The sequence below is a fragment of the Sphingomonas crusticola genome, assembly GCF_003391115.1.
Lineage (GTDB): Bacteria > Pseudomonadota > Alphaproteobacteria > Sphingomonadales > Sphingomonadaceae > Sphingomonas_I > Sphingomonas_I crusticola.
The window spans coordinates 2362647-2415415 of sequence record NZ_QTJP01000001.1 but is presented as its reverse complement, the minus strand read 5'-3'; the positions used below and the strand labels follow the sequence as shown (position 1 = coordinate 2415415).

The 52769-nt window shown below is 64.2% G+C and carries 66 protein-coding genes (2 of these 66 cut by a window edge); 16 read left to right on the top strand and 50 right to left on the bottom strand.

The features are described from left to right. From DX905_RS11555 to DX905_RS11535, 5 genes are all read right to left on the bottom strand, one after another. Nucleotides 1-622: the 5' portion of a hypothetical protein gene (locus tag DX905_RS11555; protein ID WP_116091475.1), read on the bottom strand. 65 nt of this gene lie to the left of the window's left edge; 622 of the gene's 687 nt are visible here — the first part of the coding sequence; it begins with the start codon at nucleotides 620-622; its stop codon lies beyond the left edge, outside the window. Next, complete coding sequence (gene rsmH / locus DX905_RS11550) at nucleotides 619-1566, bottom strand: 16S rRNA (cytosine(1402)-N(4))-methyltransferase RsmH (protein WP_116091474.1); 948 nt, start codon at nucleotides 1564-1566, stop codon at nucleotides 619-621. Before rsmH ends, DX905_RS11555 begins: the two co-directional genes overlap by 4 nt. Next, entirely contained in the window at nucleotides 1563-2069 is a 507-nt protein-coding gene (locus DX905_RS11545; protein ID WP_162875578.1) for a division/cell wall cluster transcriptional repressor MraZ, read from the bottom strand. The genes rsmH and DX905_RS11545 overlap by 4 nt, the downstream gene beginning before the upstream one ends. A 283-nt stretch (nucleotides 2070-2352) precedes the next feature. After that, complete coding sequence (locus tag DX905_RS11540; RefSeq protein WP_116091472.1) at nucleotides 2353-2586, bottom strand: hypothetical protein; 234 nt, start codon at nucleotides 2584-2586, stop codon at nucleotides 2353-2355. A gap of 73 nt (nucleotides 2587-2659) precedes the next feature. Continuing rightward, nucleotides 2660-3652: a cysteine synthase A gene (locus tag DX905_RS11535; RefSeq protein WP_116092513.1), complete on the bottom strand. Its 993-nt coding sequence runs from the start codon at nucleotides 3650-3652 to the stop codon at nucleotides 2660-2662. Between the two features lie 153 nt (nucleotides 3653-3805). Here DX905_RS11535 and DX905_RS11530 point away from each other — a divergent pair, with 153 nt between their 5' ends. The 5 genes from DX905_RS11530 (at nucleotide 3806) to bfr (ending at nucleotide 8600) form a co-directional block, all read left to right on the top strand. Then, entirely contained in the window at nucleotides 3806-4195 is a 390-nt protein-coding gene (locus tag DX905_RS11530) for a hypothetical protein (protein ID WP_116091471.1), read from the top strand. Between the two features lie 93 nt (nucleotides 4196-4288). Further along, nucleotides 4289-6520: a phosphoribosylformylglycinamidine synthase subunit PurL gene (gene purL, locus DX905_RS11525; protein ID WP_116091470.1), complete on the top strand. Its 2232-nt coding sequence runs from the start codon at nucleotides 4289-4291 to the stop codon at nucleotides 6518-6520. A 48-nt stretch (nucleotides 6521-6568) separates the two neighbouring features. Next, entirely contained in the window at nucleotides 6569-7816 is a 1248-nt protein-coding gene (locus tag DX905_RS11520) for a DUF418 domain-containing protein (RefSeq protein WP_116091469.1), read from the top strand. 36 nt (nucleotides 7817-7852) lie between these two features. Further along, nucleotides 7853-8026, top strand: a complete 174-nt coding sequence (locus tag DX905_RS11515) for a (2Fe-2S)-binding protein (protein WP_116092512.1) — start codon at nucleotides 7853-7855, stop codon at nucleotides 8024-8026. 91 nt (nucleotides 8027-8117) lie between these two features. Next, entirely contained in the window at nucleotides 8118-8600 is a 483-nt protein-coding gene (bfr, locus tag DX905_RS11510; protein WP_116091468.1) for a bacterioferritin, read from the top strand. Nucleotides 8601-8628: 28 nt separating this feature from the next. Here the strand turns inward: bfr and DX905_RS11505 are convergent, their stop codons facing one another. From DX905_RS11505 to DX905_RS11490, 4 genes are all read right to left on the bottom strand, one after another. Continuing rightward, nucleotides 8629-8829 carry a sulfurtransferase TusA family protein gene (locus DX905_RS11505; protein ID WP_116091467.1) on the bottom strand — a complete coding sequence of 67 codons (201 nt, stop codon included), beginning with the start codon at nucleotides 8827-8829 and terminating at the stop codon, nucleotides 8629-8631. Beyond that, nucleotides 8826-10190, bottom strand: coding sequence for a ribosome biogenesis GTPase Der (der, locus tag DX905_RS11500; RefSeq protein ID WP_116091466.1), 1365 nt, complete (start codon nucleotides 10188-10190; stop codon nucleotides 8826-8828). The genes DX905_RS11505 and der overlap by 4 nt, the downstream gene beginning before the upstream one ends. Nucleotides 10191-10277: 87 nt before the next feature. After that, a complete protein-coding gene (locus tag DX905_RS11495; protein WP_240320825.1) occupies nucleotides 10278-11618 on the bottom strand; it encodes a PQQ-like beta-propeller repeat protein in 1341 nt (446 codons plus the stop codon). Nucleotides 11619-11620: 2 nt separating this feature from the next. Next, nucleotides 11621-12322, bottom strand: a complete 702-nt coding sequence (locus DX905_RS11490; RefSeq protein ID WP_116091465.1) for a tetratricopeptide repeat protein — start codon at nucleotides 12320-12322, stop codon at nucleotides 11621-11623. A 246-nt stretch (nucleotides 12323-12568) separates the two neighbouring features. On the opposite strand from DX905_RS11490, the gene DX905_RS11485 reads away from it, so the two are divergent. Continuing rightward, nucleotides 12569-13672, top strand: a complete 1104-nt coding sequence (locus DX905_RS11485; protein WP_205412246.1) for an AI-2E family transporter — start codon at nucleotides 12569-12571, stop codon at nucleotides 13670-13672. Nucleotides 13673-13770: 98 nt separating this feature from the next. On the opposite strand, the gene DX905_RS11480 is transcribed toward DX905_RS11485, so the two are convergent. Continuing rightward, nucleotides 13771-14667 carry a LysR family transcriptional regulator gene (locus tag DX905_RS11480; RefSeq protein ID WP_116091464.1) on the bottom strand — a complete coding sequence of 299 codons (897 nt, stop codon included), beginning with the start codon at nucleotides 14665-14667 and terminating at the stop codon, nucleotides 13771-13773. 211 nt (nucleotides 14668-14878) lie between these two features. Here DX905_RS11480 and DX905_RS11475 point away from each other — a divergent pair, with 211 nt between their 5' ends. The 5 genes from DX905_RS11475 to DX905_RS11455 all read left to right on the top strand — a co-directional run bounded on the left by DX905_RS11475 (nucleotide 14879) and on the right by DX905_RS11455 (nucleotide 18253). After that, nucleotides 14879-15613: an SDR family NAD(P)-dependent oxidoreductase gene (locus tag DX905_RS11475; RefSeq protein ID WP_116092509.1), complete on the top strand. Its 735-nt coding sequence runs from the start codon at nucleotides 14879-14881 to the stop codon at nucleotides 15611-15613. Nucleotides 15614-15660: 47 nt separating this feature from the next. Then, on the top strand, nucleotides 15661-16413 hold the full coding sequence (locus tag DX905_RS11470; protein ID WP_116091463.1) for an SDR family NAD(P)-dependent oxidoreductase: 753 nt from the start codon (nucleotides 15661-15663) through the stop codon (nucleotides 16411-16413). Nucleotides 16414-16443: 30 nt separating this feature from the next. Next, nucleotides 16444-17043 carry an NADPH-dependent F420 reductase gene (locus DX905_RS11465; protein WP_116091462.1) on the top strand — a complete coding sequence of 200 codons (600 nt, stop codon included), beginning with the start codon at nucleotides 16444-16446 and terminating at the stop codon, nucleotides 17041-17043. A gap of 72 nt (nucleotides 17044-17115) precedes the next feature. Next, nucleotides 17116-17571: a nuclear transport factor 2 family protein gene (locus DX905_RS11460; RefSeq protein WP_116091461.1), complete on the top strand. Its 456-nt coding sequence runs from the start codon at nucleotides 17116-17118 to the stop codon at nucleotides 17569-17571. A 49-nt stretch (nucleotides 17572-17620) separates the two neighbouring features. Further along, on the top strand, nucleotides 17621-18253 hold the full coding sequence (locus tag DX905_RS11455) for a class I SAM-dependent methyltransferase (RefSeq protein WP_116091460.1): 633 nt from the start codon (nucleotides 17621-17623) through the stop codon (nucleotides 18251-18253). A 40-nt stretch (nucleotides 18254-18293) separates the two neighbouring features. Here the strand turns inward: DX905_RS11455 and DX905_RS11450 are convergent, their stop codons facing one another. The 33 genes from DX905_RS11450 to rpsL all read right to left on the bottom strand — a co-directional run bounded on the left by DX905_RS11450 (nucleotide 18294) and on the right by rpsL (nucleotide 39453). Next, nucleotides 18294-18641, bottom strand: a complete 348-nt coding sequence (locus DX905_RS11450) for an arsenate reductase (RefSeq protein ID WP_116091459.1) — start codon at nucleotides 18639-18641, stop codon at nucleotides 18294-18296. After that, nucleotides 18638-20197: a glutamine-hydrolyzing GMP synthase gene (guaA, locus tag DX905_RS11445; RefSeq protein WP_116091458.1), complete on the bottom strand. Its 1560-nt coding sequence runs from the start codon at nucleotides 20195-20197 to the stop codon at nucleotides 18638-18640. The genes DX905_RS11450 and guaA overlap by 4 nt, the downstream gene beginning before the upstream one ends. A 122-nt stretch (nucleotides 20198-20319) precedes the next feature. Next, nucleotides 20320-20736, bottom strand: a complete 417-nt coding sequence (gene rplQ / locus DX905_RS11440; RefSeq protein ID WP_116091457.1) for a 50S ribosomal protein L17 — start codon at nucleotides 20734-20736, stop codon at nucleotides 20320-20322. Nucleotides 20737-20851: 115 nt separating this feature from the next. Beyond that, complete coding sequence (locus DX905_RS11435; protein ID WP_116092508.1) at nucleotides 20852-21919, bottom strand: DNA-directed RNA polymerase subunit alpha; 1068 nt, start codon at nucleotides 21917-21919, stop codon at nucleotides 20852-20854. A 92-nt stretch (nucleotides 21920-22011) separates the two neighbouring features. Further along, on the bottom strand, nucleotides 22012-22401 hold the full coding sequence (gene rpsK, locus DX905_RS11430) for a 30S ribosomal protein S11 (protein WP_116091456.1): 390 nt from the start codon (nucleotides 22399-22401) through the stop codon (nucleotides 22012-22014). A gap of 60 nt (nucleotides 22402-22461) precedes the next feature. Next, entirely contained in the window at nucleotides 22462-22830 is a 369-nt protein-coding gene (gene rpsM / locus DX905_RS11425) for a 30S ribosomal protein S13 (protein ID WP_116091455.1), read from the bottom strand. A gap of 188 nt (nucleotides 22831-23018) precedes the next feature. Continuing rightward, a complete protein-coding gene (locus tag DX905_RS11420) occupies nucleotides 23019-23687 on the bottom strand; it encodes an adenylate kinase (RefSeq protein WP_116091454.1) in 669 nt (222 codons plus the stop codon). Continuing rightward, the gene (gene secY, locus DX905_RS11415; RefSeq protein ID WP_116091453.1) at nucleotides 23684-25045 is read right to left on the bottom strand and encodes a preprotein translocase subunit SecY; all 1362 of its coding nucleotides are present in this window, start codon (nucleotides 25043-25045) and stop codon (nucleotides 23684-23686) included. The genes DX905_RS11420 and secY overlap by 4 nt, the downstream gene beginning before the upstream one ends. 103 nt (nucleotides 25046-25148) lie before the next feature. Beyond that, complete coding sequence (rplO, locus tag DX905_RS11410; protein ID WP_116091452.1) at nucleotides 25149-25679, bottom strand: 50S ribosomal protein L15; 531 nt, start codon at nucleotides 25677-25679, stop codon at nucleotides 25149-25151. A 48-nt stretch (nucleotides 25680-25727) separates the two neighbouring features. After that, a complete protein-coding gene (rpmD, locus tag DX905_RS11405; protein WP_116091451.1) occupies nucleotides 25728-25904 on the bottom strand; it encodes a 50S ribosomal protein L30 in 177 nt (58 codons plus the stop codon). Nucleotides 25905-25909: 5 nt separating this feature from the next. Continuing rightward, the gene (rpsE, locus tag DX905_RS11400) at nucleotides 25910-26620 is read right to left on the bottom strand and encodes a 30S ribosomal protein S5 (RefSeq protein WP_116091450.1); all 711 of its coding nucleotides are present in this window, start codon (nucleotides 26618-26620) and stop codon (nucleotides 25910-25912) included. Then, nucleotides 26621-26977, bottom strand: coding sequence for a 50S ribosomal protein L18 (rplR, locus tag DX905_RS11395; RefSeq protein WP_116091449.1), 357 nt, complete (start codon nucleotides 26975-26977; stop codon nucleotides 26621-26623). Further along, nucleotides 26977-27510: a 50S ribosomal protein L6 gene (gene rplF / locus DX905_RS11390; RefSeq protein WP_116091448.1), complete on the bottom strand. Its 534-nt coding sequence runs from the start codon at nucleotides 27508-27510 to the stop codon at nucleotides 26977-26979. Before rplF ends, rplR begins: the two co-directional genes overlap by 1 nt. Beyond that, nucleotides 27510-27905, bottom strand: a complete 396-nt coding sequence (rpsH, locus tag DX905_RS11385; RefSeq protein ID WP_116091447.1) for a 30S ribosomal protein S8 — start codon at nucleotides 27903-27905, stop codon at nucleotides 27510-27512. Before rpsH ends, rplF begins: the two co-directional genes overlap by 1 nt. A 10-nt stretch (nucleotides 27906-27915) precedes the next feature. After that, the gene (gene rpsN, locus DX905_RS11380) at nucleotides 27916-28221 is read right to left on the bottom strand and encodes a 30S ribosomal protein S14 (protein ID WP_116091446.1); all 306 of its coding nucleotides are present in this window, start codon (nucleotides 28219-28221) and stop codon (nucleotides 27916-27918) included. Nucleotides 28222-28271: 50 nt separating this feature from the next. Continuing rightward, on the bottom strand, nucleotides 28272-28856 hold the full coding sequence (gene rplE, locus DX905_RS11375; RefSeq protein ID WP_116091445.1) for a 50S ribosomal protein L5: 585 nt from the start codon (nucleotides 28854-28856) through the stop codon (nucleotides 28272-28274). After that, nucleotides 28849-29166 carry a 50S ribosomal protein L24 gene (gene rplX, locus DX905_RS11370; RefSeq protein WP_116091444.1) on the bottom strand — a complete coding sequence of 106 codons (318 nt, stop codon included), beginning with the start codon at nucleotides 29164-29166 and terminating at the stop codon, nucleotides 28849-28851. The genes rplE and rplX overlap by 8 nt, the downstream gene beginning before the upstream one ends. Further along, on the bottom strand, nucleotides 29166-29537 hold the full coding sequence (rplN, locus tag DX905_RS11365) for a 50S ribosomal protein L14 (protein ID WP_116091443.1): 372 nt from the start codon (nucleotides 29535-29537) through the stop codon (nucleotides 29166-29168). Before rplN ends, rplX begins: the two co-directional genes overlap by 1 nt. A gap of 15 nt (nucleotides 29538-29552) precedes the next feature. Further along, a complete protein-coding gene (rpsQ, locus tag DX905_RS11360; RefSeq protein WP_116091442.1) occupies nucleotides 29553-29813 on the bottom strand; it encodes a 30S ribosomal protein S17 in 261 nt (86 codons plus the stop codon). A gap of 9 nt (nucleotides 29814-29822) precedes the next feature. Beyond that, nucleotides 29823-30026, bottom strand: coding sequence for a 50S ribosomal protein L29 (gene rpmC / locus DX905_RS11355; RefSeq protein ID WP_116091441.1), 204 nt, complete (start codon nucleotides 30024-30026; stop codon nucleotides 29823-29825). Between the two features lie 4 nt (nucleotides 30027-30030). Further along, nucleotides 30031-30462 carry a 50S ribosomal protein L16 gene (rplP, locus tag DX905_RS11350; RefSeq protein ID WP_116091440.1) on the bottom strand — a complete coding sequence of 144 codons (432 nt, stop codon included), beginning with the start codon at nucleotides 30460-30462 and terminating at the stop codon, nucleotides 30031-30033. Between the two features lie 63 nt (nucleotides 30463-30525). After that, nucleotides 30526-31221, bottom strand: a complete 696-nt coding sequence (rpsC, locus tag DX905_RS11345) for a 30S ribosomal protein S3 (protein ID WP_116091439.1) — start codon at nucleotides 31219-31221, stop codon at nucleotides 30526-30528. Further along, the gene (gene rplV, locus DX905_RS11340) at nucleotides 31221-31598 is read right to left on the bottom strand and encodes a 50S ribosomal protein L22 (protein WP_116091438.1); all 378 of its coding nucleotides are present in this window, start codon (nucleotides 31596-31598) and stop codon (nucleotides 31221-31223) included. The genes rpsC and rplV overlap by 1 nt, the downstream gene beginning before the upstream one ends. After that, nucleotides 31598-31873, bottom strand: a complete 276-nt coding sequence (rpsS, locus tag DX905_RS11335) for a 30S ribosomal protein S19 (protein ID WP_116091437.1) — start codon at nucleotides 31871-31873, stop codon at nucleotides 31598-31600. The genes rplV and rpsS overlap by 1 nt, the downstream gene beginning before the upstream one ends. Nucleotides 31874-31875: 2 nt before the next feature. Further along, on the bottom strand, nucleotides 31876-32715 hold the full coding sequence (rplB, locus tag DX905_RS11330; RefSeq protein ID WP_116091436.1) for a 50S ribosomal protein L2: 840 nt from the start codon (nucleotides 32713-32715) through the stop codon (nucleotides 31876-31878). Between the two features lie 4 nt (nucleotides 32716-32719). After that, the gene (locus DX905_RS11325) at nucleotides 32720-33037 is read right to left on the bottom strand and encodes a 50S ribosomal protein L23 (protein ID WP_116091435.1); all 318 of its coding nucleotides are present in this window, start codon (nucleotides 33035-33037) and stop codon (nucleotides 32720-32722) included. Next, on the bottom strand, nucleotides 33030-33659 hold the full coding sequence (gene rplD, locus DX905_RS11320; protein ID WP_116091434.1) for a 50S ribosomal protein L4: 630 nt from the start codon (nucleotides 33657-33659) through the stop codon (nucleotides 33030-33032). The genes DX905_RS11325 and rplD overlap by 8 nt, the downstream gene beginning before the upstream one ends. Nucleotides 33660-33661: 2 nt before the next feature. Beyond that, entirely contained in the window at nucleotides 33662-34408 is a 747-nt protein-coding gene (gene rplC / locus DX905_RS11315) for a 50S ribosomal protein L3 (protein ID WP_116091433.1), read from the bottom strand. Nucleotides 34409-34696: 288 nt separating this feature from the next. Further along, a complete protein-coding gene (rpsJ, locus tag DX905_RS11310) occupies nucleotides 34697-35005 on the bottom strand; it encodes a 30S ribosomal protein S10 (RefSeq protein ID WP_116091432.1) in 309 nt (102 codons plus the stop codon). 116 nt (nucleotides 35006-35121) lie between these two features. After that, nucleotides 35122-36312, bottom strand: coding sequence for an elongation factor Tu (gene tuf / locus DX905_RS11305; protein ID WP_116091431.1), 1191 nt, complete (start codon nucleotides 36310-36312; stop codon nucleotides 35122-35124). Nucleotides 36313-36392: 80 nt separating this feature from the next. Further along, on the bottom strand, nucleotides 36393-38468 hold the full coding sequence (fusA, locus tag DX905_RS11300) for an elongation factor G (RefSeq protein WP_116091430.1): 2076 nt from the start codon (nucleotides 38466-38468) through the stop codon (nucleotides 36393-36395). A 90-nt stretch (nucleotides 38469-38558) separates the two neighbouring features. Next, nucleotides 38559-39029 (bottom strand): 30S ribosomal protein S7, encoded by a 471-nt coding sequence (rpsG, locus tag DX905_RS11295; protein WP_116091429.1) that lies wholly within the window; start codon nucleotides 39027-39029, stop codon nucleotides 38559-38561. Nucleotides 39030-39081: 52 nt separating this feature from the next. Continuing rightward, on the bottom strand, nucleotides 39082-39453 hold the full coding sequence (rpsL, locus tag DX905_RS11290; RefSeq protein ID WP_116091428.1) for a 30S ribosomal protein S12: 372 nt from the start codon (nucleotides 39451-39453) through the stop codon (nucleotides 39082-39084). Nucleotides 39454-39761: 308 nt separating this feature from the next. Between rpsL and DX905_RS11285 the strand changes: the two genes are divergently transcribed. Beyond that, nucleotides 39762-41258: an ArnT family glycosyltransferase gene (locus tag DX905_RS11285; RefSeq protein WP_162875577.1), complete on the top strand. Its 1497-nt coding sequence runs from the start codon at nucleotides 39762-39764 to the stop codon at nucleotides 41256-41258. Here DX905_RS11285 and DX905_RS11280 read toward each other — a convergent pair. Beyond that, nucleotides 41234-42163 carry a cation diffusion facilitator family transporter gene (locus DX905_RS11280; RefSeq protein WP_116091426.1) on the bottom strand — a complete coding sequence of 310 codons (930 nt, stop codon included), beginning with the start codon at nucleotides 42161-42163 and terminating at the stop codon, nucleotides 41234-41236. The two genes, DX905_RS11285 and DX905_RS11280, sit on opposite strands and share 25 nt — an antisense overlap. Continuing rightward, the gene (locus DX905_RS11275; protein WP_116091425.1) at nucleotides 42163-43446 is read right to left on the bottom strand and encodes a Xaa-Pro dipeptidase; all 1284 of its coding nucleotides are present in this window, start codon (nucleotides 43444-43446) and stop codon (nucleotides 42163-42165) included. Before DX905_RS11275 ends, DX905_RS11280 begins: the two co-directional genes overlap by 1 nt. Before the next feature lie 124 nt (nucleotides 43447-43570). On the opposite strand from DX905_RS11275, the gene DX905_RS11270 reads away from it, so the two are divergent. Genes DX905_RS11270 through DX905_RS11260 form a run of 3 tightly spaced genes read left to right on the top strand, consistent with a single transcriptional unit; the run spans nucleotide 43571 to nucleotide 45049 of the window. Further along, a complete protein-coding gene (locus tag DX905_RS11270) occupies nucleotides 43571-44077 on the top strand; it encodes a DUF2975 domain-containing protein (protein ID WP_116091424.1) in 507 nt (168 codons plus the stop codon). Next, nucleotides 44077-44286, top strand: a complete 210-nt coding sequence (locus DX905_RS11265; RefSeq protein ID WP_116091423.1) for a helix-turn-helix domain-containing protein — start codon at nucleotides 44077-44079, stop codon at nucleotides 44284-44286. Before DX905_RS11270 ends, DX905_RS11265 begins: the two co-directional genes overlap by 1 nt. A 4-nt stretch (nucleotides 44287-44290) precedes the next feature. After that, nucleotides 44291-45049 (top strand): hypothetical protein, encoded by a 759-nt coding sequence (locus DX905_RS11260; protein ID WP_116091422.1) that lies wholly within the window; start codon nucleotides 44291-44293, stop codon nucleotides 45047-45049. Here DX905_RS11260 and DX905_RS11255 read toward each other — a convergent pair. The 5 genes from DX905_RS11255 to DX905_RS11235 form a co-directional block, all read right to left on the bottom strand. Then, nucleotides 45036-46523 (bottom strand): hypothetical protein, encoded by a 1488-nt coding sequence (locus DX905_RS11255; RefSeq protein ID WP_116091421.1) that lies wholly within the window; start codon nucleotides 46521-46523, stop codon nucleotides 45036-45038. The genes DX905_RS11260 and DX905_RS11255 overlap by 14 nt on opposite strands. Nucleotides 46524-46607: 84 nt before the next feature. Beyond that, nucleotides 46608-48782, bottom strand: a complete 2175-nt coding sequence (locus DX905_RS11250) for a glycoside hydrolase family 3 C-terminal domain-containing protein (RefSeq protein ID WP_116092507.1) — start codon at nucleotides 48780-48782, stop codon at nucleotides 46608-46610. A gap of 266 nt (nucleotides 48783-49048) precedes the next feature. Then, entirely contained in the window at nucleotides 49049-50446 is a 1398-nt protein-coding gene (gene lpdA, locus DX905_RS11245; RefSeq protein WP_116091420.1) for a dihydrolipoyl dehydrogenase, read from the bottom strand. A 55-nt stretch (nucleotides 50447-50501) separates the two neighbouring features. Beyond that, nucleotides 50502-50840 (bottom strand): acyl-CoA thioesterase, encoded by a 339-nt coding sequence (locus tag DX905_RS11240; protein WP_116092506.1) that lies wholly within the window; start codon nucleotides 50838-50840, stop codon nucleotides 50502-50504. 53 nt (nucleotides 50841-50893) lie between these two features. Then, nucleotides 50894-52252, bottom strand: a complete 1359-nt coding sequence (locus tag DX905_RS11235; protein WP_116091419.1) for a pyruvate dehydrogenase complex dihydrolipoamide acetyltransferase — start codon at nucleotides 52250-52252, stop codon at nucleotides 50894-50896. 214 nt (nucleotides 52253-52466) lie between these two features. Here DX905_RS11235 and DX905_RS11230 point away from each other — a divergent pair, with 214 nt between their 5' ends. Next, nucleotides 52467-52769, top strand: the 5' portion of a protein-coding gene (locus DX905_RS11230; RefSeq protein ID WP_116092505.1) for a universal stress protein. Its footprint extends 153 nt past the window's final position; 303 of the gene's 456 nt are visible here — the first part of the coding sequence; the start codon lies at nucleotides 52467-52469; its stop codon lies beyond the right edge, outside the window.

The following is a 52769-nucleotide window of genomic DNA, read 5'->3' as shown; positions in this document are numbered from 1 at the left end:
CGGCAGGGAGCAGCGATTTGGCCGCACGCTTCGCGGGCTTGTCCGGAGTCGGCGCCGTCTTAGGGGAAGGCCGGCTTGGTTCGAACGATACTTTGGCGATCAGCGGCGTGGATGCCGCCGGCGCCAGGCGATCGGGCGCGGGCCGAACATAGGTCGCGGTACGCAATAATGGCTGCGCCACCGTCATTTCCGGGAGGCGGGTCACCGCCCCCGGCGGCGTGGGTGCCGGCTGAACCGATGGCGGGCTCGACGGCGTGAACGCAACCTTGTCGATAGCCCCCTGTTGCGCAACGATCGCCGGGTCGAGCGGCAGCGCCGGCTGGCCCTTACGCCCATAGAGGCTTGCCAGCTGCACGCCGTTGGCGACGAACTGGCTCGGGCGCGGCGCCTGCAGTGCGAGCACGTCCATATTCCACCGTTCGAGCTGGCCCATGCGGCCGCGCACGCCGATCTCGGTCTGGAGTTTGGCGATCTCGTCATGGGTCTGCTCGATCTGGCGATCGACCTTGAGCAGGCCCGCCCGTTCGGCCGCGACCGACTGCGACACCAGGTAACAGCACAGGGCCGCGGCGGCGACGCCGGCGACCTGCCACACCGCGCTAAGACGCGTCGCGACGATCATGACGCATGACCTTTCGTCGCCCAGGGGCTTGCCGCGGTGCGCCGGGCGACGCGCAACGTGGCGGAACGGGAACGGGGATTGCGGGCGAGCTCGGCCTCACCGGCGCGGATCGGCTTGGCCACCGCTTCGAAGCTGGGCGTGCGGACGGCGACCTCGGGGAGATGGCGCGAACCGGCGGGCGTGCCGCTGCGCTCCTTGAGGAAGCGCTTGACGATGCGGTCCTCGAGACTGTGAAACGACACCACCGCCAGGCGGCCGCCCGGCGCGAGCGCCTGCTCGGCGGCGGCGAGGCCGTCTTCCAGCTCGCCCAGTTCGCGGTTCACGTGGATGCGGATCGCCTGGAAGGTTCGGGTCGCCGGATCCTTCTTGTCATGCTCGCGATAGCCGAGCGCACGGCGTACCACCGCCGCCAGTTGGGACGTGCGGGTGATCGGCCGCGCCGCGACGATGAAGCGGGCGACGCGGCGCGACTGCCGCTCTTCGCCCAAATGGAAGAGCACGTCGGCAATCTCTTCCTCGTCCGCGCCGTTGACGAAGTCGGCGGCGCTCATGCCCGACTGGCCCATGCGCATGTCGAGCGGACCGTCGGCCTGGAACGAAAAGCCGCGATCCGCGCGGTCGAGCTGCATCGAGGAGACGCCGACGTCGAACGTGACACCATCGACCGCGTCGATGCCGCGTTCCGCCAGGGCAGCGCCCAATTCCGAGAAAACGTCGGCCACGAGTTCCAGCCGGCCGCCGCTCTCGGCCACCAAAGCCTGGCCCTCGGCGATCGCGTCGGGATCCCGATCGAAGGCGATAACCTTGGCACCCGCGCCGAGCAGGGCACGCGTATAGCCGCCGGCGCCGAACGTGCCGTCGACATGGATTTCGCCCGGACCTGGTGCCAGGCCGGCGATCACCTCATCGAGGAGGACCGGAATGTGGGGGGCAGGCGCGCTCACGAAGCGCTCCGCTCTTCGAGATACATGTCGAGCATTTCGAGCACGACCGGATTGTCGGCGAAGCCGATCCGGGCGTTTTCGGGGCTCCAGATCTCGAAATAATCTTCCATGCCGACGAAGAAGGCGAGATCGCCGATCTTGCCGAGCTTGCGCAGAATAGGGGAAAGCACCATCCGCCCCGCGCCGTCGAACGCCACCGGGGTCAATGCGGTCAGTTCGTTGCGGCGAGCGCCCTCATGGGCTTCGCGGCGCGCGGCGGCGGGCAAATCGGCGACGCTGTCGCGCAACTCGGCAGAGAGATCGCGCAGGCCAAAGGCATCGTAAGCGCGCAGGCGATCGCGCTTGGGGTGCGGCGCGATCATCAATTCCTTGTCGGCGTCCTTGCCGCCTTCGTTCTTGGCGCGGCGGTCAATCTGGGTGCGGAAGGCGGCAGGCACGGACACGCGTCCCTTCGCGTCGACCGCGTTCAGTGCATGCCCGACAAAGAACGTCTCCCTGACCACCTGTTCGTTCCGCCCTGTTGCCGCGGAAGTGACGCGCCCCGTCCTTCCGTCGGTCGGCGCCGGGACGCGTGGTGCGCGCCTCCATTGCCGGATGAACATGGATTAGCATGGGTTCACTATGGGTATCAATACCACTCGATGGGCGTGACTGTGTATGCCGTGGTTTAGCAGGCTGAACAAATCCCTTGAAAAACGGCACAAAACCGCCGTTTCCCGCCTACGAGAGCCTGTGGACAAAAATGTGGGGCGAAAATTTACGCGACGCGGCGTTTAAGAACGGGGCTCAGCGTGCCGGAATGTGCGGCTTTGCCTGTTGTGGGGCGGCCGATTCCTCAGGAGGCGTATTGCCGGGGGCAACCCCCAATTCGGCAAGCGGCTCGCTCGGGGCGGAGTCGTTCGCAACCGCGTCGCTCTTCGCGCTGCGATCGGCGCCCGCGACGTGCAGGAAGGTCGTGGCCAGCATCACCAGCAGGAACACCCAGGCGAGCCCGATCAGGCCGATGCGCACGCGATGCATGTCGCTTCTCCCAGGATGCGCGCTGAGGCCGTCATCTTGCAAAGATAGCATCAACCGGTCGCTTGGGAACCGGTCAGCGACGTAGCCAGTCCGGCGCATGCAGATCCCTGGCCTTGAGCCAGGCAGGATTGAACAGGGTCGACAGGTACCGCATCCCGGAATCGCACAAGATCGTGACGATCGTCTTGCCCGGCCCCAGTTCGCGCGCCAGCGCCATCGCGCCGGCGACGTTGATGCCCGACGACAGGCCGAGGCACAGCCCCTCATGCTTGAGCAAAGCGAAAACCTGCTCCAGCCCCTCCGCGTCCGAGATACGAAATTGCGTATCCACCGGCGCGCTTTCGAGATTGGCGGTGATGCGGCTCTGGCCGATCCCCTCGGATACGGACGAGCCCTCGGCCCGCAGCTCGCCATGCGCATAATATTCGTAGAGCGACGCGCCATGCGGATCGGTAAGCGCGATCACCACGTCGTCGCGCTGCTCTTTCAGGCCGAGGCCGACACCCGCCAGCGTGCCGCCCGTGCCGACCGCACAGGTGAAGCCGTCAATGCGTCCGCCGGTCTGCGCCCATATTTCGGGCGCGGTGGTGCGAATGTGGGCGAGCCGGTTGGCGATATTGTCGAACTGGTTCGACCAGAGCGCACCCGGCGTTTCTTCCGCGATGCGGCGCGACATGTGCACATAATGGGCGGGGTTGGAATAGGCCGTCGGAGCGACCTCGATCAGTTCGGCGCCGAGGGCGCGCAGCGTATCCTTCTTCTCCTGGCTCTGCGTTTCAGGGATGACGATGGTGGTGCGATAGCCTTTCGCGTTACCGATCAGCGCCAGGCCGATGCCGGTATTGCCCGCCGTCCCCTCGACGATCAGCCCGCCGGGGGCGAGCGTGCCATTGGCCTCGGCATCCTGGATGATGAACAGCGCGGCGCGATCCTTGACCGACCCGCCCGGGTTCATGAATTCGCACTTGCCGTAAATGTCGCAGCCGGTCGCCTCGCTGGGTCCCGTGAGGCGAACCAGCGGCGTGTTGCCGACGAGAGCCGGCACATCCTGAGCGGTAATTGTCATCATCGGGAGATAGGCAAGGGCCCGGATCGGGGCAAGCAAGCTTCGATTTTAACCGGCGAGGCCACGCTTCGGCGCAATCCCTCGTCGCATAATTCGGGAAAGAGCGTCAACACTCTTGACGTAATTGCCGCAGTCGCGAAAGAATGATCCGCTATGAACCATATCCTCCTCCGCGCTTTGCCGCTCGCCGCCCTCACCCTTCTCTCCGCTTGCGACATGAAGCCGACCACGATCGTCGGCGGCGGCCCCAGCGATCCCACCGCCAACACGATCGCGAACGCACCGCCGGTCAAGCTGCCGCCGGCGATGCTGGCCAGCAAGTCCTATCGCTGCAAGGACAACAGCCTGATCTTCATCGACTGGTTCAACGACAATATGACCGCGAACCTGCGCCTCAAGGAGAAGACGGCGTCGCCGACCAACCTGACTGCACCGAGCGCGGGCGCCCCCTATGTTGGCGGCGATTATACGCTGACCGGCAGCGCCACTGCCCCGTCGGTCACCCTTGCGAAGGGCGGCGCGAGCCAGGCCTGCGACGGCTAATAATCCGCAAATCGACCATTTCAGGCCGGCGGAGACCTCTTCGCCGGCCTTTTTCTTTGGACGCTACGCGTTGCTTCGCTATCGGCTCGCGACATGAGCGAGATCACGCCTGCCATCGTCGCCGAGCACGGCCTGTCCCCGGAAGAATATGAGCGCGTCCTGCATGCGCTCGGCCGCGAGCCCAATCGCACCGAATTAGGCATCTTCTCCGTCATGTGGTCGGAGCATTGCAGCTACAAATCGTCACGCCTGCACCTGAAGAAGCTGCCGACAAGCGGGCCCCAGGTGATCTGCGGCCCGGGCGAGAATGCCGGCGTTGTCGACATCGGTGACGGCCAGGCCGCCATCTTCAAGATGGAGAGCCACAACCATCCGTCCTATATCGAGCCCTATCAGGGCGCCGCGACCGGCGTCGGCGGCATCTTGCGCGATGTCTTCACGATGGGCGCGCGCCCGGTAGCGAACCTCAATGCGCTGCGCTTCGGCCGGCCCGACCATCCCAAGATGCGCCACCTGATCGCGGGCGTGGTGCATGGCATTGGCGGCTACGGCAATTGCGTCGGCGTGCCGACGGTCGGTGGCGAGGTCAATTTCCACGCCGCTTATGACGGCAATATCCTGGTAAACGCTATGACGGTCGGCGTCGCGGAGACCGACAAGATCTTTTATTCGGCCGCATCCGGCATCGGCAATTCGATCGTCTATGTCGGCTCCAAGACGGGTCGCGACGGCATCCATGGCGCGACCATGGCTTCGGCCGACTTCGGCGAGGATTCGGACGAGAAGCGTCCGACCGTCCAGGTCGGCGACCCCTTCACCGAGAAATTGCTGATCGAAGCCTGCCTCGAATTGATGGCATCCGATGCGATCGTCGCGATCCAGGACATGGGCGCGGCCGGCCTCACCTCCTCCAGCGTCGAGATGGCGTCCAAGGGCGGGGTCGGTATCGAGCTCGACATGAACGCGGTGCCGTGCCGCGAAACCGGCATGACGCCCTATGAGATGATGCTGAGCGAGAGCCAGGAGCGTATGCTGATGGTGCTCAAGCCCGGGCGGGAGGACTTCGCCGAGGCGATCTTCCGCAAATGGGAGCTCGATTTCGCGGTGATCGGCCACGTTACCGATACCGGCCGGATGGTGCTCACCTTCAATGGCGAGACCGTGTGCGACATCCCGCTCGGCCCACTCGCCGACGATGCACCGCTTTACGACCGCCCGCACGTAAAGACCGAAGTGCCCGCACTTCCAGCCAATTTGCCCGACAGCATTGATCTTGCGGCCGACCTGCTCACCCTGATGGGCTCACCCGACCTCGCCTCGCGCCGTTGGATCTGGGAGCAATATGACCACATGGTCGGTGCCGACACCGTCCAGCGCCCGGGCGGCGACGCCGCGGTGGTGCGCGTCCACGGCACCGAAAAGGGCATTGCGATCAGCACGGACTGCACGCCGCGTTATTGCTATGCCGACCCGTTCGAAGGCGGCAAGCAGGCCGTCGCCGAATGCTGGCGCAACCTCACCGCGGTCGGCGCCAAGCCGCTTGCCACCACCGATTGCATGAATTTCGGCAACCCGCAGCGGCCCGAGATCATGGGCCAATTCGTCGGCTGCATCGAAGGCATGGCGGAGGCCTGCACCGCGCTCGACTTCCCGATCGTGAGCGGCAACGTCTCACTCTACAACGAAACCAAGAATGAGGACGGCAGCGGCAGCGCCATCCTGCCGACGCCGGCAATTGGCGGCATCGGGCTGCTCGCCGACTGGAAGCGATCGGTCGGCATCGGCTTCAAGGACCGGGGCGACATCATCCTGCTGGTCGGGGCGCGCAAGGGGCACCTCGGCCAGTCGCTATGGCTGCGCGAACTGCATGGCTTGGACGGCCGCGAGGCAGGCCCGCCGCCGACCGTCGACCTGGCGGCCGAGCGCAAGACCGGCGATTATGTACGGGCGGGCATCGAGCAGGGCTGGATCACCGCCTGTCACGACGTCTCCGATGGCGGCGTCGCGGTCGCGATCGCGGAGATGGCGCTGGCCGGCAATTGCGGCGCGTTGATCGACGGTGCCACACCGTTCGGCCTCGCCGGCTCCTATTTCGCCGAAGATCAAGGTCTGTATCTCGTCACGGTGCACGATCCCGCACTGCTCGGCTTCCTCGCAGGTGCGCAGGCCAACGGCATCGAAGCCGAACCGATTGGCCGCACCATCGCCAACCGCATCATCTTCGAATGCGAAACCGGCGATCATTGCGTCACCCTGGACGCCTTGCGTGCGGCGCACGAAGGCTTCTTCCCCACCCTGATGGGCGCGGACGCGGCACTGGCTTGATCAGGTGGATGCGCGCCTCCTCCCCGCGCTTGCTCGGGGTGAGACGGAATGACAGTCTCTCGTAACGCACCTCGCATCGCAACCCTCGACGTCATCCGCGGCTTCGCGGTGTGCGGGATACTGGCGATGAACATCGTCTCGATGGGCGAGCCGGGATATGCCTATGTCGATCCCAATTATTATGGCGGCGCGCACGGCGCCGATCTCGCCGCGTGGGCGATCGCCTATGTGCTGGTCGACGGCAAGATGCGCGCGCTGTTCACGATGCTGTTCGGCGCATCCTTGCTGCTGATCACGGATGCCGCGGAGGATCGCACGCCGGGGCCGGCGCGCGTCCATTATGCGCGCATCTTCTGGCTGTTCGCGTTCGGCATGCTCCACGCCTGGTTCGTCTGGTACGGCGATATATTGGTGGAGTACGCCATATGCGGCGCGATCGCCTTCTTCGGGCGCAACTGGCGGCCGAGCGCGCTCGCCTTCGCCGCTTTGTGCCTGATCGGTTTCGACGCAATCCAAAGCCTGGTGCAATGGCACGATATGGGCGTGCTGCATCGGCTGGCGACTGGTCCCAACCCGCCGGCCGATGCCGTGCGGGAATGGCACAAGGTGCTGACACAGGTCGTACCCGATCCGGCCGCCATCGCTCGCGAACTGCGTCTTTATCATGGCGGGCTGCTCGATGTCTTCGCCGCGCGCGCGCCGATGACATGGATGATGCAATCCGCGGTGCTGCCGGCAGTGATGCCCGGCACGCTCGGCTTCGTTCTGCTCGGCATGCTGTTGTACCGGGTCGGCTTCTGGACGGGCGACTGGAGCCCGCGCGCCTATCGCTGGGTGATCGCAAGCGGCGGCCTCGCGCTGCTGCTATACGCTCCGTTGGTGCGGGCGATCGTCACCCACCGCTTCGATCCCGCTTTCCTCCCGCTAGCGGATGTCTTCACGCTGTTGCTGCGGCCGTTCCTGGCGCTGGCTTATGCCGCGGGCCTGATCGTGGCGCTGCAGGCCGGCGCAGCGCGTTGGCTGACGGCGCGTCTTGCCGCTGCGGGGCGGATGGCCTTTTCCAACTACCTTGGCACCAGCCTGATCATGACGACCATCTTTTATGGTTATGGCCTCGGGCTGTTCGGTTTGTTGTCGCGCGCGCAGCTCTACCTCCTCGTCCTCGGCCAATGGCTGCTAATCCTCGGCTGGAGCCAGCCTTGGCTGCGGCGCTTCCGCTACGGCCCCTTCGAATGGGCGTGGCGAAGCCTGTCGCGAGGCGAGGCGGTCAGCTTTCGCAAAGCTATTGCGAGTTAGTCGCAGTATCGCTAAATGGGCTCCGAGGAGTCTTCGATGGTCGTCTGCCACTGCAATGCGATTAGGGAAAATGAAGTGCGCGAGGCCGCACGGTCCGGCGCGCAATGCCCGTACAGCGCTTATGCCGCGCTCGGACGGCGCCCGCGTTGCGGCCAATGCATTCCCTTCGCGCGCGAGCTGATTGCCGAAGAGCAGCGGGCGGCCGCCTGACCAACTTCCTAAGAACGACTCGCGCGAGTCGTTCGCGCTTCATTTTCTCCGCACCTTCGGTCTAAGCGCGTCTCTAACACGGGAGGCGGCCATGAAGGGCGACGCGAAAGTCATCGAATTCCTCAACGTCGCGCTCAAGAATGAGCTGACCGCGATCAACCAATATTGGCTGCATTATCGCCTGCTCGACCATTGGGGCATCGCGCGGCTGGCCGAATATGAGCGGCACGAATCGATCGACGAGATGAAGCATGCCGACATGCTGTCGGAGCGCATCCTGTTCCTCGACGGCCTGCCCAATTTCCAGATGCTCGGCCGGCTGCGGATCGGTGAGACCGTCGAGGAAGTGCTGCGATCCGACCTGGCGCTGGAAGGTGAGGCGATCCCGCCGCTGCGCGACGCGATCGCGCATTGCGAGGAAGTGCGCGATTACGTCACGCGCGACCTGTTCCGCCGGATTCTCGACAATGAGGAGGAGCATGTCGACTTCCTCGAGCGGCAATTCGACATGATCGAACGGATGGGTATCCAGAATTACGTCCAGCTTCAGTCGAAGCCGGCGCAGGAGAGCTGAGCTCGCCGAGGCGCGATTTGTTGCCGGATTATGGCGCCCGCGATACGAAGAAGCCGCCGTCCCGATCGCTGACCGTCCAGCCATGCGTGGCCGCCAGTGCCGTAATCTCGCCGGGCGCTGCCGGGTCGTCGGCGAGGATCGTCACCGCGTCGGCGGTGCGCAGCGCGCGTGCCAGACGCAATACCGGCCATGGGCAGCGCATCCCGCGCGCGTCGACGACAATGTTCATTTATTGCCGAATGGATTGGCGGGCGCACGCACTGTGAGACGCACGGGAATCCCGCCGAAATTGAGGTCGCGGCGGATGCCGTTGACGAGATAGCGGCGATAGCTTTCGGGCAATTGATCGACCCGCGTGCCAAACAGGATGAAGGTCGGCGGACGGGTGCGCGCCTGGGTGAGATAGCGCAGCTTGATCCGACGGCCGCCCGGCGCGGGCGGCGGGTTGGCGGTGATGGCGCGTTCGAACCAGCGATTCAGTTCGCCGGTGCCGATGCGGCGCGACCAGGCCTCGCGTGTCTCGAAGGCAACCTCGAGCAACTGATCGATACCCCGCCCGGTAAAACCGGACACGGTGATCAGCGGCAATCCTTTGACCTGCGCCAGCCCCTCGTCGAGCGCGGCACGAATGCCCTGGAATAAGGACGGCGCATTCTCGGCGACATCCCATTTGCTGACCGCGATGATCAGCGCGCGGCCCTCGTCGATCACCTGGGATGCGATGCGCAGATCCTGCGCCTCTAGCCCGCGCGTCGCGTCGAGCAGCAGCACCACCACTTCGGCAAAGTCGATCGCGCGCTGCGTATCGGCGGCGGACAGCCGTTCGAGCTTGTCCTCGACCTTGGCCTTGCGGCGCAGGCCGGCAGTGTCGATCAGCCGTACCGGGCGGGTGCTGCCGTCCTTGGCGCGCCATTCCCATTCGATGGCAATCGAATCGCGCGTGATGCCGGCCTCCGGGCCGGTGATCATCCGCTCCTCGCCGAGCATCTTGTTGACGAGCGTCGACTTGCCGGCGTTGGGGCGGCCGACGATGGCGAGCTTGAGCGGGCCATTCTCCTCGTCCTCTTCTTCCTGATCGACCTCGTCCTCGTCGCGCTCGATATGGGGCCGCAACGCCTCGAACAGGTCGACCAGGCCCTCGCCATGCTCGGCCGAGAAGGGAATGGGATCGCCGAGGCCAAGCCGGAACGCCTCCAGCAAGCCGCTCTCGCCGGCTTTGCCCTCGGCCTTGTTGCCCATCAGGATGACCGGCGTGTCGCTGTTGCGCAGCCAGCGCGCAATCTCCTCGTCGAGCGGCACGACGCCGACCCGGGAATCGATCAGGAACAAGGCCGCGTCGGCCTCGTCGACGGCGGCCTGGGTCTGCATACGCATCCGCCCGGGCAGGCTCTGCGGATCCTCATCCTCGAAGCCGGCGGTGTCGATGATGCGGAAATCGAGGCCGAGCAGGCTCGCCTCCCCCTCGCGCCGATCGCGGGTTACGCCCGGCCGATCGTCGACCAGCGCCAGCTTCTTGCCGACGAGACGGTTGAACAGGGTGGATTTGCCGACATTAGGTCGGCCGATAATGGCAACGGTAGGAAGGGGCATGGCCGCCCTTCTAGGGTCCAGACCCGCTATTGACGAGTCTGGACCTGCCGCGCGGGGCAGATCATCCGTGCGGCATTGGTGCGCCGATCAACGCCAGCTGGAAATACGGCCCTTGGCATCGATCAGGTAGAGCATGTTGTTGGCGACAACCGGCGGCAGATAGAAGCTCTTGCCGGCCTTGACCTCGGTCCCGATCTTGCCGTCGGCCACGGCGACGTTGACGAGCTGACCGCGGTCGCTGACCACCAGCAGCCGGCCGCCCGCGAGGGTCGGTCCATACCAGCTGATCGGCTTGTCCTTTTTCTTGGGATCGCGGTAGCGCGGCAGCTGCGAGATCCAGCGGATCTTGCCGGTCGTGCGGGCAATGCAGATCAGCTTGGCCTCGTCGGTCATTACGAACAGCCACTCGCCCGCCAGCCACGGCGTGTTGATACCGCCAATGGTGAGTTCCCACTGCCGCTGGCCACTAACCAGATCCATCGAGACCATGCGGCCGCCCTGTCCGATCGCGTACACCTTGCCTTGATCGACGACAGGAGAAGCATCGATATCCGAAATGACCGAGACCGAGGTTGAGATCGAGGTGCGCGAAAGCTGATCCTGCCAGACGATCCGCCCGTTTTCGAACCGTAGCGCCGAGAGCTCACCCGAAGAGAAGCCGGCGACGACCGTCCCCTGCGCGATCGCCGGCGTGCCGACGCCGAATACGCCCGACGTCTGGAGGGTCGCCGAGACCGTCCAGACGGTTTCGCCGGTGGCAGGATTGAGCGCGAGAATTTGATTGTCCTGGGTCAGGACGTAGATGTTGCCGCCGCCGATCGCAGGCGCGCCGCGCAACGGGCCGCCGGGACGGACCTTCCACAACAATTTGCCCGTCGCCGCATCGAGCGCGGCTGCGTCGCCGCGGCCCGTCGTCGCGAACACCTTGCCGCTGTCGACGCTGACGCCGCCACCGAACAGGACCACGCGATCACGCTTGGTGCTGTCGAGCGCGGTCTGCCACAGGCGCGCGCCGGTCGCCGCATCGAATGCGTGAACCACCGCGGCGGCATCGACGATGAACAATTTGCCGCCGGAAATGGCGGGCGGCGAGCCGATGCGCTGCGTGATGTCCCCGCCGATGATGGTGGCCGACCAGGCCTGGTTGAGCGCAGCGGGAAGCGAGGGATTGCCCATCGACTTGCTGGCATTGCCACCGGGCTGGGTCCACTCCGCATTGACGACGGGATCGGGCACCGTGACCGGCACGTCGGCCAGGCTGGGATCCACCACCACGTCGCTGCCGGTATTGAGCACCGACACGCGTTGCCCCAGCACGGCCGTCTTGGGTCCGCGGTCGACATGACGGTTGAACAGGCCGCACCCGCCGAGCGTGGCGGTCAGCGCCAGCGCGGCCGCGATACGGCCACGACGCGAGCTCATGATCATGATCATTCCTTGGGTGCGCCTTGCGGCGTGATGACACCGACCGTCTGGCCGAGCCCGGTCGCCATGCCGGCGGCGCGGCCACGGAGGCCGGTTGGGACATTGGTATCGCGCGCAATCGCCGCGAACAGCGGACCAGCGAGATCGCGGCGGCCCATCTTCAGATAGGCGATCGCGGTAAGCTCGCCCGCACTACCGAACCAGGCCGCATTGGGCACCGCCAGCGGCTTGAGGCGGGAAACAACCTCAGAAGGCGGGAGCGTATCGAACTGCAGCGTGGTGGCGCGAATCAGTGCCAGATCGCGCGTCGCCTGTGGAAGTTTCTCATCCCTGGCGATCGCCTGATAATTGGCGGCAGCCGCGACCGGGTCAGTCTTGGCGGTGATCCCGGCCTGCGTCAGGCGCGCCATGGCGCGGTAGCCGTCGTGCGGCGAGGACGCGAGTTCACCAATGCGCTTATCGGTGGGTTGCGCACGGCCGATATCGACGTCGCCGATCAGCTGGGAAAGCTTCTCACCCTCCATGCCCGCCTGCTCGGCGCGATGATTGCGCCACCACAGGAACCCGCCCAGCGCGATCAACAGCACGAGCACGAGCACGCCGATCACGCTGCCCCACTTTTTGGCGAGGCCCGTCATCTGATCGCGGCGGAGGTTTTCGTCGACTTCGCGTAGGAACGCTTCGTTGTCGGTGGGCGTCAGCGCCAAACAGTCTCTCCTGGATTCCGCGCGCATGCGGACATGCGCGCCTCTCTAGCGCCGACTCTGCCTGAACGGAAGCTGTGCGAGTGGAGGAAGAATCGTGGATGGGTGAACGCTGTTGCCGGAACCTTATCGGCCATGCAGGACTGGACAGGAGACAGCGGCCCAACCGGACTGGTAGATGATCATCATGTCTTCGGAGAACAGGCTCATGCGCGGGCGAAATCTTCCAGTCGAACGGCAAGCTGTCCGATGGAGCGCAGCCGCGTGACCGGCGTGCGGCGCAGCGCCGGTCTCGAGCGCGGCTTTCTCATGCTGCTCGTCATACTCGTCACGCTCGCTTTCCTGTGGCTGGTCGCGCCGTTTGCCGGGGCTATCCTATGGGGCGTGATCGCCGCCGTGCTGTTCGCGCCGTTGAATGCACGCTTCCTGCGCGCGAGGCCGGGCCGCCCGACGCTGACCGCTTTGCTCACCTTGCTCGTCATTACCGCCGTGGTGATCGTACCGGCCATGCTGCTCGGAGCCGCGCTGCTGAACGAGGCATCCGGCGCCTATTCCCGTATTCGCGCGGGCGAGATCGATCTTGGCCGTCTGTTCGTTCAGCTCGAGGCGCATCTGCCAGGATGGGCGCAGCGCTGGCTTGAAAGCGTCGGCCTCAGCGATCTGGAAGGCGTGCGCAGCAGGATCTCGCGGAGCCTTTCGAGCAGCTTCCAGACGGTTGCCGGCCAACTCCTCAGTATCGGCCAAAGCGCATTCGGCTTCTTTCTCGCGCTCGGCGTGATGCTGTATCTTACCTTCTTCCTGCTACGCGATGGTGAGGCGATCGCGGCGAAGGTCGAACGCGCGCTTCCGCTTCCCGCCGATCAGCGCGACGCTCTGGTAAGCAAGTTCGTCGCGGTGATCCGCGCGACGATCAAGGGCAGCCTGATCGTGGCGCTGCTCCAGGGCTTGATCGGCGGGCTCACCTTCTGGGTGCTCGGCATCCCCAGCCCTTTATTGTGGGGCGTGGCGATGGGGATCTTCTCCTTGTTCCCGGCGGTCGGCACCGGCCTGGTTTGGGTTCCGGTCGCGCTCTACCTGCTTGCAACCGGTTCGGTGTGGCAAGGTATCGTGCTCGCTTTGTGCGGCTTCTTCATCATCAGCAGCGTCGACAATGTCGTGCGCCCGATCCTGGTCGGCCGCGATGCGCGCATGCCGGATTATGTCGTGCTGATCTCCACCCTCGGCGGCTTCGAGATGATGGGCTTCAACGGTTTCGTCGTCGGGCCCGTCATCGCCGCTTTGTTCATGGCGGTATGGGATATTTTCAGCAGAGCGCGGGATCAGCCCGTCACCGCCCAATCCAAATCATCGTAGCCACCGACGGACGGCGAACGCACGCGAAGAACGCGACGCCGCCAGCACGGGCTGCAGACGGGGTGGGCCAGCCGCCTCCGTCAGCGACCCGCCTGGCATCAGTCGTCCCGCGTGGACAGGCCCGCGAGAAGCGAAGCATAGGCGGCGAGCCTATGGGATACGAAGTCCGTGAAGAGCCGCACGCGCTTCGTCTTCCGTGTCTCGCCTTGGGTGAGAAGCCAGAGCGTTCCATACATGTGCAACTCGGTGCCCGGCACCCGCACCAGCAGGGGGTCGGGATCTCCGACGAAGCATGGCAGGGTCGTGATCCCGAGACCTTGTCGTACGGCCGCGATCTCCGCCCCGGCATCCGTGACCCTGAACGGAACGCCGGTAGTGCGGACCTCCCCCCCGCTGGCCCAATCCGGAATGCCGTGCATGCTTATGACGATCCAGCGGATCGGATCGGGCGTGCCCGCGCGCGATGCGGCCAGGCGATCGCGGGATATGTAGACGCCGCCGAACAGCTCCGGGCCCTTCAGGCCGTGAAGATTGAGCGGCAGGGTCTGGCGGTCGTAAACGACCCTGATCGCCACGTCGGCCTCGCGGTTCGTCAGGTTTGCCAGCTCGCCGGACGACAGGATTTCCATTTCGATGTCCGGATGCAGACGCGCGAAATCGGCGAAGTCCGGCATGAGCAGGTGGGTGGCAAGGATGGGTGTCAACGTCACCCGCAAAAGCCCGCGCACGCTTTGGTCGCGCCCGAGGACACGCGTCTCCAGCTGATGCGAGGACGCTTCCATCTGGGCTGCAAGCTCGAGGACCTCCTCCCCCGCAGCCGTCAAGCGGTAACCCGAAGGCAGCTTTTCGAACATCTGCGCCCCAAGACGTTCCTCCAACTGGGTGATGCGCCGCAACACGGTTGAATGGTTCACCCCAAGGCGCGCGGCGGCAGCCCGCACCGAGCCTCCGCGAGCGGCGGCAAGAAAATAGCGGACGTCATCCCAGTCTATCATGGTGCGTTCTCGCGCCGCGCGATGCGGATTCGATTCCTCCCCTTTCTAGCACGCTGAAGCGTGACGGGCGCGGACGATCACCTTGCCGGATCGATTTTGCACCACCGATGTGCGCGATTTCGCACTGATGGGCCGGCAGTGGCGGACCCATGTTGAGGTCCGGGCGGCTCCGCCAGCCGAAACCTGAGACCGCGAACGAAGGATGCACGACATGACGAGATTGAATGAAAAGACCGCCGTCATTACCGGCGGCGCCACCGGGATCGGCCTCGCCGCTGCAAGGCGCTTCATCGAAGAGGGTGCCGTCGTCTTCATCTACGGCCGTCGGCAGGACGCACTCGATGCCGCCGTTGCCGAGCTCGGGCCCAATGCCCGCGGGGTGAAGGGCTCGGTCTCGGACGAGGCCGACCTCGACCGGTTTTACGCGGCGGTGAAGGCCGAGCGCGGAACGCTCGACGTCGTCTTCGCGAATGCGGGGGCGGGAAGCCCGCTTGCGCTCGGCCAGATCACCGCCGAGCATATCGACGATACCTTCGCCACTAATGTGAAGGGCACGATCTTCACGGTCCAGAAGGCGTTGCCGCTAATGGGCGCGGGCGGGTCGATCATCCTGACCGGATCGAGCGCCGGCACGACCGGCGCCCCCGGATTCACCGCCTACAGCGCCAGCAAGGCCGCCGTGCGCAACCTCGCGCGGACTTGGGCGGAGGACCTGAAGGGCACCGGTATCCGGGTCAACGTGCTGTCGCCGGGGCCGACGGCGACCGAACTCGCCAAGGCAGCGCTCGGCGAGGAGGGTCAGAAAGCCTACGGCTCGATGACCGCGCTCCAGCGCATGGGCGATCCCGCGGAGGTCGGGGCGGCGGCTGCCTTTCTCGCTTCGGATGACAGCAGCTTCATGACCGCCAGCGAACTCGCCGTCGACGGCGGGCTGGCGCAACTCTGACCCCGGTGCGGCCCATGCCGCGTCCCCACTCAACGAAGGATAAGACTATGAAAAAGCTACAAGGTAAGATCGCCGTCATCACGGGCGGGAGCAGCGGAATCGGGTTGGCTACCGCCAAGCGCTTCGTGGAAGAAGGCGCGCTGGTTGTGATCACCGGACGACGCGAGAAAGAGCTGGAGGAGGCCGCAGCCTCGATCGGCGGGGACGTCACGACGGTCGTGGGCGACGTGTCGCGCTTGGACGACCTGGATCGGCTTTACGCCGCCGTGAAAGAGAAACATGGCCACATCGACATTCTCTTTGCGAACGCCGGCGCGGGTACGATCGCCCCGCTCGCGACAGCGACCGAGGCCCATTTCGACCAGACGTTCGACGTGAACGTGAAGGGACTGTTCTTCACCGTGCAGAAGGCGCTTCCGCTTTTCAGGGACGGCGGCTCGATCATCCTCACCTCGTCGGTTTCCAACGTGTTGGGGCTGCCGGGCTTCAGCACCTACGCGGCGAGCAAGGCGGCGGTGCGCAATTTCGCGCGCGCCTGGACGCTGGAGCTGAAGGACCGCAAAATCCGCGTCAATTCCATGAGCCCCGGACCAATCGATACTCCGGCACTGGCGACGACGACAGGTCTGACGCCTGAACAGGCCGAGCAAGCCGTCGCCCAGTTCACCACACAGATCCCGATGGGTCGCAGGGGCGAGCCCCAGGAGATTGCGGATGCCGTCACATTCCTCGCGGCCGATGAAAGTTCTTACATCACCGGCGTGGATCTCGCCGTCGACGGCGGCATGGCGCAGGTCTGAGCCCGGCATCCCGCAAATCGGAGAAATGATATGAGCTACGCAATCATCGGCTTCGGCGAGATCGGCCAGACTCTCGCCAAGGCGTTTGCCCGCAAGGGCATCGAAGTGTCCGTTGCCACCACGCGCGATCCGGAAAGCTTCGCGGCGGTCGCGGCCGCGATCGGCCCGGGGATCATCCCCAAAACACTGGCGGAAGCCGTCAAGGCGGACATCATCTTTATGGCCGTGCGCTTCCAGTCGCACCCGGACGTCGCCAAGGCACTGCCGAACTGGCAGGGCAAGATCATCGTCGATGTCACCAACGCCTATGGCGTTCCCGATGAGGAACTGGGCGGACAGCCTTCCGCCCGGGTCGTCGCCCAGGCCTTCACCGGCGCAAGGCTAGTCAAGGGCTTCAACCATCTGGTCGCTTCCGTCCTGGTTCAGGATCCGGCAGTCCATGGTGGCCGCAGAGTCCTATTCCTGGCGAGCGACGATGACGCTGCCGCGGATGAGATTGGGGCGCTTGCGGAACAGCTCGGGTTTGCGCCGATCAAACTTGGCGGACTTTCGGAAGGCGGACTGCTTGTCCAGGCGCACGGCAACATCTGGGGTCGGTTGATCTTCAAGGACCTCGTCAAGTTCGACTGACGAACGCGGCTTTCCCACCGGCACAGTGACCGGATCGAACCGACAAGATCCGAGGGAAATGGAGAAAATGCCATGAGCATTGAGAAGAACATCCAGAGCGTGAAAGACTTCTTCGCCGCGGCCTTCGGCGGGGACAGCGCGACCATGCTCGCGCTTGCCGCCGAAGATATCGAGTGGATCGTTCCGGGCGAGGACTGGCCGCTGGCCGGAACGCACCGGGGACATGCCGGGCTGACCGAACTATTGAAGACGGAGTCCGAAACCATGGAGCTGTCGCTCTCGGAGCCCCGGGAGTATATCGCGCTGGGCGACAGGGTTCTGGTCGTCGGCTATGCCGAAGGAAAGGTCAAAGCCACGAACAAGCCGTTCACGGATGACTGGATCTTCGCCATCACGGTCCGCGACGGCAAGCTGACGAACATCCGCGAATATGTCGACACGCAGGCATTGGCGCGGGCCGCGGCCGTGTCGGACCCTGAGAATGCAGCAGATGTGCCGGGGGACGGCAGCGATCTGCGCGCTTCATGATGGCCAGCGCCGCCCAGGCGCTGCATAGATTGTCGTAACGGAGGTCCCAATGTACGACCAAGCCAAGCAATCCGAGTTGATCCGGTTCGCACGTGTCGCTGTGGGCACCACCGTCATCGACGTTTGGCCGGGCGACGGCGACTGGACCCGTATCTTCTCTGACGTCGTCGGCCCCGAAGGGCGGGTTTTCGGTTTTGTGCCGACCGAAATCGTCCAGATCAAGAAAGACGCAGTCGATCAGATGCGGGCGGTTGCGGGCGAGCCGGGCCGGGAGAATGTCGAGGCGGTCTCGGCGGACCTCGTCGCGATGCCGGAGGTCACGGAACCTGCGGATGTCCTTTGGTTGCACCTGTTCTACCACGATTTCCACACCGCGCTGATCCAGGCTAAAGGGGCGACCGCTGGCGAGTTCAATCGTGCAGTCTATGAGCGGCTTAAGCCCGGCGGAGCCTACGTCATCATCGACCACGCCGCCGCCGCCGGGTCGGGCACGAGCGACACCCAGGCGCTGCATCGGATCGACCCTGCGTCGGTTCGCGCGGAGGTCGAGGCGGCCGGCTTCGTGCTGGACGCGGAAAGCAGCATCGTCGCGAACAAGGACGATCCCCACGCGATCAAGGTGTTCGATCCCTCGATCAAGGATAAGACCGATCGCTTCGCTTATCGGTTCGTGAAGGCCTGACGGATTCCAGGGATCCGCGAACCGCCGATACTTAGCGCGGTTAGTGGAAAAGAACGGCGTACCGCTCGGGTTTGAACCCGATCTCGAGCTCGCCGCCGACCTCCAGGATCGGACGCTTGATCATCGATGGATTCCCCATCATGAGCGCGATCGCCTTGGCTTGGTCCAGGTCTTGCCTGGCGTGATCCGGCAATTTGCGGAACGTCGGTCCGGCCCGGTTGATCACCTTTTCCCAACCGGCAATGTCACTCCAGCGGACAAGCTGATCTTCCGCCACGCCGGCCTTCTTATAATCGTGGAAATCATAGGCGATGCCGTTGGCGTCCAGCCAGGCGAACGCCTTCTTCATCGTATCGCAATTCTCGATGCCGTGGATCGTGGCGGTCATTCCCACTCGATGGTCCCCGGCGGCTTGGAGGTATAATCGTACACGACGCGGTTGATGCCCTGCACCTCGTTGACGATGCGGGTGGCGACGCGGGACAGGAAGGCCGAATCGAACGGGTAGATGTCGGCGGTCATGCCGTCGGTCGAGGTGACGGCGCGCAACGCGCAGACATTGTCGTAGGTACGGTGGTCGCCCATTACGCCGACCGTGCGCACCGGCAGCAGGACGGCGAAGGCCTGCCAGATCGCGTCGTAGAGGCCGGCGCGGCGGATCTCATCCAAATAGATGGCGTCGGCCTTGCGCAGGATGTCGCAGCGCTCCTTGGTAACCTCACCCGGGATGCGGATAGCGAGCCCCGGGCCGGGGAACGGATGACGTCCGACGAACGCCGCCGGCAGGCCGAGTTCCTGCCCGAGCACCCGCACCTCGTCCTTGAACAATTCCCGCAGCGGCTCGACCAGCTGCATCTTCATGCGCTCAGGCAGGCCGCCGACATTGTGGTGACTCTTGATCGTCACCGACGGGCCGCCGGTGAAGCTGACGCTCTCGATTACGTCGGGATAGAGCGTCCCTTGCGCCAGGAAATCGGCCCCGCCGATCTTGGTCGCCTCGGCATCAAACACATCGATGAAGGTCTTGCCGATGAATTTGCGCTTGGCTTCCGGATCGGTGAGCCCGGCCAGGCCGCCAAGCATCGTGTCGCTGCAGTCGACGTGGACCAATGGAATGCCATAATGTTCGCGGAACAGGCTGACCACTTGCTCAGCTTCGCCCAGCCGCATCAGCCCATGATCGACGAATACGCAGGTGAGCTGATCGCCGATTGCCTCATGGATCAAGACTGCGGCGACCGCGCTGTCGACGCCGCCCGACAAACCGCAGATGACCTTGCCACCGCCGACCTGGGCGCGGATGTCGGCGATCTTGGCGGCGCGGAATTCCGCCATCGTCCAGTCGCCAGCCAATCCACAGACGTGGCGCGCGAAATTGGCAATGAGCTTGCCGCCGTCGGGTGTGTGCACCACCTCCGGGTGGAACATCATGGAATAGAAGCGCCGCGCCTCGTCGGTGGCGATCGCGTACGGGGCGCCCGCGGACTGGGCGACCACCTTGAAGCCATCCGGAAGCGCCTCGACCCGGTCACCATGACTCATCCACACCTGGTGGCTTTCGCCCACCTTCCACAGCCCGTCGAACAGCGCCGATTCGGCAACGATGTCGATGAAGGCCCGTCCGAATTCGCGGCTGTCCGACGGGGCGACCCGCCCACCCAATTGGTGCGCCATCGTCTGCTGGCCGTAGCAGATCGCAAGGATCGGCAGGCCACGATCGAACAGATGCTGCGGCGCGCGCGGGCTATCATCCCACATTACCGATGACGGGCCGCCCGAGAAGATGATGCCTTTGGGTTGCAGCCGCTCGAACGCGGCATCTGCCTGATTGAAGGGGGCGATTTCGCTGTAGACGCCGGCCTCGCGCACGCGGCGGGCAATCAGCTGGGTGACCTGGCTGCCGAAGTCGACGATCAGGATGCAATCGGTGGGGGCGGCGCTCATGGGCGGCGGATAAGGAGGGGCGGAAAACTTGTCCAGCCAAGACGCTCCCGCGCGTCAATACCCAAAGGAAAAGGCCCCGGTCGAAACCGGGGCCTCTGTCTAATTCACACTGACCGATAGGGTCAGGCGGCTTCGGCTTCCTCTTCGAGCACGGGGCCCGAATCCTGGCCCTTGGCCGAGACGTCGCGATCGACGAACTCGATCACCGCCATCGAGGCCGCGTCGGAAGCGCGGATACCGGCGCGAATGACGCGGATATAGCCGCCGTTGCGCTCGGCATAACGCGGGCCAATCACGTCGAACAGCTTCACCAGCTGGGTGTCGTCGAGCAAGCGCGAATGCGCCAGACGGCGGTTCGAAAGACCGCCCTTCTTGGCGAGCGTGACCAGCTTCTCGACATAGGGGCGAAGCTCCTTCGCCTTGGCGAGCGTGGTCGTGATCTGCTCGTGCTTGATCAGCGCGGCCGCCTGGTTGCGGAACAAGGCGGTACGGTGCGAGGAGGTACGCTGCAGCTTACGGCCGCCGACACGATGACGCATGATATTCTTCCTTCAGTTCGTCAGGGGGCCGTACGAGGTACCCCCAGCCCGGCAGTGAATTGGGCCACCGCCCTTAGCCCTCTTGATGGGTGCGGTGCTGAAGCACCCCGCCGCATCAGAATTCCTGTTCGAGCTTCTTGGCCATTTCCTCGATATTCTCAGGCGGCCAGCCGGGAATTTCCATGCCCAGGCGCAGCCCCATCGAAGCGAGGACTTCCTTGATCTCGTTGAGCGACTTGCGGCCGAAATTCGGCGTGCGCAGCATCTCGGCCTCGGTCTTCTGAACGAGGTCGCCGATGTAGATGATGTTGTCGTTCTTGAGGCAATTGGCCGAACGCACCGACAATTCGAGCTCGTCGACCTTCTTGAGAAGGAAACGGTTGAGCTGGTTCGAATTGGCTTCCGGCTCGGTCACGCCACCGCCCATCGGCGCCATGGCCGACGACTGCGACGGGGCGGACACGCTCATGCCCTCGTCGAAGTGGACGAACAGCTGGAGCTGGTCCTGCAGGATGCGGGCGGAATAAGCGATCGCATCGTCCGGAGTAACGGTGCCGTCGGTTTCGATCGTCAGCGTGAGCTTGTCGTAATCGAGCTCCTGGCCGACGCGGGTATTCTCGACCTTGTACGCGACCTGGCGGACGGGCGAATAAAGCGCATCGACCGGGATGACGCCGATCGGCGCATCGGCCGGACGGTTGGCGGAAGCCGGGACATAGCCCTTACCCGATTGTGCGGTCAGCTCCATGTTGAGCGTCGCGCCTTCGTCGAGGTGGCAGATCACCAGTTCAGGATTGAGAACTTCGATGTCGCCGCTGGTGACTATGTCGCCCGCGGTCACTTCGGCCGGGCCGGTTGCCGACAGCTGAAGGCGCTTGGAGCCCTCGCCCTGCATGCGCAGCGCGATCTGCTTCACGTTCAAGACGATGTCCGTGACATCCTCCCGCACGCCGGCAAGCGAGGAGAATTCGTGCAGCACATTCTCGATCTTGATCGAGGTCACGGCGGCACCCTGCAACGAAGACAGGAGAACGCGCCGCAGCGCGTTGCCGAGCGTGAGACCGAAGCCCCGCTCCAGCGGCTCGGCGACGAAGGTCGCCTTGCGCTTGGTGTCGCCGCCGACCTTCTTGTCGAGCGCGACGGGCTTCTTCAGTTCCTGCCAGTTCTTGGCATTGATCGCCATCATGGTCCCCTCGGGGCTGGGGCCGCGGCGCGTCCGCTGCGGCCGAAATCGAAAATACAACGGGGCTGGACGGAGCCCCGGGAAAACAGATGTTAGACGCGGCGCCGCTTGGACGGACGGACGCCGTTGTGCGGGATCGACGTCACGTCGCGGATCGACGTGATGTGGAAGCCCACGGCCTGAAGCGCACGCAGCGCGCTCTCGCGACCCGAACCGGGACCCTTGACCTCGACCTCGAGCGTGCGGACGCCGTGCTCGGCGGCCTTCTTGCCCGCGTCTTCGGCAGCAACCTGGGCAGCATAAGGCGTCGACTTACGCGACCCCTTGAAGCCCATCATGCCTGCCGACGACCACGAAATCGCATTGCCCTGCGCGTCGGTGATCGTGATCATGGTGTTGTTGAAGCTGGCGTTCACATGCGCGACGCCAGAGGTGATGTTCTTGCGCTCGCGCCGCTTAACGCGCTGAGGTTCGCGTGCCATTATTCCTGTATCCCTATACTGCAAGGACCGGGAGCCGGGTGAACCGGCTCGACCGGCCGATTACTTCTTCTTGCCGGCGATCGGCTTGGCCTTGCCCTTGCGAGTGCGCGCATTGGTATGCGTGCGCTGGCCGTGAACCGGCAGGCCCTTGCGATGGCGCAGGCCGCGATAGCAGGCCAGATCCATCAGCCGCTTGATGTTCATCGCCACCTGGCGGCGAAGGTCGCCCTCCACCTGGTAGCTGGCATCGATCGTCTCGCGGATCTGAAGGACCTCCTGGTCCGAAAGATCCTGAACGCGGCGCGCCGGCTCGATGCCGAGCTTGGCGGTGATTTCCTTGGCTTTGGTCGGGCCGATGCCGTGGATATAGGTGAGCGCGATCTCGACGCGCTTGTTGGTCGGGATATTAACACCCGCGATACGTGCCATGGTTCTTGCTTCTCCTGCTCCACAGGGCGGGTGGCCGCCGCCCCATCTCGACGCGTTAAGCCCTCGAACAGCGAAAACACGGCACGCGCCACAGCGCTGCCGGAAACCGGGTTCGTAGGATGAAAGCTAGGTAAGCGGAGTCGCGAGGCGAGTCAAGCACCGCCCCGGCATCGCGCGCAAAGCCGACGTCAGCCGGAGAGCGCCGGATCGGCCGTCAATATCTGCTCGATCGCGGCGCCGACCGTCGCGATATCCGCCATGCCGTCGACGCGGCTGACGATCCCCTTCGCCTCATAATAAGGGAGGATCGGGGCAGTGTCCGCGCGATAGACCGCAAGCCGTGCGCGGACCGTTTCTGCCGTGTCGTCGGGCCGGCGTTTGAACTCCGTCGACGCACAGATGTCGCACACGCCTGCCACCTTCGGCAGCTTGAACTTGTCGTGATAGCCTTCGTTGCAGCGCGCGCAGGTGAAGCGGCCGGCGATGCGTTCGACCAGGGCCTCCTCGTCCACGGTGAGCTCGATGACATGATCGAGCTTCAATCCCCGCTCCGCCAGCAAGGCGTCGAGCGAAGCAGCCTGGGCCTGTGTGCGCGGATAGCCGTCGAAGATGAAGCCCGGCGCGTGGGCATGCTTGTCGAGCTGCTCGGAGATAAGCGACGTGACGATCTCGTCCGGCACGAGCTGGCCGGCCTTCATGATCGCCTCCGCCTTGCGGCCGACGTCGGTCCCATCCTTCACGGCCTGGCGCAGCATGTCGCCTGTCGACAGCTGGACGAGGCCGAAGCGCGATACCAGATGCTGCGCCTGCGTTCCCTTCCCCGCCCCCGGGGGTCCCAGCAGGATCAGCAACTTCATCGGCGCACGCCCCCCTTGAGGCGAGCCTTCTTGATGAGGTCGCCATATTGATGCGCGAGCAGGTGGCTCTGGATCTGGGTCACCGTGTCGATCGTCACGTTGACCACGATCAGCAGGCTGGTGCCGCCAAAGCCGACCAGGTGCCGCGGCATGAACATTTCCGGCAACACGCAGATCGCGGTCAGATAGATCGCGCCGATCACGGTGATCCGGGTCAGCACATAATCGAGATAGGTCTCGGTATTCTTGCCGGGACGGATGCCGGGAATGAAGCCGCCGTAGCGCTTCAGATTGTCGGCCGTCTCTTCCGGATTGAACACCACCGCGGTGTAGAAGAACGAGAAGAAGATGATCCCGGCCGCGTACAGCACGAAGTACATCGGCGTGTCCTGGCCGATCCACTGGTTCATCGAGATCACGAAATCGCCCCAGCGGCTTTCGCCATTGAGGTGCTTGCCGGCAAACTGCGTGATCGTCAGCGGCAACGCCAGCAGCGACGATGCGAAGATCGGCGGGATGACGTTGGCGGTGTTGATCTTGAGCGGCAGATGGCTCTTGTCGGCCTGCATCATGCCGCGCTGGGTCTGACGCTTGGGATATTGGATCAGCACGCGGCGCTGCGCGCGCTCCATGAAACAGATGATCAGGATCAGGCCGATCACGAGCGCGAAGCCGCCGAGCACCATGAAGGGCGAGCTCGCACCGGTGCGGGCGGCTTCGAAGGCGCTTGCGACGGTGGTCGGCAGGCTGGCGACGATACCGGCCATGATGATCAGGCTGACGCCGTTGCCGATGCCGCGGGTGGTGATCTGCTCGCCGAGCCACATCAGGAACATCGTGCCACCGACGAGCGTGATGACTGTCGTCAAGCGGAACAGCATCGGATCAACCACGACGGCGACCTGGCCGGCGCTGCTGCCCCACGCTTCGAGCCCGACCGCGATGAAATAGCCCTGGATCGCGGTCAGCAGCACCGTGCCGTAACGCGTATATTGGTTGAGCTTCTTACGCCCGCTCTCGCCTTCCTTCTTGATGGCGGCAAGGCTGGGGCTGAGCGAGGTCGCAAGCTGCACCACGATCGAGGCGGTGATGTAGGGCATCACGCCCAGCGCCACGATCGACATGCGCGTCAGCGCGCCGCCGGTGAAGGTGTTGAAGAAGTCCATCACCCCGCCCTTCGTCGTATTGAAGAGCGATTCGAGCACGCGCGGATCGATACCCGGCAGCGGCACGTAGGACAGCAGACGGAACACGATCAGCGCGCCGAGGGTGAACCACAAGCGGCGCTTGAGGTCGGTCGCCTTGGAGAATTGCGACAGGCTGGCGTTGGAGGCCAGTTGCTCGGCTGCGGATGCCATCAGACTTTATCTAACCCCGGAAAACAAAAGAGCGGCGGGGCAGTGTCCCCGCCTCCGCCGCTCCATATAGTGGCTGATCCGTGCTTGTCTAAGCCGGTGTCGATTATGCGCGCGCAGCCTTGTTGGCGGCGAGCGTCTTGCCCTTCTTGGCCTTGGCCTTGTCGGCGGCCGGAACCACTTCGATCACCGAAACCGAACCGCCCGCCTTTTCGATCGCCTCGCGCGCCGATTTGGAGATGCCGGCAACGTTGAAGCTGAGCTTGGACGAGAATTCGCCCTTGGCGAGGATCCGCACGCCATGCTTGCCGCCACGGGCGACGCCGGCCGCCTTGAGCGCGGCATGGTCGATCGTGCCGTTGGCGTCGAGCTTGCCGGCCTGGACCAGCTTTTCGATCTGACCGAGGTTCACCTCGGCATAATCCTTGGCGAAGATATTGTTGAAGCCGCGCTTCGGGATACGCATGTGGAGCGGCATCTGGCCGCCCTCGAAGCCGTTGATCGAGACGCCGGTGCGGCTCTTCTGGCCCTTCTGGCCACGACCCGCGGTCTTGCCCTTGCCCGAGCCGATGCCGCGTCCAACGCGCATCCGGCTCTTGCGGGCGCCGTCATTGTCCTTGATTTCGTTGAGCTTCATCGTCTGCACTCGCTTTCGCTTTTGTCGCGCTGGATGAGGCGGAGGGGTTTAGCCCTCCACCTTCACCATATGTTGTACCTTGCGGATCATTCCGCGCACTTCAGGCGTGTCCTGGAGTTCGCTGGTCTTGTGCATCTTGTTGAGGCCAAGACCGATCAGGGTCGCGCGCTGGCTGGCGACGCGACGGATCGGCGATCCGGTCTGGGTAATCTTGATGGTTGCCATCTGTCTTACTCCACCACGGCCGCAGCGTCGGCTTCGGCGGCCTCGATCGAGGCCCCGCCGCGACGCAGCAGGTCGGCAATCTTCTTGCCCCGGCGCTGCGCGACCGAGCGTGGGCTCGTCTGCTCGCCGAGCGCCTCGAAGGTCGCACGGATCATGTTGTAGGGGTTGCTGGTACCGACCGACTTGGTCACCACGTCATGCACGCCGAGGCTCTCGAACACGGCGCGCATCGGGCCGCCGGCGATGATGCCGGTGCCGGCAGGTGCCGTGCGGACGTAGACGCGACCTGCGCCGAAATGGCCCATGCCGTCATGATGCAGGGTGCGGCCGTCCTTGAGCGGAACGCGGATCATGGCCTTCTTCGCCGCCGCAGTCGCCTTGGAGATGGCTTCCGGCACTTCGCGTGCCTTGCCGTGGCCGAAGCCGACCCGGCCCGACCCGTCACCCACGACGACGAGTGCCGCAAAGCCGAAGCGCTTGCCGCCCTTCACGGTCTTGGAAACGCGGTTGATGTGAACCAGCTTCTCGACCAGTTCCTCGCCGCCTTCCTCGCGATTATTGTCGCGACGACCACGATCGTTGCGGCGGTTACCGCCGCCCCGATTGTCATTGCCGCCACGGCCACGGCCGCCGCGCGGGCCACGCGCTTCGCGCGGTGCGCCTTCGGTGGCGGGGGCTTCGGCCGCAGGGGCCTCGTTCTGAACTTCGTCAGCCATTTAGAACTCCAATCCGCCTTCGCGGGCGGCATCGGCGAGCGCCTTGACGCGGCCGTGGAACAGGAAGCCGCCGCGATCGAACACGACGGTTGTCACGCCGGCCGCCTTGGCACGCTCGGCGACACGCTTGCCCACCGACTGGGCGGCATCGACGTTGGCGCCGGACGCGCTACGCACGTCCTTTTCCAGCGTCGAGGCAGCTGCGACGGTCGTTCCCGCCGCATCGTCGATGATCTGCGCATAGATATGTTTGCCGGAGCGATGCACCGACAGACGCGGGCGAAGACCGCCACGTGCCTTGAGCGCGGTGCGCACGCGGCGACGGCGGCGCTCGAACAGTGAGAGACCCTTGGCCATTACTTCTTCTTCCCTTCCTTGCGGAAGATGAACTCGCCGGCATATTTGATGCCCTTGCCCTTATAGGGCTCGGGCTTGCGCCAGCGACGGATCTCCGCGGCCACTTGGCCGACCTGCTGCTTGTCGATACCGGAAATGTTGACCGTAGTCTGATCCGGCGTCGCGATCGTGATCCCTTCCGGAATCGCGAAATCGACATCGTGGCTGTAGCCGAGCTGCAGCTTCAGATTCTTGCCCTGAACGTTGGCGCGATAGCCGACGCCGGTGATCTGGAGCTGCTTGGTATAGCCCTCCGTCACGCCGGTGATCAGGTTCGCGACCATCGTGCGCTGCATGCCCCAGAAGGAGCGCGCCCGCTTCGTGTCGTTCGCAGGGGTGACGGTCACGCCACCGTCGCCGATGTCGTAATTGACGTCGTCGACCAGATCGAGGGTGAGCGTGCCCTTGGCACCCTTCACCGACAGGACCTTGCCTTCGATGTTTGCGGTCACGCCTGCGGGGACGGGAACCGGCTTCTTACCGATGCGGCTCATCAGAACACCTCCGCGAGCACTTCGCCGCCGACATTCTGGTCGCGCGCTTCCGCGTCGGACAGAACGCCACGCGGCGTTGAAACGATGGTCATGCCAAGGCCGTTGCGGACACGCGGCAGCTCCTTCGAGCCCGAATAGACGCGGCGGCCCGGCTTCGAAATACGCGCAACATGCTGGATCGCAGGCTGCCCCTCGAAATATTTGAGCTCGATGCGCAGGCCGGGATGGTCGCCGAGCTGCTCTTCCGAGTAGCCACGGATATAACCTTCGCGCTGCAGAACATCGAGCACGCGAGCGCGCAGCTTGGAAGCCGGCGACGTGACGCTGTCCTTGCGGGCGCGCTGGCCGTTGCGGATGCGGGTGAGCAGATCGCCCAGTGGATCAGTGATCGACATATTCTAGCCCTTACCAGCTCGACTTGACGACGCCGGGGATCATCCCCCGCGTTGCCAGATGGCGCAGCATGACGCGCGCCAGGCCGAACTTGCGATAGACAGCGCGCGGACGCCCGGTGATCGCGCAGCGGTTACGCACGCGCGTCGGATTCCCGTTGGCAGGAATCTCGGCCATCTTCAGGCGCGCTTCCCAGCGCTCCTGAAAGTCCTTGGACTCGTCGTCCGCAATCGCGCGCAGACGGGCATATTTGCCCGCATACTTCTTAACGAGCTTCTTGCGACGCTCATTCTTGTTGATCGAACTCAGTTTCGCCATCGACTTAAGTCCTTAAACCTCGCCCGGCCTTGCCGGACGACGGGAGCAGATTACGCAGCCTTCTTCTCTTCAACGACAGGCTGCGGGAACGGGAAACCGAACAGGCGGAGAAGCTCGCGCGCCTCCTCGTCGGTCTTTGCGGAAGTCGCCACGATCACGTCCATTCCGCGAACCTGATCGACCTCGTCATAGCTGATCTCCGGGAAGATCAGCTGTTCCTTGAGGCCGGTCGCATAATTGCCGCGGCCATCGAACGCCTTGTCGTTGAGGCCACGAAAATCGCGGACGCGCGGCAGCGCGATCGTCACGAAGCGGTCGAGAAACTCGTACATCCGCTCGCGACGCAGCGTCACCTTGCAGCCAATCGGCATGCCTTCACGCAGCTTGAACTGCGCAATCGACTTCTTGGCCTTGGTCACGACGGCGCGCTGGCCGGCGATCTTGGTCATCTCGGCCGCGGCCTTCTCGACCTTCTTCTTGTCCTGGGTGGCTTCACCCACGCCCATGTTCAGCACGATCTTCTCGAGCTGGGGCACTTCCATGACATTCTTGTAGCCGAACTTCTCGGTCATCGCCTTGACGATGCTGTCTTCGTACAGCTTCTTCAGGCGGGGCTTGTTGGCTGCATCAGCCATCGATTTTCTCCCCGGTCTTGACCGCAATGCGGACTTTCTTGCCGTCCTGGGTTTCGAAACGCACCCGCGTCGGCTTGCCGTCCTTGGTCGCGATCGCAACCTTGGAAATGTGCATCGGCGCTTCGCGGCGCTCGAGCCCGCCCTGCGGGTTCGCCTGGGTCGGCTTGCGGTGGCGGGTCGCGATATTCACGCCCGACACGACAACCTTGCCGTCCTTCGGCATCGCCTGGGTTACGTCACCGGTCTTGCCCTTGTCCTTGCCGGACAGGACGACGACGCGGTCACCCTTCTTGATCCTTGCAGCAGACATCACAGCACCTCGGGCGCGAGCGAAATGATCTTCATGTGACCGGCGGCACGCAGCTCGCGCACGACCGGGCCGAAGATACGGGTGCCGATCGGCTCCCCGTTATTCTTGTTGATGAGCACGGCGGCATTGCCGTCGAAGCGGATGGTCGAACCGTCGGCGCGATTGATGTCCTTGGCGGTACGCACGATCACCGCACGGTGAACGTCGCCCTTCTTCACCTTGGCGCGGGGAGCGGCTTCCTTGATCGAAACGACGATGACGTCGCCGACCGAAGCGAAACGACGCTTGGAGCCGCCCAGCACCTTGATGCACTGGACGCGCTTGGCACCCGAATTATCGGCCACGTCCAGGTTGGACTGCATCTGAATCATTGTGTCAGTCCTTCCTTACGCTGCGGCGGCCGGCGACTGGGCGCCGACTTCACCGATGACCTTCCACGTCTTCAGCTTGGAGATCGGTGCGCACTCCTCGATGCGGACCGTCTGGCCTTCCTTGAAAACGTTGCCCTCATCATGGGCATGATACTTCTTCGAACGCTTGATGATCTTGCCATAGAGCGGGTGCTTCACCCGCCGCTCGACCGAGACCACCACCGTCTTGTCGGTCTTGTCGGAGACCACCGTTCCCGTCAGCACGCGCTTCGGCATGTGATGCTCCTACTTGCTTGCCGCAGCCGCGCGAGCGGTCTGCAGGGTCTTGATCTGCGCGATCGTGCGGCGAACCTCGCGAACGCGGCTCGGCTTTTCGAGCTGGTTCGTGGCTGCCTGAAAACGCAGGTTGAATTGCTCGCGCTTCAGCTCACCGAGCTGGGTCGAAAGCTGGTCGTCGGTCGCGACCTTGAGATCTGCAATCTTCGCCATTGTCTTACACAGCCTCGTGCACGGACTCGCCCAGACGGGCGACGACCTTGGTCTTGATCGGCAGCTTTTCCATCGCGCGCTCGAAGGCGACGCGAGCGATCGGGCCCGGAACGCCGTCGAGCTCGAACAGGATGCGGCCGGGCTTTACGCGCGCAACCCAGAATTCGGGCGCGCCCTTACCGGAGCCCATGCGGACCTCGGCCGGCTTCGACGACACCGGAATGTCCGGGAAGATACGGATCCACAAACGCCCCTGGCGCTTGATGTGACGCGTGATCGCGCGGCGGGCCGCTTCGATCTGGCGGGCAGTGATCCGCTCCGGCTCAAGCGCCTTGAGGCCGAACGCGCCGAAATTGAGCGCGGTCCCGCCCTTGGCGTCGCCATGGATGCGGCCCTTATGGGCCTTGCGGAACTTGGTGCGCTTCGGTTGCAGCATGTCTTATCTAACCTTCTGACACCGTGACGACGGCCGATCAGGCAGACTGATAGGAAAATCCTATCAGCGCGCCGGACGGACCCCCGAGGTCTGAGCTTCCATCATGAGGCGTTCTTGCGCCAGCGGATCGTGGCCGAGGATCTCACCCTTGAAGATCCAGACCTTGACGCCGCAGACGCCATAGGCGGTGTGCGCCTCAGCCTCGGCATAATCGACGTGCGCGCGCAGCGTATGCAGCGGCACACGACCTTCGCGATACCATTCGGTCCGCGCGATCTCGGCACCGCCAAGGCGGCCCGCACAGGTGATACGAATGCCCTCCGCGCCAAGACGCAGCGCCGACTGAACGGCGCGCTTCATGGCACGACGGAAAGCAATCCGGCGCTCGAGCTGATCGGCGACGCCCTGGGCGACGAGCTTGCTGTCGACTTCCGGCTTGCGGATTTCGACGATGTTGAGGCTCACCTCCGACGAGGTCATCTTGCCAAGCGTGCGGCGCAGCTTTTCAATGTCCGCACCCTTCTTGCCGATGATCACGCCTGGACGTGCGGCATAGACGGAGATACGGGCCAGCTTGGCCGGACGCTCGATGACGACCTTCGAGATCGCAGCCTGGGGATGCGTCTTGAAGATGTACTGACGGATCTTGAGATCCTCCAGCAGCAGCTTCGCGTAGCTCTCGCCCTCGGCATACCAGCGGCTGTCCCAGGTGCGGTTGATCTGCAGCCGCAGGCCGATGGGGTTGGATTTATGACCCATTATGCTTCTTCCTGCTCGCGGACGACCACGCGAAGGCGGCTGAACGGCTTGACGATGCGCGCGCTGCGGCCGCGGGCACGGGTGGCGAAGCGCTTCATGACGAGGCCCTTGCCAACCGACGCTTCCTTCACGACCAGCGCGTCGACGTCGAGATTGTGATTGTTCTCGGCATTCGCAATGGCCGAGGCCAGGCACTTGCGAACATCGACAGCCATCGCCTTGGTGGAGAAGGACAGGATGTTGAGCGCGTCGCCGACCTTCTTGCCGCGGATCAGGCCCGCAACGAGATTGAGCTTGTACGGGCTGCCACGAACCGACGTATCGACGGCAAGGGCTTCCTTGTCGCCAACCTTGCGGGGGGATGCTGGCTTAGACATCAGCGCTTACCCTTCTTGTCCGCGGCGTGGCCGGGGAAATAGCGGGTCGGCGCGAACTCGCCGAGCTTCATGCCCACCATGTCCTCGTTGACCGACACCGGCACGAACTTGCGGCCGTTATAAACATTGAAGGTCAGGCCGACGAATTGCGGCATGATCGTTGAGCGACGCGACCAGGTCTTGATCGCACCACGCGTGCCACCGTCCTGTGCGGCCGATGCCTTCTTCAGAAGGCTCAGTTCGACGAACGGGCCCTTCCAGACTGAACGAGCCATTGTTAGCCCTTCCTCTTGGTCGAATGACGCGACCGGATGATCATCTTGTCGGTCGATTTGTTCTTGCGGGTACGGTGACCCTTCGTCGGCTTGCCCCACGGGGTGACCGGATGACGGCCGCCCGAAGTACGGCCTTCGCCGCCGCCGTGCGGATGGTCGACCGGGTTCTTGGCGACGCCGCGGGTAAGCGGACGATAGCCGAGCCAGCGGTTGCGGCCGGCCTTCGCCAAATTCTGGTTGCCATTATCCGGGTTGGACACGGCGCCCACGGTGCACATGCAGTTGGAATGCACGTAGCGCTGCTCGCCCGAGTTGAGGCGGACCATCACCATGCCCTTGTCGCGGCCGACGATCTGCACATAAGTGCCCGCCGCACGTGCGATCTGACCGCCCTTGCCGGGCTTCATCTCGACATTGTGGACGATCGTTCCGACCGGGGCCTGGCCGATTTCCATCGCGTTACCGGGCTTCACGTCCGTCTTCTTGGCGGAGACGATCGTGTCGCCGACGGCAAGCCGCTGCGGTGCGATGATGTAGGCGAGCTCGCCGTCCTCATACTTCACCAGCGCGATGAACGCCGAACGGTTGGGATCATATTCGATCCGCTCGACCGTAGCCGGCGCGTCCCACTTGCGACGCTTGAAATCGATGAAGCGATACTTCTGCTTGTGACCGCCACCGATGCCGCGCGCAGTCGCATGGCCCTGGTTGTTGCGGCCGCCGGACTTGGTCAGACCAACCGTCAGCGCCTTGACCGGCTTGCCCTTGTAGAGCGACGAACGGTCAATCAGGATCAGGCCGCGGCGAGCCGGGCTCGTCGGATTGTAATTTTTGAGCGCCATCGCCTCAGATTCCCGTCGTAATATCGATCTGCTGGCCTTCGGCCAGGGTCACGATTGCCTTCTTGGAGTCCGAACGCTTGTAGGGCTCGCCCTTCCAGCGCTTGGTCTTACCCTTGGTGACGATCGTGTTGACGCCCGTCACCGTGACCGAGAACAGCGCCTCGACGGCGGCCTTGATCTCGGGCTTGGTCGCGTCGCCCGCCACCTTGAAGACGACTGCATTATGCTCGGAGAGCATGGTCGACTTTTCGGTGATGTGGGGCGCGAGCACCACGTCGTAATGACGGTTGTCCACCGTCGTCTTGGCCGGCTTTTTAGCCATTGAAACGCGCCTCCAGCTTTTCGATCGCCGCGCGCGTCAGCACCAGCGTGTCGGCCTTAAGGATGTCGTAGACGTTGGCGCCTACTGCCGGCAGCAGGTTCACACCGTGCAAATTGCCGGATGCGTGCGCGAAGCTGACGTTGATCGCGTCGCCGTCGATCACCAATGCCTTCTTGCCGAAACCGAGCGTCTCGAGCTGCGTCGCGAGCGTCTTGGTCTTGCCTTCCGCCACATCGAGGCCGCTCATCACGACCAGGTTGCCGTCCTTGGCCTTGGCGCTGAGCGCCATCTTCAGGCCGAGGGCGCGAACCTTCTTGTTGAGGCTCGGGTTGAAGTCACGAACACGCGCGCCGTGCGCCTTGCCGCCGCCGATGAAGATCGGGGCCGCACGATCGCCGTGACGAGCAGTACCGCCGCCCTTCTGGTTGCCCAGACGCTTGCCGGTACGCGCGACATCGGAGCGCTCGCGGGTGCCGCGGGCGGTGCCGCGACGCTTCTCGAGCTGCCAGGTGACGACCCGGTGCAGGATGTCGGCACGCGGCTCGATCCCGAAGATCGCGTCGTTCAGTTCGAGGTCGCCCTTCTCCGACGATCCATCGAGGTTCTTGACCTGAATTTTCATGATCAGCCCTCCTGGCCTTCGGCGACTTCGGGCGTGTCAACGACCGGAGCGGCATTGTTGCTGTTGCTGTTGGCGGCGGCCTTCAGGCCGGCCGGCTTCGGCGCGTCCTTATGGCCCGGAAGCTTGACGGCATCCTTGACGAGGACCCAGCCACCCTTCGAACCGGGCACCGAGCCCTTGATGTAGAGCAGACCGCGCTCGGCGTCCGTGCGTACGATCTCGAGATTCTGCTGCGTGCGATTCTTGTCACCCATGTGACCGGCCATCTTCTTGTTCTTGAAGACCTTGCCCGGATCCTGGCGCTGACCGGTCGAACCAAGCGAACGGTGCGAGACGGAGACGCCGTGGGTGGCGCGCAGGCCGCCGAAACCCCAGCGCTTCATACCGCCCTGGAAGCCCTTGCCCTGGGTGCGACCCTGGATGTCGACCATCTGGCCGGCGACGAAATGCTCGGCCGAAATCTCCGCGCCGACATCGAGGAGATTGTCCTCGGTCACGCGGAATTCGGCAACATAAGCCTTGGGCTCGACTTCGGCCTTGCCGAAATGGCCGCGCTGCGGCTTTGCAACGTTCTTGGCCTTGGCCACGCCCGCGCCGAGCTGTACCGCGACGTAGCCGTCACGGGCCTCTTCCTTGCGGGCAAGGACCTGGAGACCTTCGAGCTGCAGAACGGTCACGGGCACATGGCGCCCGTCGTCCTGGAACAGCCGGGTCATCCCCATCTTCTTCGCGATCACGCCGGTGCGCATGATCAATTCCTTCCAACCAGAGGCTCGCCGCGTAAGCGGAGAGCTTGCCAACGAAAAAGGCTCCGGGTGTTCCCGAAGCCCAGCCCAATGAAACTGCGTGCCCCCGCCTGGGCCAGAGATCCGCTCGAGAGCGAATGGCGGGGACGCAGGCGCCGGCAAAGCCGACCGGTATCCCTCGAATTTCGTGTTCCCCAGCAGAAGCCGGAGTCCAGTTCCAGCGGTTTAGCTGGACCCCAACTTTCGTCGGGGAGCGGTCAAAGACCGAATCTCTTGTCGAGAGCGGCTCGCTTACGCGAGTTTGATCTCAACATCAACACCTGCAGCAAGATCGAGCTTCATCAAAGCGTCGACAGTCTGCGGGGTCGGCTGCACGATATCAAGCAGGCGCTTGAAGGTGCGAACCTCGAACTGCTCGCGCGACTTCTTGTCGATGTGCGGGCCACGGTTGACCGTGAACTTTTCAATGCGCGTCGGCAGGGGAATGGGTCCACGGGTCAGTGCGCCGGTACGTCGGGCGGTGTCGGCGATCTCGCCGGTTGCCTGATCGAGCACGCGATGGTCGAACGCCTTCAGGCGAATGCGGATATTGCTGTCCATGGTTCCTACCGATGCGAAAGAGCCTGGGGGCGATCCCTAAAGGTACGCCCCTCTCATAAAAAGCAAACCGCCCGACTCCGCAGAGGGAGTCGGGCGGCTGCGATGACGTACTTATATTACGCGGTGATCGAGCTGACAACCCCGGCGCCGACGGTACGACCGCCTTCGCGGATCGAGAAACGCAGGCCCTGCTCCATCGCGATCGGCGCGATGAGCTTGACGCCCAGCTTCACGTTGTCGCCCGGCATGACCATCTCGGTGCCCTCGGGGAGGACGACTTCGCCGGTCACGTCGGTCGTGCGGAAGTAGAATTGCGGGCGGTAGTTGGCGAAGAATGGCGTGTGACGGCCACCCTCTTCCTTGGACAGCACGTAGACTTCCGACGAGAATTCGGTGTGCGGCTTGATCGAACCCGGCTTGCAGAGAACCTGGCCACGCTCAACGTCGTCACGGCCAACGCCGCGCAGCAGCGCGCCGATATTGTCGCCCGCCTGGCCGCTGTCGAGCAGCTTGCGGAACATTTCGACGCCGGTGACGACGGTCTTTTTCGTGTCGGTCAGACCGACAATCTCGACTTCCTCGCCAACCTTGACGACGCCCGTCTCGACGCGACCGGTGACGACCGTGCCGCGACCGGAGATCGAGAACACGTCCTCGATCGGCATCAGGAACGGCTTGTCCAGCGGACGATCGGGCTGCGGGATGAACGTGTCGACAGCTTCCATCAGCTTGAGCACGGCAGCATGGCCGATCTCGGGCTTGGTGCCGTTGAGTGCGCAAACCGCCGAACCCTGGATGACGGGGATGTTGTCGCCGTCAAAGTCGTAGGACGACAGCAGTTCGCGGATTTCCAGCTCGACGAGCTCGAGGATCTCGGCGTCGTCGACCAAGTCGACCTTGTTCATGAACACGACAAGCTGCGGCACGCCGACCTGGCGTGCGAGCAGGATGTGCTCGCGGGTCTGCGGCATCGGGCCGTCAGTGGCCGAAACGACGAGGATGCCGCCGTCCATCTGCGCAGCGCCGGTGATCATGTTCTTCACATAATCGGCGTGGCCCGGGCAATCGACGTGGGCATAGTGGCGGGCCTGCGTCTCATACTCGACGTGTGCGGTCGAGATGGTGATGCCGCGCTCGCGCTCTTCGGGAGCCTTGTCGATATTGGCATAGTCTACAAAGGTCGCGCCGCCGGTTTCGGCGAGAACCTTGGTGATGGCGGCCGTGAGCGACGTCTTGCCATGGTCGACGTGGCCGATGGTGCCGATGTTGCAGTGCGGCTTCGTCCGCTCAAATTTAGCCTTAGCCATGATTTCCTACCTTGCTTCGAAATATTGGGAGAAAGGGGCACGCCCCGCTCGCGGAGCGCGCCAATAGCAGCTTTTTCGGCTTATGCCAGCTTTGCGACCACCTCTTCGGCGACGTTCGCGGGAACCTCGTCGTAATGGCTGAACTGCATTGTGTACTGCGCGCGCCCCTGGGTGAAGGAGCGGAGCTGGTTCACGTAGCCGAACATGTTCGCTAGCGGGACCATCGCCTCGACCACCTGGGCATTGCCCCGGCTGTCGGTGCCCTGGATCTGTCCGCGGCGGCTGTTCAAGTCACCGATGACGTCGCCCAGATAATCTTCCGGCGTCACGACCTCGACCTTCATGATCGGCTCGAGGATCTTGATGCCCGACTTCTGGGCCGCTTCGCGCATCGCGCCGCGGGCAGTGATTTCGAACGCCAGCGCCGACGAGTCGACGTCATGGTAGGCGCCGTCAGTCAGCGTGGCGGTGAAATCGATGATCGGGAAGCCGATCTTCGATCCGGTCGCGGCGATCTCGCGGATGCCCTTCTCGACCGACGGGATATATTCGCGCGGAACGTTGCCGCCCTTGACCTCGTCGACGAACAGGACGCCCTGGCCGCGCTCGCCCGGCTCGACCGTGATCTTGATGCGGCCGAACTGACCCGAGCCACCCGACTGCTTCTTGTGGGTGTAATCGACATCGACCTTGCGGCTGAGCGATTCGCGATAGGCCACCTGCGGCGCACCGATGTTCGCCTCGACCTTGAACTCGCGCTTCATGCGATCGACCAGGATCTCGAGATGGAGCTCGCCCATTCCCTTGATGATGGTCTGGCCGCTCTCATTGTCCGAAGACACGCGGAACGACGGATCTTCGCGGGCCAGGCGATTGAGCGCGACGCCCATCTTTTCCTGGTCGGCCTTGGTCTTCGGCTCCACCGACAGCTCGATCACGGGCTCGGGGAATTCCATCCGCTCGAGGATGATCGGAGCATTTTGCGCGCAGAGCGTGTCGCCGGTGGTGGTATCCTTGAGACCGGCGAGCGCGACGATGTCGCCCGCGAACGCTTCCTGGATGTCCTCGCGGCTGTTGGCATGCATCAGCAGCATGCGGCCAACCTTTTCCTTCTTGTCCTTGACCGAGTTCAACACGACCGAGGCGGTGTCCATCTTGCCCGAATAGATACGGGCGAAGGTGAGCGTGCCGACGAACGGATCGTTCATGATCTTGAAGGCGAGCGCCGACATCGGCGCATCGTCCCGCGGCGGACGCGAATCGGGGGTCTCGCCGTCGAGCTTCAGACCCTCGACGTCCTTGATGTCGAGCGGGCTCGGCAGGTAATCGACGACGCCGTCCAGCAGGGGCTGCACGCCCTTGTTCTTGAACGCCGAGCCGCACAGCACCGGCACGAACGAGAAGTTGAGCGTGCCCTTGCGGATCAGCTTCTTCAGGGTAGCGGTGTCGGGCTCGGTGCCCTCCAGATACGCCTCCATGATGTCGTCGTCCTGCTCGACCGCCATTTCGATCAGCTCGGAACGGGCAGTGGCAGCGGCATCGGCCATGTCGGCCGGGATGTCCTGATATTCGAACTTCGCACCCAGCGACTCTTCGAGCCAGATGATCGCACGGTTCTCGACGAGATCGACGAGGCCCTTGAAGCCGCCCTCGATGCCGATCGGGAGATACAGGACGGCCGGGCGGGCGCCCAGGCGATCCTTGATCATGTCGACGCAGCGCTCGAAGCTCGCGCCGGTACGGTCGAGCTTGTTGACGAAGCACATGCGCGGCACGTGATATTTCTCGGCCTGGCGCCAGACGGTTTCCGACTGCGGCTCAACGCCGGCAACGCCGTCGAAGCAGGCAACCGCACCGTCGAGGACGCGCAGCGAACGCTCGACTTCGATCGTGAAGTCGACGTGGCCGGGGGTGTCGATGATGTTGATGCGGTGATCGTTCCAGAAGCACGTCGTCGCAGCCGACGTGATCGTGATCCCGCGCTCCTGCTCCTGCTCCATCCAGTCCATGGTGGCGGTGCCCTCATGGACCTCGCCGATCTTGTAGGACTTGCCGGTATAATACAGGATTCGCTCGGTCGTGGTCGTCTTGCCGGCATCGATGTGGGCCATGATGCCGATGTTGCGATACATGTCGAGCGGATGGCTGCGGGCCATGACGTGAACTTCCTTAGCGATGTGGGGAGCCGGACGATCCAGCTCCCCACTATGTAGGTATGATTTAAGCGGGCGCTAGAGCGTCCGGCCTTACCAGCGGTAGTGCGAGAAGGCGCGGTTCGCTTCCGCCATGCGGTGCGTGTCTTCGCGCTTCTTGACCGCGTTGCCGCGGTTATTGGCGGCATCCATAAGCTCACCCGAGAGGCGGGCCGACATGGTATGCTCCGAACGGCCGCGTGCGGCCGTGATCAGCCAGCGGATCGCCAATGCCTGGCTACGCTCGGGGCGAACCTCGACCGGAACCTGATAGGTGGCGCCACCGACGCGGCGGCTGCGCACTTCGATACCCGGACGGATATTGTTGAGCGCATCATGGAACACGCCGAGCGGCTCGCGCTTGGCACGCGTCTCGACCGTCTCGAGCGCACCATAGACGATGCTCTCCGCGGTGGACTTCTTGCCGTCGAGCATGACGGAATTCATGAACTTGGACAGCACGACATCGCCGAACCGGGGATCGGGCAGGATTTCGCGCTTTTCTGGACGACGACGACGAGCCATCTTTTTCTTCCTCTAAACTTCAGCCGGGTGATCGAACGATATGCCGATCGGCTTACTTCGGACGCTTGGCGCCGTACTTGGAGCGGGATTGCTTGCGGTTCTTGACACCCTGCGTGTCCAGCACGCCGCGCAGAACGTGATAACGCACACCGGGAAGGTCGCGCACACGACCGCCGCGGATCAGGACCACCGAATGCTCCTGAAGGTTGTGGCCCTCGCCGGGAATGTAGCTGATCACTTCGCGCTGGTTGGTCAGGCGAACCTTGGCAACCTTGCGCAGAGCCGAGTTCGGCTTCTTCGGGGTCGTGGTATAGACGCGCGTGCAAACGCCACGCTTCTGCGGGTTCTTTTCCATCGCAGGCACCTTGGACTTGGCGATCTGCGGCTCACGACCCTTGCGGATCAACTGGTTAATCGTCGGCATTGAAGCCTTCACCTTTCATGCGGTTACTTTACCGTGCCCAAACGTTCGCGCGAAATGCACGACGGCCCCGGCGGTCATTAAGACCCCCCGGGCCATGGCAGGCACCGGCAATGTTCATGCTGCCCGACACCGGCCAGGGGCCGTGCGGACGGCGCGCCCTATATCGAGAGCAGCGCTGTCGGTCAACCGTCGGAGGGCCGCAAACCCTTGGACCAGCGATTGATCCATGCCATCGCGAACCATCGGCCCGAGATGGATCGATTGCTTGGTTCATGAACCGTGCAGCTTTCTGCGGCAAGGCGGCCCCAATGCCCGAACTGCTTACCGCGCCGGCCGCGAGCCCTGCCGAAACAAACCCATTTCAGCCAGCGGCTGGAAGAGCGCCGCGATGGCTGTTTACGGCGCTGTGGCTAGTAATTCTCGCCGCGCTCACCGTGCAATTTGCTTGGCCGCTCGCGGCACTGCCTTTCCACGTGTCGTGGAACAATAACGAAGGCTGGAACGCCTATTGGACGGCACGCGCGCTGGCCGGCCAGCCGCTCTACACCGATGCGGCATCGCCGATCAGCAACAATTATCCGCCCCTGTCCTTCTACATTGTCGGCGGATTCGGGCGGCTGATCGGCGATCCGATCATCGCCGGGCGAATCATCTGTCTTGGCAGCCTCATCGCGACGACACTGCTGATCGAACGGATCATCGCGCGATTCGGCGGGTCCCGCTGGTGGGGCGCGGCCGCCGCGGCGGTGTTCCTGCTGATCATCGCCACGGTCGCGCAGCGTTATCTCGCTGCCGACGACCCGCAATGGCTGGCGGAAGCGCCGATGGTGGCGAGCCTGTTGCTCCTGATCGGACGCACGGCAGAGATGCCGTCCCGCGCCCGACTGGTCGCAGCCTGCTTGCTGATGCTGCTGGGCGGCCTGATCAAGCATAACCAGGTGGCGCTGCCGATCGCGACGACGGTCTGGCTCGCTTTCTATCATCGTCGCGGCCTGGCCATCTGGCTTGTCACCGCTGCCGTCGCCGGCGGTGCGGCGCTGGCGGCATTGGCCTTGATCTATGGCCATCCCTTTTTCGACCAGGTACTCCACCATCAGCGCATCGTCAGTGTGAAGCTCATCGGCGGTGCGCTTCATTCGGTGAGCTATACCTTGCCCGAGATGCTGCTCGCGGGCCTACTCGCTTATTCCCGCCCACGCGATCCGCGCATCTCCTTGCTGCTCATCTTCGCGCCGATCGCGGTCCTGGTCGGTATCTTCGAACGGCTCGGCGTCGGCGTGTCGCAAAATGCCCATTTCGACGGCGCGATCGCGCTCACGATCCTTGCCGGCATCGTCCTCTCGTGCGGGATGATCGGGCTACGGTCGGTGTGGCTGCGGCTTGCGGTGCTGGCGGTCATGGTCGCCCCGCTGGCGGCGCGGGTCGCGCGCAAGGCGCCGGAGAATCTGCGCGAAGCCTCTGCGATGAAGCAGACCGACGCACGCTGGCAGCAGGCGATTGCCTTGCTCGCCCGCCAGCCCGGCGCGGTGGCATGCGAGCGGCCGGCCTTATGCTATTGGTCGGGCAAGCCCTATGCGCTCGACGTTTCCAATTACGGGCAGAAATTACGCAAAGGCCACGATCCGATCGGGCTACGCGAGCAGATCGCCCGCAAGCAGATCGGGGCGTTCGTCGAGCTGCGCGACAATCGCTATATGGCCGGACGCGGTCGCCTGCCCGACGATTTCTACCGGCTGATGGAAACGCGGTATCGGGTGGCGCAGGTCCTGCCCGACGATCTTTACATCGTGGTGCCGGCCGACTGAACCGCGGCCTTCGGCTTGATGTAAACGCTGGTGATTTGCGGCCAGGCCTGACGCAGCGATGCCTCTGTCTCCGCGATCAGGCGCTCGATGGCGCCAACCGGAACATCATCCTCGAAATCGACGCTGGCGGAAACATAGACCTTTTGCGGGGCGATGTGGATGGTGATGACCTCCTGCACCCCGGTGACTTCCGGCCGATCGTCGAAGGCGGCCCGGATGGCGTCGACCATGCGCGGGTCGGCGCGCTCGCCGATCAGCAGGCCCTTCGATTCACGCGCCAGCATGAAGGCGACGATCGCGAGCGCTGTCCCAATGACGACCGAGGCCGCTCCATCCCAGGTCGGATTGCCGGTCCAATGTGCCAGGAACACGCCGATCGCGGCCACGACCAGCCCAAACATGGCGGCCGAATCCTCGAACAGAACGATGAAGGTGGCCGGATCCTTGGATCGCCGTATCGCCTTCCACCAGCCGAGCTCGCCCTGCGTGACGCGAAACTCGCGCAACGCTGTCAGCCAGGAAGCGCCTTCCAGCAGGAAGGAGACGCCGAGCACGACATAGGCGATCGTCGCATCCTCGATCGGCTCCGGCGCCATGATGTGATGCACGCCTTCGTAGATCGACAGACCGGCGCCGGTCGCGAAGATCAGGATCGCGACCACGAAGCTCCAGAAATACAGCTCGCGCCCATAGCCGAGCGGATGGATCTCATCGGCCGGCTTCTGCGACGCGCGCTCGCCATAAAGCAGCAGCAGCTGGTTGGTGGAATCGACCACCGAGTGGAAGCCCTCGGTCAGCATGGCCGAGGATCCGGTAAATGCCGCCGCTACGAACTTGGCGACGGCAATACCGAGGTTGGCGCCGAGCGCCGCCAGCAAGACGAGCTTGTTGTTGCTCTCAGCCATCAGCGCGCGGGGCTGGTGACGACCTGCCCACCCTTGAGCACCCACGAAGGATGTTCGAGCAGGCGGACGTCCCTGGTCGGATCGCCGGCGACCGCGACGATGTCGCCATAATGGCCGGGGGTGAGCTGACCGACATCGTTGACGCGGTTGAGCGCGATCGCGGCCTCCGAAGTGGCGGCGCGGATTGCCTCGACCGGCGTCATGCCCCATTCCACCATCTTGGCGAATTGCAGCGCGTTATTGCCGTTGGGATAAACGCCGCCGTCGGTTCCGAACACCATCTTCACGCCTGCCGCATGGGCGTCGCGGAAGGTTTCGCGCTGCTTGCGGCCGATCTCCTTCTCCTTGGCCAGGCTCTCGGCGAACACGCCGTTCTTGGCGCCTTCGGCCAGGATGTAATCGTCATCGTAAATGTCCATGCTGAACCAGGCGCCATGTGCCCTGGCGAGCTTGAACGATTCGGCATTGGCGAGGCTGGCATGCTCGACCGTGTCGACGCCCGCACGGAGTGCATCGTTGATGCCATCGGTGCCGTGGGCGTGGACCGCCACCCGCATGCCGAGCATGTGCGCCTCGTCGACGATCGCCTTGATCTCGTCGAAGGAAAGCTGCTGCGCGCCGACCGAGTCCGTCTTCGACAGCACGCCGCCTGTCATGCACACCTTGATCACCTCGGCGCCATACTTGCGCAGCGTGCGGACGAGGCCGCGGAAATCCTGAGGATTGTTGGCGATGTTGGGCGTCGGCACCTTCACCGAGGGCGGGAATTCGGTGGCGTCGCAATGGCCGCCGGTGACGCCGATCGCATAGGTCGCCGGCACGATCCGCGGCCCCGGTACGTAGCCGCGGTCGATCCCCTGCTTCAGCGCGACGTCGTCATAATTGGCGGAGCCGACGTTGCGCACCGTCGTGAAACCCGCTTCGAGCGTACGCTTTGCATTGGCGACGCCGACCACGGTCCAGAAATTGTCCGTATATTCCAGGCCTTGATAGCCGGACAAAGTCGGATCGCTGGTAAGGTGGACGTGCATGTCGATCAGCCCCGGCAGGATGGTGACATCGCCCATGTCGATCCGCTTGGCGTCCGCCGGAATGTTGGGCCGGGCAGCGTTGCCCGAGACGAGCGACGTCACGCGGCCGTCGTCGCCGATCACGATCACCGGATTGTCGACGATCACGCCTTTGGCAGGATCGAGCATATGCGCGGCGGTGACGACCGTCGCCGCCTGGCCCGAACTTGCGGCCAGCACCAATGCCATCACGGCAGATCCGAAGCGCGGCATATATTCCCCTTGTGTAGCGAACGTCCTGTCTAGCGCGAGTGGGCGCGGTGGCAATGCGCTGCCATCGAAGCCTCTTGCCGACTATCGATAACTTGTATATTGATTATCGATAAGGAGAAGGCGGATGTTGCGGGTGTCGCGCTGGCTGTTGCTGATACTCAACACGGGGAACTGGTTGTTCTTTGCCGGAGCAGTCGTGTTGCTGGCACTGCTCGCCACTGGCACGGCCCCATTTGCCACCCACGTCATCATGCGCGACGCCTACCCGGGGTATGAGCACGCGCTCCTGCGCGCGGTCGAAGGCCTGGTTGCCATCGGCATAGCCGTCGTTTTTGCCGTGGACATCCTGTTCCGGCGGCTGCTGGCGATCCTGGCCACGCTGGATGCCGGCGATCCATTCCAATTGGCGAACGCGGCGCGGCTGCACCATATCGCCTGGGCGCTACTTGCCATTCAGCTTCTGGATCTCTGCTTCGGCGCGCTGGCGCTCCACATCGGGTCGATCGCGCACAAACCGATTCCGTGGAGCTTTGGCCTCACCGGGTGGCTGGCGGTGCTGCTGCTGTTCATCCTGGCGCGCGTCTTCCGCCAGGGCGCGGAGATGCGTGACGAGATCGAGGGGACCGTCTGATGCCGGTGGAGATCCGGCTCGACGAATTGCTGCACCAGCGCCGGATGACGCTCACCGAACTGGCGGAGCGCGTCGATATCACGCTCGCCAATCTGTCGATCCTGAAGACCGGCAAGGCGCGCGCGATCCGCTTCTCCACTCTCGAGGCGATCTGCCGCGAACTCGATTGCCAGCCTGGCGAACTGATCATCTTCACACGCGAGGAGTGACGCGATGCTCAAGGCGATGTTCCATACCTATCGGACCGCGGGCGCATTCGTGCTCGCTTGCCCCCTATTGTTCCTGGTGCCGGTCGTGCCGGAGCTCGTCCAGCACGTGGTCGAATATAAGATCGGCATGTTCTCCAGCGTGGCGGATGCCAAGGCGCTGGAAAATGACCGACTGCGCCTGCTCTTCGGCTCGATCAAAGTCGTGGCCTTGCTCTTCCCCGGCTATTGGGTGGCGCGGTTCGCATGGTGGGGAGACGGCGCACGCGCCGGGGCTTGGCAGGCTGAGGGCGTGCGCGGTTACGTGCCGGTGCTGATCTACGGCGTGGTGGTCAATATGCTCGGCCTGTGGGTGCCTCAATTGGTTGGCGGCCGTACCGGGCAATTGCTTGCGCTCGGCTCGTTTCCCCTACTGCTGATATTGAACATCCTGCTCTCGCAATGGGTCGCACGCGCGCCCCTCGGCGAGGGCGATGCCAGCCCCTCCGGCTCGGTCCGGCTCGTCGGCCGCGATCTACTGTGGGCATTGCCGTTCGGCGTGATCGCGATGTTGCCCGCGATGGCGGTCCATTATGCGCTGAACTTCCTCAGCCTGGGCAAGCCGTTGCCGGCGATGGCAGCCTTGCTGGCGATCGACGCGTTCTATGTCGGCTATCTGGTCGCGGTCTTGTGCTGCATCCCGGTTACGATCACCCGCCACGCGGAGGCCCGGGCGCAACGGCGCGCGCAAGCCTCGACACCGGGGGCAATGGCTAATGCGCGCTGAGGCCGCTTGTTGGCGCCGCTTGCGCGGGTAAAGGCACGTAAAGCGGCGCGGCGAGGCCCAGTCGCGCCGCCGTGGCGGTCAGGACCACCCCCAGCACGATAACGGCGGAGACGATACTGCGCCGCCGATCGAGCGCCTTTGCATCGATCAGCAGGATCAGGGCCAGCGCCGCCGCGACCATCGACCACAAATGATAGCGCAGGTCGCTGGCGATGCTGACTACCGCAAAACTCGCGCTCATGCACAAGGCGGACAAGGCGAGCGCGCGCCCGAGTCGCACCTGCGGCTCCACCCGCCCCGTCGATGCCCACAGCAGCCCGGCGGCAATGACCAGCCACACTATCGGCCAGCCGAGCGGGCTCGCCGCCATCACCGTCGCCGCCGCGACCAGGCTGCGCGCCGCGGCATTGGCGGGCGCCCCCAGCCCATATTCGTTGGGCTCGCTTTCCAGCGGCGGTATCGCGTCAGGCTCGCCCGCGCTCACCCAGAAGCGGAGATTGGCGTTGAGATGGCCCAGCCGGTGGCGGACATAAGCAAGCGGGTGCCGCACCACCTGCCCTACCCACTCCCGCAACAGATGGGGTGCGGCCCCCTCCTCGAATACGGCAGCCGTGCCGGCCTCGCCGCATTGCCTTGGCTCGCCATAAGGATTCCAGAAATAGGGCGTGTAACAGCCCTTACGCTCGGCTTCGGCCCATTGGGCGGAGGGCAGGGCTGCGATCGTCGGCAGCCGGGCATGGTGCGCGATGCCGGCAAGGTCATACAGCGGCAGCGCGCGCTCTACGCCGCTTGCCTGGGCGCCGAGGAGATGGCGGTTGATGAGCGGGCTGATCGCCAGCACGCCCAGGATCAGGACGATCGCCGCCGCGCCTTTCACCCACGTGCGTGTCGGTGAAGGCCAATCGAACAACGCCAGTGCGAACGGGATGGTCGCGAACACCGCATTGCCCCGCACGAGCGTCGCATAGCTCAGCAGCAGCACGATCGCGGCGAGCGCCCCTTGCGGCACCTTGCGCCCATCCAGTCGCCAAAAGGCGCAAAGGCCGGTCACCGCGACGAGACAGCAAGCCATCTGCGCGTCCTTGAGCACGACTGTCGCCCAGCCAAGCCATAGCGGAGCGATCCCCACCACCAGCACCAAGGCCGCGGCACCATGCTTACGCTGTCGCCCCAGGCCCACGGACAACAAGCCAAGTCCGCCCCACCACAACAGCATCTGGAGAAAGAAGAAGGGGCCGGTGCCGTCCTGGTAATGATTGAGCAAAGCCCAGGTGCGGGCCATGATCGGCGGGTGCCAATCGGCATATTCGCCCGCCACCGCCTGCTCATATTGCGCGACGCTGTCGTACATCGCGACGCCCGGCGTGCGCATCCCAATCGTGATGCCGAACAGCAGAAAGGCGCATAGCAGCCATGGGATGGGCGAGCGCGAACGCTCAACGACCACCGAATTGGATGCTTCTTCCCCCTCCATCCGCCCCCTTTAGGAGAGAAACCGCCCCGCCGGGAAGTTCCTAACGCCCGACAAAGCCCGTCCTCTTGAACTTCCGCTCCGCGGCTAGCGTATCTGAAGCGTACTGCGTAACTCGATATCGGCGGAGGAGGCACCGATCATCAGCTCGACCGGCTCCGGCTCGACCACAAACGCCTTCTGGGCGCCGTTCCAATAAGCAAGCTGCGCGGCCTTGAGTGGGATGCGCACGGTCTTCGTCTCGCCCGGCGCAACGGTCACGCGGCTGAACCCTTCCAGCTTCAGCGCCGGACGTTCGACCTTCGACCCGCGATGGCGCACGTACAGCTGCGGCACCGCATCGCCGCTGCGATCGCCGACATTGGTCACGTCCACGCTCACGATCGTCCGGCCGTTACGCGCGACGGCCGGCTTGTCGGTACGCAAATTAGCGTAACGAAAGCGCGTATAGCTCAGGCCGTAACCGAACGGGTAAAGCGGCTTACCCTTGGCGTACATGTAAGTGCGGCCGTGACGGATGTCATAATCCATCATCGCCGGCAGCTGAGCGATCGAGGCCGGCCAGGTGACGACCAGATGGCCGCCCGGATTGTAAGCACCGAACAGCACTTGGGCGAGCGCCCAGCCCTCGTCCTGCGACGAATGCGCCATGTGGAGGATCGCGGGTACGTGCTCCTGCGACCAGTTGATCGTGTAGGGGAAGCTCGATACCAGCACCATGATCGTGCGCGGGTTGGCGGCCATAACGTTCCTGACCAGATCCTCCTGGGCCAAAGTGAGCGTCTGGCGGTCGCGGCCTTCCCGGCCATCACCCGCATCGGCGCAAGGCTTCGTGCCGTTGTCGGTCCAATCGTGCGCCATATTGGGTCCGCAGGTCGGGTCGTTGCCGACCACGACGATCGCGACGTCGGACGCCCGCGCCGCCGCCACGGCGGCTCCCGCACTGTCATCGGGTGCGTAATTCACTCTCACGCCGGGGCCGACCGCTTCCCGGATGCCCTGCAGCGGCGTCACGGCATAAGGCGGCTGGCCGCCATACCAATCCCAATGAACGCTGTCGGCAAGCGGGCCGATCACCGCAACGGACTTCAGTCTGGCCTTGTTGAGTGGCAAGGCGCCAGCGCTGTTCTTGAGCAGGACGATCGATTCCAGCGCCAGTTGCCTCGAGACGCCGCGATGGCGCGCGCCATCCCACGGCGGCGCACCGCCGTGGATCCTGGTGTAAGCCACGCGCTCCGGCGGATCGAGCAGCCCAAGCTTGATCGTCGTGCGGAATTTGCGTTCGAGTGCCTCATCGAGATCGGCCTCTGTGATCGAGCCGTCGACCAGCGCGGCGCGCAGCTCATCCTTATAGACGTCGAGATATTGGTTGATCCCAGCCTTCAGCGCCGCGACCGCAGCATCCTTCTGGTTGGCCGAACTCTTGTGATCCTTGACTAATGTCTTGATTGCGCCGCCGTCGCTGGAGACGACATCGACGCCCCACTTCCCGATCACCACATCGCGCAGCACCGGGTGGACGGTCATCGGCGTCCCGTTCCAAGCATTGTAGGACGCCATCACACCGCTGGCGTCGGCATCCTCGAACGCCATCCGGAACGGCACCGAATAATATTCCCAAAACAGCCGTTCGTCGAAATTGGAGCTCGTACGGGTCCGATCATTCTCATTCGAATTGGCGAGGAAGTGCTTGAGCAAGGGCGCCGCCTGCCAATATTTCGGATCGGCGCCTTGCAAACCGCGTGCGAACGCCGTCGCCATCACCCCGTTAAAGAAGGGATCCTCTCCATAAACCTCCTCGCTGCGTCCCCAGCGCGGATCGCGCGCTAGATCCGCCTGCGGCCCCCACAGCATCAGGATAGGGCGATCATAGCTCGGCGTCTGGGTGATGTAGCGCGCCTCATAGCCCTCCACCCCGCCCGCCTGGCGCACCAGATCCGGGTTCCAGCTCTCGCCCATGCCGGGCGGCTGCGGGAATTGCGTGGTCGGGATCGCGGTGCGGTGGCGCTCCTCATTGCCGCGCTGCTGCAGCCCGTGAATGCCTTCCGACGATCCGAAGTTCGGCACCCCCAGCCGTGGCACGCCCGAATTGGTGCTGAGTGCATCGATCTTCTCGTCGAGGGTCATCAGCGACAGCAGGTTCGCGATCCGCTGATCGGCCGGAAGATCGGGATTGAAGTAAGGGGCATTCGGGGCTGCGGCCGCTCCGATCGCCAGCAACGCGCCGATCGCGATCAGGATACCTCGCCCAGCCGAAACCATCCGCATCCTCCCGCGCGGCGCTGCATCATGGCGACGCCGTCATCCGAGCCTATATCAGCCAGTAGTCTCCGACAAACCGCCACGAAGGTTGGGCGTTACGTTCCTGAGGAGCAGTCGGCCGTATCTTCCTTCATCGTCATTGCGAGCGGAGCGGAGCGAAGCAATCCAGTTCCGGGCCTGGATCGCCACGGCGCGTTCGGCGCCTCGCGATGACCCTAATCCCATCAGACGCGCCCGCTGCCTCGCCATCTCACGGCAGTGCGCGATCAGATGTGGATCACCTTGCCATACGCCGCCAGCACGCTCTCGTGCATCGCCTCGCTCAGCGTCGGGTGGGGGAAGATCGTCTCCATCAAATCCGCCTCGGTCGTTTCGAGCTGCTTGGCCACGGTATAGCCCTCGATCAGCTCCGTGACCTCCGGGCCGACCATGTGCGCCCCCAGCAACTCGCCGGTCTTGGCGTCGAACACCGTTTTCACGAAGCCTTCGGCCTCGCCGAGCGCGATCGCCTTGCCGTTGCCGATGAACGGGAATTTGCCGACCTTGACGTCATAGCCCAATTCCTTGGCCTTGGCCTCGGTATAGCCGACGCTCGCCACCTGCGGGCGCGAATAGGTGCAGCCCGGGATGTTGCGCACGTCCATCGCGTGCGGGTGGCCGCCAGCAATATGCTCGACCGCGATGATCCCCTCGTGGCTCGCCTTGTGCGCCAGCCACGGCGCGCCGGTGATGTCGCCGATCGCGTAAACGCCTTCGACGTTGGTGCGGCACATCGGATCGATCACGACATGGCCGCGCGCCGTCTCGATGCCCAGCGTTTCCAGCCCGATATTCTCGGTGTTGGGGACGATGCCGACCGCCACGATGACGTGCGAATATTCCTGCGTCTCGGATTTGCCATCGGGCAGCTTGATCGTGGCGGTGACCGAGCGGCCCGGCTTCACGTCGATCTTCTCGACGCCATGCTTGGCCAGGATCGTCATGCCCTGCTTCTCGAACTGCTTCTGGACGAAGGCGGACACCTCGGCATCCTCGACCGGGAGGATGCGGTCGAGCATCTCGACGATCGTCACCTTGGCGCCCATGTCCGAATAGAAACTGGCGAATTCGCAGCCGATCGCGCCCGAGCCGATCACGAGCAGATTGGTCGGCATCTCGCTCGGCGTCATAGCGTGGCGATAGGTCCAGATACGGTCGCCGTCGGCCTGCGCGAAGGGCAGGTCGCGCGCCCGTGCGCCCGTGGCGAGGATGATGTTCTTGGCGACGATGTCGGTGGTCTGGTCGCCATTCTTGACCTGGAGCTTACCCTTGCCGGTGAGCGTGCCGATTCCCTCGACGACCGTCACCTTGTTCTTCTTCATGAGGCCTTTGACGCCGGCATTGAGCTGCCCTGCGACCTTGCGGCTGCGGTCGACGATCTTGGGCAGGTCAAAGCCGGCCTTGTCGACGGTCAGGCCGTAGGACGCGGCGTGCGTCATGTAATGATAGACTTCGGACGTGCGCAGCAGCGCCTTGGTCGGGATGCACCCCCAGTTGAGGCAGATGCCGCCCAATCGCTCGCGTTCAATAATCACGACCTTCATGCCGAGCTGCGCCGCGCGGATCGCAGCGACATAGCCGCCCGGCCCGGAGCCAAGGATTGCGAGATCGTAGGTGTCAGCCACTTGTGCCTCTTTTTCAGCGTATCGTCGTACTGGCGACGATCAGATTGCAATATAGTCAGCTCTCTTCGCGTATCACCCTCGGCCGCCCGTCTTCGCCGATAGCGACGAAGGTGAAGACCGCATGCGTCACGCGATCCACTTCCTCGCCGGCGCGGACGCGGCGCCAGGCGGAGACGTCGACCTTCATCGACGATCGGCCGACCGAGACCACGTCCGCATAGACCGACACGACGTCGCCGATCTTGACCGGTTTGTGGAAGATCATGCCGTCGACCGCGATCGTGACCGCACGGCCCTTCGAATAGCGCGCCGCGACCGTGCCGCCGGCCGCGTCCATGATCGACATCAGCCAGCCGCCGAAGATATCGCCATAGGGATTGGTGTCCGCCGGCATGGCGACCACGCGGATGGCAGGTTCCCCGGACGGCAGCGCCGGATCTTCGGCGCTCAAGCCAGCATGCCCAGCGGGTTTTCGACTAGGCGCTTGAACGCCGCCATGAAGGCCGCACCATCGGAGCCGTCGATCGCGCGGTGATCGAAGCTGCCGGTCGCGCTCATCACGGTCGCGATCTGGAGGCTGTCATTGACGACGTAGGGCCGTTTCTCGCCCGCGCCGATGGCAAGGATCATCGCCTGGGGCGGGTTGATGATCGCCTCGAACTGCTTGATCCCGTACATGCCCATGTTGGACAGGCTCGCGGTGCCGCCGGCATATTCGTGCGGCTGCAGCTTCCCTTCGCGGGCGCGGCCGGCGAGATTCTTGATCTCGGTCGCGATCGCCGACAGCGACTTGGTGTCGGCGCCGGTCACCACCGGGGTGATCAGGCCGCCGGGGATGGACACCGCGACCGAAATATCGGCGCGCTTGAACTGGATGAGCGTGTCGCCCGCAAACTGCACGTTGACCGCGGGCACTTCCATCAGCGCCACCGCCTGCGCCTTCACCAGCATGTCGTTGACCGACAGCTTCACGCCGCGGCTTTCCAGGCCCTTGTTGAGCTCGCCGCGTAGCTTGAGCAGCGCGTCGAGATTGATGTCGACCGTCAGATAGATGTGCGGGACGTTCTGCTTCGACTCGCTCAGGCGGCGTGCGATCGTCTTGCGCATGTTGGACAGCTTGCTCGTCTCGGACGGCACGCCCTCGGGCGCCGGAGCGGGCGCAATTGCGGGCCTCGGCGCTTCGGGAGCAGCGGCCTGAGGCGCCGCGGCAGCGGCTACGGCCGGCTTTGCCTGTCCGGGCTGCGCCCCCTCAAGGTCGGCCTTGACGATACGGCCGTTGGGACCAGAGCCCGTCAGCGATGAAAGATCGAGCCCCTGCTGCTCGGCCAAGCGGCGGGCGAGCGGGCTCGCCTTGACGCGCTTGCCGTCACCAACGGTACCGCCGCCGCCACCCTTGTTGGTTTCCTGCGGGCTCGGATCGGTGGCCGGGCTGGCGCCATAGCCCTTTTCAGATACGGGCGGCTCCTTGGCCGCGACCTCCGGTTCCTTCTGCGGTTCGGCCGGCTTCTGCGGCGCGGCGGCCGGTGCAGCGTCAGCCTTCGGCGCAGGAGCCGAGGCGTCCTCGCCTTCCCCTGCGAGAATCAGGATGGTGGCCCCAACCTTCACGCCATCGGAGCCCTCGGCGACAAGCAGCTTGGTGACCGTGCCCTCGTCGATCGTCTCGAACTCCATCGTCGCCTTGTCCGTCTCGATCTCGGCAAGGATGTCGCCCGATTTGACGGTATCGCCCTCCTTCACCAGCCATTTGGAAAGCGTGCCCTCCTCCATGGTCGGGGACAAAGCGGGCATCTTGATCTCAATCGGCATGGGTGGGCGGGCCTCTCCAGGCGGGGCGAACAGGGGCGTTCCTTTCGGACAGCATGCCGTGATGGTCAAGGCTAGAGCGGCTTCCAGCGGGATCGGTATCCCGCGACTCGGAAATCGCGACAGTTCAATGGGCTGGAGCGGCCGATCCGACGTAATGGGATTCAAAAGCCGCGCCAGCTTGCCACAAGTGTCGGAACGCGCGATCTTCTTATCGGTGCGCACTTATTTAACCGTGATCGACGACCAGCCCGAAGCGCGCACCGCGTTGCGCTTCGCCGCACGCCGCGCCGCCAAGACCGGCGGGGCTATCGCCATCCTCGCGCTCGTGCCCGCCGCGGAATTCGTCCAATGGTCGGGCGTGCAGGCGGCGATGGAAGAGGAAGAACGGTTGCGCGTCGAAGGAATGGTGGCGGAAGCCGCCGGCGCGCTGATCAAGGAAACCGGCCTGCAGCCCGATATCATCGTCCGCCATGGCGAGCCCGTGGCGGTGGTGCGCGAGTTGCTCAAGCAGCGGCCG

What these genes read in the sequence shown, in the direction of transcription:
- DX905_RS11465 (WP_116091462.1), top strand. Translation starts at nt 16,444, where the DNA reads ATGAGCTACGCAATCATCGGCTTCGGCGAGATCGGCCAGACTCTCGCC.
- rpsG (WP_116091429.1), bottom strand. Translation starts at nt 39,029, where the DNA reads ATGGCTCGTCGTCGTCGTCCAGAAAAGCGCGAAATCCTGCCCGATCCC.
- rplN (WP_116091443.1), bottom strand. Translation starts at nt 29,537, where the DNA reads ATGATTCAGATGCAGTCCAACCTGGACGTGGCCGATAATTCGGGTGCC.
- DX905_RS11265 (WP_116091423.1), top strand. Translation starts at nt 44,077, where the DNA reads ATGCCGGTGGAGATCCGGCTCGACGAATTGCTGCACCAGCGCCGGATG.
- rpsS (WP_116091437.1), bottom strand. Translation starts at nt 31,873, where the DNA reads ATGGCTCGTTCAGTCTGGAAGGGCCCGTTCGTCGAACTGAGCCTTCTG.
- rpsN (WP_116091446.1), bottom strand. Translation starts at nt 28,221, where the DNA reads ATGGCGAAACTGAGTTCGATCAACAAGAATGAGCGTCGCAAGAAGCTC.
- rplQ (WP_116091457.1), bottom strand. Translation starts at nt 20,736, where the DNA reads ATGCGTCATCGTGTCGGCGGCCGTAAGCTGCAGCGTACCTCCTCGCAC.
- DX905_RS11420 (WP_116091454.1), bottom strand. Translation starts at nt 23,687, where the DNA reads ATGAAGTTGCTGATCCTGCTGGGACCCCCGGGGGCGGGGAAGGGAACG.
- DX905_RS11540 (WP_116091472.1), bottom strand. Translation starts at nt 2,586, where the DNA reads ATGCATCGCGTGCGCATCGGCCTGATCGGGCTCGCCTGGGTGTTCCTG.
- rplD (WP_116091434.1), bottom strand. Translation starts at nt 33,659, where the DNA reads ATGAAAATTCAGGTCAAGAACCTCGATGGATCGTCGGAGAAGGGCGAC.
- DX905_RS11495 (WP_240320825.1), bottom strand. Translation starts at nt 11,618, where the DNA reads ATGATCATGAGCTCGCGTCGTGGCCGTATCGCGGCCGCGCTGGCGCTG.
- DX905_RS11275 (WP_116091425.1), bottom strand. Translation starts at nt 43,446, where the DNA reads ATGCCGCGCTTCGGATCTGCCGTGATGGCATTGGTGCTGGCCGCAAGT.
- DX905_RS11505 (WP_116091467.1), bottom strand. Translation starts at nt 8,829, where the DNA reads ATGAACATTGTCGTCGACGCGCGCGGGATGCGCTGCCCATGGCCGGTA.
- DX905_RS11470 (WP_116091463.1), top strand. Translation starts at nt 15,661, where the DNA reads ATGAAAAAGCTACAAGGTAAGATCGCCGTCATCACGGGCGGGAGCAGC.
- DX905_RS11455 (WP_116091460.1), top strand. Translation starts at nt 17,621, where the DNA reads ATGTACGACCAAGCCAAGCAATCCGAGTTGATCCGGTTCGCACGTGTC.
- guaA (WP_116091458.1), bottom strand. Translation starts at nt 20,197, where the DNA reads ATGAGCGCCGCCCCCACCGATTGCATCCTGATCGTCGACTTCGGCAGC.
- DX905_RS11280 (WP_116091426.1), bottom strand. Translation starts at nt 42,163, where the DNA reads ATGGCTGAGAGCAACAACAAGCTCGTCTTGCTGGCGGCGCTCGGCGCC.
- rplB (WP_116091436.1), bottom strand. Translation starts at nt 32,715, where the DNA reads ATGGCGCTCAAAAATTACAATCCGACGAGCCCGGCTCGCCGCGGCCTG.
- rpsC (WP_116091439.1), bottom strand. Translation starts at nt 31,221, where the DNA reads ATGGGTCATAAATCCAACCCCATCGGCCTGCGGCTGCAGATCAACCGC.
- rplO (WP_116091452.1), bottom strand. Translation starts at nt 25,679, where the DNA reads ATGAAGCTCAACGAAATCAAGGACAATGACGGCGCCCGCAAGAGCCGG.
- DX905_RS11480 (WP_116091464.1), bottom strand. Translation starts at nt 14,667, where the DNA reads ATGATAGACTGGGATGACGTCCGCTATTTTCTTGCCGCCGCTCGCGGA.
- rplR (WP_116091449.1), bottom strand. Translation starts at nt 26,977, where the DNA reads ATGGCCAAGGGTCTCTCACTGTTCGAGCGCCGCCGTCGCCGCGTGCGC.
- DX905_RS11475 (WP_116092509.1), top strand. Translation starts at nt 14,879, where the DNA reads ATGACGAGATTGAATGAAAAGACCGCCGTCATTACCGGCGGCGCCACC.
- rpsQ (WP_116091442.1), bottom strand. Translation starts at nt 29,813, where the DNA reads ATGCCGAAGCGCGTGCTGACGGGAACGGTGGTCTCCGACAAGACCGAC.
- DX905_RS11325 (WP_116091435.1), bottom strand. Translation starts at nt 33,037, where the DNA reads ATGGCTAAAAAGCCGGCCAAGACGACGGTGGACAACCGTCATTACGAC.
- DX905_RS11450 (WP_116091459.1), bottom strand. Translation starts at nt 18,641, where the DNA reads ATGACCGCCACGATCCACGGCATCGAGAATTGCGATACGATGAAGAAG.
- DX905_RS11270 (WP_116091424.1), top strand. Translation starts at nt 43,571, where the DNA reads ATGTTGCGGGTGTCGCGCTGGCTGTTGCTGATACTCAACACGGGGAAC.
- DX905_RS11255 (WP_116091421.1), bottom strand. Translation starts at nt 46,523, where the DNA reads ATGGAGGGGGAAGAAGCATCCAATTCGGTGGTCGTTGAGCGTTCGCGC.
- rplV (WP_116091438.1), bottom strand. Translation starts at nt 31,598, where the DNA reads ATGTCTAAGCCAGCATCCCCCCGCAAGGTTGGCGACAAGGAAGCCCTT.
- rpsK (WP_116091456.1), bottom strand. Translation starts at nt 22,401, where the DNA reads ATGGCACGCGAACCTCAGCGCGTTAAGCGGCGCGAGCGCAAGAACATC.
- purL (WP_116091470.1), top strand. Translation starts at nt 4,289, where the DNA reads ATGAGCGAGATCACGCCTGCCATCGTCGCCGAGCACGGCCTGTCCCCG.
- DX905_RS11485 (WP_205412246.1), top strand. Translation starts at nt 12,569, where the DNA reads ATGGAGCGCAGCCGCGTGACCGGCGTGCGGCGCAGCGCCGGTCTCGAG.
- rplX (WP_116091444.1), bottom strand. Translation starts at nt 29,166, where the DNA reads ATGTCTGCTGCAAGGATCAAGAAGGGTGACCGCGTCGTCGTCCTGTCC.
- bfr (WP_116091468.1), top strand. Translation starts at nt 8,118, where the DNA reads ATGAAGGGCGACGCGAAAGTCATCGAATTCCTCAACGTCGCGCTCAAG.
- fusA (WP_116091430.1), bottom strand. Translation starts at nt 38,468, where the DNA reads ATGGCCCGCAGCCATCCGCTCGACATGTATCGCAACATCGGCATCATG.
- rpsM (WP_116091455.1), bottom strand. Translation starts at nt 22,830, where the DNA reads ATGGCACGTATCGCGGGTGTTAATATCCCGACCAACAAGCGCGTCGAG.
- rpmD (WP_116091451.1), bottom strand. Translation starts at nt 25,904, where the DNA reads ATGGCAACCATCAAGATTACCCAGACCGGATCGCCGATCCGTCGCGTC.
- DX905_RS11235 (WP_116091419.1), bottom strand. Translation starts at nt 52,252, where the DNA reads ATGCCGATTGAGATCAAGATGCCCGCTTTGTCCCCGACCATGGAGGAG.
- DX905_RS11530 (WP_116091471.1), top strand. Translation starts at nt 3,806, where the DNA reads ATGAACCATATCCTCCTCCGCGCTTTGCCGCTCGCCGCCCTCACCCTT.
- DX905_RS11260 (WP_116091422.1), top strand. Translation starts at nt 44,291, where the DNA reads ATGCTCAAGGCGATGTTCCATACCTATCGGACCGCGGGCGCATTCGTG.
- rplE (WP_116091445.1), bottom strand. Translation starts at nt 28,856, where the DNA reads ATGGCTGATGCAGCCAACAAGCCCCGCCTGAAGAAGCTGTACGAAGAC.
- DX905_RS11250 (WP_116092507.1), bottom strand. Translation starts at nt 48,782, where the DNA reads ATGGTTTCGGCTGGGCGAGGTATCCTGATCGCGATCGGCGCGTTGCTG.
- rplC (WP_116091433.1), bottom strand. Translation starts at nt 34,408, where the DNA reads ATGCGCACCGGCGTGATCGCGAAGAAGATGGGGATGACCCGGCTGTTC.
- DX905_RS11535 (WP_116092513.1), bottom strand. Translation starts at nt 3,652, where the DNA reads ATGACAATTACCGCTCAGGATGTGCCGGCTCTCGTCGGCAACACGCCG.
- DX905_RS11240 (WP_116092506.1), bottom strand. Translation starts at nt 50,840, where the DNA reads ATGCCGGCGGACACCAATCCCTATGGCGATATCTTCGGCGGCTGGCTG.
- DX905_RS11285 (WP_162875577.1), top strand. Translation starts at nt 39,762, where the DNA reads ATGCCCGAACTGCTTACCGCGCCGGCCGCGAGCCCTGCCGAAACAAAC.
- tuf (WP_116091431.1), bottom strand. Translation starts at nt 36,312, where the DNA reads ATGGCTAAGGCTAAATTTGAGCGGACGAAGCCGCACTGCAACATCGGC.
- rpsL (WP_116091428.1), bottom strand. Translation starts at nt 39,453, where the DNA reads ATGCCGACGATTAACCAGTTGATCCGCAAGGGTCGTGAGCCGCAGATC.
- der (WP_116091466.1), bottom strand. Translation starts at nt 10,190, where the DNA reads ATGCCCCTTCCTACCGTTGCCATTATCGGCCGACCTAATGTCGGCAAA.
- rplP (WP_116091440.1), bottom strand. Translation starts at nt 30,462, where the DNA reads ATGCTGCAACCGAAGCGCACCAAGTTCCGCAAGGCCCATAAGGGCCGC.
- DX905_RS11515 (WP_116092512.1), top strand. Translation starts at nt 7,853, where the DNA reads ATGGTCGTCTGCCACTGCAATGCGATTAGGGAAAATGAAGTGCGCGAG.
- rpmC (WP_116091441.1), bottom strand. Translation starts at nt 30,026, where the DNA reads ATGGCGAAGATTGCAGATCTCAAGGTCGCGACCGACGACCAGCTTTCG.
- secY (WP_116091453.1), bottom strand. Translation starts at nt 25,045, where the DNA reads ATGGCATCCGCAGCCGAGCAACTGGCCTCCAACGCCAGCCTGTCGCAA.
- rplF (WP_116091448.1), bottom strand. Translation starts at nt 27,510, where the DNA reads ATGAGCCGCATCGGTAAGAAGCCGGTTCCCGTCCCCGCAGGCGTGACC.
- rpsE (WP_116091450.1), bottom strand. Translation starts at nt 26,620, where the DNA reads ATGGCTGACGAAGTTCAGAACGAGGCCCCTGCGGCCGAAGCCCCCGCC.
- DX905_RS11435 (WP_116092508.1), bottom strand. Translation starts at nt 21,919, where the DNA reads ATGGCGATCAATGCCAAGAACTGGCAGGAACTGAAGAAGCCCGTCGCG.
- rpsJ (WP_116091432.1), bottom strand. Translation starts at nt 35,005, where the DNA reads ATGGACAGCAATATCCGCATTCGCCTGAAGGCGTTCGACCATCGCGTG.
- DX905_RS11520 (WP_116091469.1), top strand. Translation starts at nt 6,569, where the DNA reads ATGACAGTCTCTCGTAACGCACCTCGCATCGCAACCCTCGACGTCATC.
- DX905_RS11460 (WP_116091461.1), top strand. Translation starts at nt 17,116, where the DNA reads ATGAGCATTGAGAAGAACATCCAGAGCGTGAAAGACTTCTTCGCCGCG.
- rpsH (WP_116091447.1), bottom strand. Translation starts at nt 27,905, where the DNA reads ATGTCGATCACTGATCCACTGGGCGATCTGCTCACCCGCATCCGCAAC.